Source organism: Cupriavidus sp. 05L310, assembly GCF_056398185.1.
Genome location: NZ_JBFTOX010000023.1, coordinates 57672 through 115342 on the forward strand (window position 1 = coordinate 57672; position 57671 = coordinate 115342).

Here is a 57671-nt window from a genome sequence, read left to right on the forward strand (position 1 = left end):
CCCCTGCCATTGTTGTGCCCTCTGTTGGGCAACGAACGGATGGAAAGCGCCAATACGGTTGCAATGGCAGCAAAGGCGCCTACCGGTTTTCGACGGACCGGGCAGCGCGGCAACAGACGCAGGAGGCGGAAGATGAAACGGGACGCTGTACTCATAAGCGGCGGCGGCGCGGACAATATGGCGCGGGCAAGGCCGCGTGCCGCCCGCCCGGCGGAGCTTGCCACCAGTACAGCCGCTACCGTAAGCCATCCGCACGTGCTGCATGGCGCGGACGCGATCTGGCAGGAGACCAACTGCTATATGGACCTGTGGATCGAGCTGTTGCATGGCCGGGGACTCGATCCGCGCGCCGCGCTGCCATTCACGGTGACGCAGGATTTCGAAGGGGACCATTTCACATTCTTCAAGTATCCGCAGATGGATCTGGAGTTGCTGTACGGCACCGTGGTGCAGGAAATGCCGGTCTATGACACGCTCGAGGCCCACGTCGTCGCACAGGTCAGCCGCGGCCATACCGTGCTGGTGGAACTCGACAGCTACTACCTGCCGGACGTACGCGCGACCGCCTATCGGCGCGAGCACGTCAAGACCACGGTGGCAATCGACCGCATCACGCCGGCGGCGCAGGAGCTTGGCTACTACCACGGCCTTGGCTATCACACGCTGGCCGGAGAGGACTACCGCGGCGCCATGCGGCTTACGCCCGAACTGAGCGGCAACGGCAACATACTGTTCCCCTACGCCGAGTTTGCCCGGCAGGCGAGAGCGCCGCTGCGCGCCCGTGCGCTGGTCAATGCTTCGGTGTCGCTGATGCGCCACCACCTGACCCGGCGCCCCACAGCCAATCCGGTCAGCCAGTGGCGCACGGCTTTCGGTGGGCAGATGGAAGTCCTGCTGGCGCGTGGAGATGCTTACTTCCACCAATACAGTTTCAACCTGCCGCGGCAGCTCGGTGCCGGTTTCGAGTTGCTTCATCATTATCTTGGCTGGTTGGCCGAGCACGATTACAGGATCCCGGCAGCGGCGGCACTTGCGGCCCGAGCCGTTGCCACCGAATGCAAGGTGCTGCAATTCCGCCTGGCGCGGGCCGTGGCGCGCCGGCGGCATGACGACTGCGCGGATTGCCTGGAAACGCTCGAGGCGTCCTATGAGCGCGCCATGGCCGGGCTGGTCTCGGCGTTCGGCTGTGCGACTCGCCTTCACGCCTGAGGCCAGCGTCGGCATGCCGGCCCCGGTGCGCCGGGGTCCGCTCTGTTCAGGCGTGCGCCAAGGCAGGCAGCAACCGGTCGTACTCGCGTTTGACGAGCTTGTAGCATTCGCAGGATTGCTTCTCGAGCCCGCAACGGTCCAGCACGGTGATATGCCCACGGCTGTGGTGGATGAGTCCGAGGTCCTCCAGCTTTCCGGCTGCCTCTGTCACGCCTTCGCGCCGGACACCGAGCATGTTCGCAATCACCTGCTGCGTGATCACAAGCTCGTTGGAACTCATCCGGTCGATCGCCAGCAGGAGCCAGCGGCACAATTGCTTGTTGAGGGAGTGATGGCGGTTGCAGGCCGCGGTCTGCGCGATCTGCGTCAGTACCGCCTGCACGTAGAGCAGCGTCACGCGCTGCAGCACCGGTGTGCGCATCAGCTCATTGCGCAGATCGCGGGCTGCGATGCGATAGGCGAAGCCCGGGCTGCGCACTTCCACGCGGCTGGGCATGGTATCGCCGCCGGTGACGACCGGGATGCCGACCAGGCCCTCGTTGCCGATGGCCGCGAACTCGACCGTGGCACCATCCTCGAGCAGCGAGAGCATGGAGACCACTGCCGTGGTGGGAAAGTAGACATGGACGATGCGCTGTCCCGAATCCGTCAGCAACTCCCCCGCGCGGAGCCTGACCAGTTCGAAGTGCCGGCACAACACCTCCCACTCGTGGCGCGGCAACGCGCTGAGCAAATGATTGACATGCAGATCTGACCGATGCGTGATCATTTTCGGACCTCCCTTGGACCCTAGGATCACGGCTGGTGCCAGCAAGACATCCTGATGCCCTTATGACTGGGCACTACTGTCAATGCCGTTCCACCCGTTGCAAACAACCGCTGACTTTCCGCCAGCTGGTGTATCTGTATTAAGCGCCACGCAACTCCGTTGTGACACTGGGCAGACGGCTAGTACTAGATCATCCCTTGGTAGGTTGGAGATGACACGGGCGGACACCGGCGGTCGTGCCCGCTTGGGCGCGCAAGCGAGGCCCGGCGGCTGCGCAGGCCATGCCAGGAGTGGGAATCAGCGGCGCGTCCTATGCGTTGTAGCTGACCGGCCGGTCCGCGTTGATGGCGTGAATCTCGCCCGAAGGGATGAGCGCACCCGGGGCGGGGGAGCCGCCGTCATGCATAAGACGGATACGCCGGCTCTCGCCGGGGGCAAGATGAAACCAGTCTTGTGCCGGTTGAAAGACATGATCTTCGATATGCACCCAGCGCGCGAAGCGCTGTGTGCTGATTGTGAGCCACCATTCACCCGCCACGCATTCGACTACAACTTTCAGGCCAGGCGGCTTGAGCGCGCTCGCCCTGCGATCCGGCAGGTAGGCCACCTGGCTCAGCAGTGCACCATCAGCCCCTACAAGCGAGGCCACGACGACGTCGTGCGCCGGCGGACCAAACCGATAGGCGTAGGTGAAATCGAAGAACACATCCATCAGCGACGCGGCCTCGATGCGGTGCGCCTCGCGTGGGGCAAGCACGAGGTCCTGCGTGGCTTCGGCCACCACCGTCTCGCCGTCGCGGTAGCAGCGCAGCGACAAACGCACCTGATGCGGCTCCGGCGATTCGTTGAGCAGGTGCAGGTGCAAGCCGTTGAGCCCCTCGTCCGTGAACAGCAACTGCAGCGGCTGCCAGACCTGCCGCAAGGCATGCCAGGCCGATTTGGGACGCGCGCATGCGTCCACGATCCCCCAGCCCGGCCCCGGCAGGAGATCCTGCAGCTGCCAGACCAGCCCGCCCGCGCAGGTGGAACCCACGCGCCGCCATTCGCTGAAGACATCGGTCATGATCTCGGCCACCACCGCGCGTGACAGTGCCAGATAGCGCCCCGGCCGTTCGTAGCGCAGGCGGGGTGGATCGACGTCATACAGCGTACGCAGATAGAAGTCGCGCACGTCCTCGAAATCCCACGGCGCGCCGGCATCGCGCGGCACGCGTGTCTTCCAGCGCGGATCGTGCAAGGGCTGGCCAAGGTCGTGCTCGGCCAGGGTGCGCTCGCAAGGTACGTTGGCAAACGCCAGGCATTCCGCGGCGAAACGCACATTGGCGAGACGCGCATCCGCCAGGGGGCGCTGGTAGGCGCCCACGCCGTAATAATGGCTGACGCCGGTATCGGGCTGGAAGGGCCATGCGCCTTCGCAAGGTGAGTTGCGCACGTAGACGACATCCGGCCTGTGCGCGGCCACCAGGCCGGGGATCAGCGCTTCGAACAGCGGCTGGCGCCAGGCCGCGCGCGCCGCACCCATCATGGCGGCTTGCTGCTCGGTCTCGCTGCCACCGCACAACACCGCGACGCTCGGATGCGCGCGCGTGGAAACCAGCCACTCCGTCACCTCGCACGCGGCGTCGTCCATCAGCGCGGATCCCGCCATGCCGTCGCTGCCGCCATAGTCGAAATTGGCGAACATGAAGTCCTGCCACACCAGCAGGCCAAGTTCGTCGCAGAGCCGATAAAAGTTCTCGCCCGGATAGCAGGTGACGCCGCTCACACGCACCATGTTCATGCCGGCCCCTCGAGCCAGCGCCAGCCAGCGTCCGACCGTCTCCTGCGCATCCGACAGGCCGTGCAGGTCGTGGCTCGACACGCACGCGCCACGGCAGAAAAGCCGCTCGCCGTTGATGCGCAAGGCAAAGGCGCCCGGCGCAGCGCCGCGGTCGGCCTCGATGGTGCGAAAGCCGATGCGCCCGCATGCCAGCGTGCCGCCCTGCACCGTGGCAACTATGCGGTAGAGATAGGGCTCGCCGTGCGTGTGCGGCCACCACAGCCTGGCATGGGCGATGCGCAATGTGCCAGCCAGCGTGTGGGCATCCAAGCGCCGCAACAGGCCCGCGCAAAGCGGCTCACCGTCACCATCGACGGCACTGAAACTGCCATGCTCTGGCGCTTCTCCCGGAAAATGCAGCCGCAGGGACACCACGCCCTCATGCCCCTCGATCCGGCTGGAGAGATCGGCGCGCATGCCTTGCGATGCATCGTCGCCGGCCGGGTCGAGCAGTTCGACCGGGCGCCACGGCCCCACGGCATGCACCGGGGGGCACCAGCCGGCCATATGGCCGAGCAGGGTGGTGCGCACCGCGCGCAAGGTCGCTGGCGCGATCATCCGTGGCTTCCAGCGGACCGCGCCGCGCTGTGTGCGCAGCCACGGATACATCGCGCGAAAGCACAGGTGCAGTGTATTCTCGCCCGCCAGTTCGACTTCGATCTGATGGCTCACGAACATATGGCGCGTGGTAAGCACCAGCGCACCGTTCAGCCACACCTCGGCCAGCGTGGCCAGGCCGCTGAACCGCAGCACGCGGCGGCCACTGCCCGTGAAGTGCACGCGGTACCAGTGATCGCGCTGGTGCAGCGGTGGCGGCGCGGCATCATCCCATCGGCCGGCGGCACGCAAGGCGCCCGCCACGGTGCCGGGCACGGGCGCAGCCAGCCAGCCGGCGCCCTCCGGCAAGGCGGCCGGGCACCCGGCGGCGCCAGCGGAGGTTTCGAGCCACACCCACTGCCCGGACAACGGCGCGCCTTTGACCGCGACGCCGGGCAATGCCGGCAAGCCGCGCCGATCGGGGGCGAAGTCGCGCGCACTCACCCGCCAACCTCGCCGAAGTAGGCAGCCAACGCCGGCACCGTCGCCTTGTAGGACATCTCGAGCTGATCGAAGCAATCCTGGCAGGGATCGGGCTTGCGGCTGATGACGGCACGCATCAGCCGGAACTGCATCACCATGGCCTCGGAGGCAATGGTGTAGCAAGCCTCGGCGATGGTGTCCGGCAGCGGCTGGCCATGCATCACCAGCCAGCGAAGGTAGCAACCCAGCAGCTCGAAATTGGCGCCCAGCTGGCGCAACACGCTCGACGCATAGGCCTGGAATCCCGGCTCCCCACGCCCCATCATCTGGTCCAGGTGCGCGGGGAAAACCGTACGAAAGGCGCTGATGGGATTGACCCGCGGCCGCCGTCCCAAGTGGCGGCGCAGCATGTCAAGCGAGATCCGCACCAATGCGGCATCGGTCTGGGGAGCAAAGCGGCGCCGCACCACTCTCGCTTGCGGATACGGCGCGATATTCTTGTCCTTCAGTTCCGCCGGCAGCCGGAAGATGGCCTGGTACTCCTCGCCGCTGACCGTGTGGTAGCCGTCGCCATGGTAGTAACCGGCGGTCGAGGCCTCCGGCACCAGCAGGTCCACACCGATGCAGGAACGCGCATGCAGGCGCCGGTAGCCAGCGGCGGCGGCATACGGCAGGTTGAAACTGTCGACGTCAAGCAGTACCACGTTGCCGCGGCATGTCTGCGCGGCAATGTGCCCCTCCAGGTTGTCGTACACGGACAAGTCGTGCACGGTGACACCATAGAGCCGCTCGAGATCGCCGAACGGGAAACTGAATAACGTGAACTGATCGCCCTCGAAATCCTGGCTCACGGTAAATGCCAGTGCGGCAATGGGCTCGAGTTCCCAGCCATGCAGAAGCTCTATCCACAGATCGACATTGCAATTTGCGTGCGACCACACCGGGTTCCCGCCGCGCAGACCGAGACCGCCGCGGCCCCCCAACTTGGGTGTTCCATGCATTACGCGCTCCAGAGCCGCTCGCGCACGCCTCGCGGCCAGCGCGCCGGATCGAGTCCATGGTGACGCAGCAGGGCAAGCCCGAGCCGCTCGATGCCAAAGCCCACGCAACCGGTATGCGCGGTGCCACCGTCGTCTGTCCGGATGCCCCACAAAGCACCGAAATGGTCCATATGGTAGTTGAAGCTCATACAGGCGGTAGGCGGCGCCCCGTCATTGACGGGAATCAGCAACTCGAACTTGAGCCGGAGCTCGCGCTGGCTGTCGGCCACGATCTTGCCGCCGCGCCCGAAGAACGGATCATTGGCCACGTCGACTTTCACCGGGAGCTCGAGCGCCTTGCCCAGTTGCAGCCCGCGCTCCATCCATAGCTGACGGAATGCCACGATGCGCTCGGCCGGCCCCAGGCACACGTATTCCCTCTGTCGGAACAACTGCATGCGCGTCGGCTCCAGCGAAGGCTCGTGCCGATAGCAATAGGACAGGACATCGACCACCTTGCCCTGCCACGGCAGCGGTCCCCGGCGCGCCATCACCGGGTAGACCGGATAGCAGGCTGCCGGTGTCAATACCACGCCGGAGAATGCCTGCTGGTCGGTCCACGCGTCGCCATCCTCCAGCCGTGCAAGCAGGCGGCGGTGGCCGCGGTCGTCGCCGCAGAAGCTATGGACGGTGCCCGCCAGCTGGGGAAAGCTCTTCATGTATTCACTGGTCTCGAAGTCAGCCTTTCCGATGGCGGGCGGAAATCGCAGGATCTCGGCGTGCTGGTCGCTGCCGAGCGCGGTGATCGCCGCGTTCAGGCCGTCGGCGATGGCTTCGAAGGTCTCGCTGCGACCGTACAAGCCCTGCACGCCGGTTGGGATCAGGAGGCCTGCGTCGAGCAGCGCCGCGAGAAACGTCGCCGGTCCGGTGCGGGCCGCCGGTGGCTCGTCGGCGCCGCTCGTGGCCAGGGTGTCGCTGATAAGGGCAATGGAATCCATCTTGTTTCTTTCAGGAACGATCTGCCAGCAGCAGGTTGGCGGTGTTGGCCAGGATACGGTCGTCATTGATCATCAGGGGCGCGGACCACAGATCACGCAGATGACGGCCGAGACTATAGGGCGTGCCATGTTTGTAGCCGGCCATGCCGCAAACCAGCATGGCCTGGTGCACCACCTGCAGCGCCATCTCCGAAACCGAAGTCTTCAAGCCGTTCATCTCAGCCGCGAGCGAGAACGAAGCCGATACCGACGCGGCAACGTGACGCTGGCGCTGACGCGCAAGGGCTAGCCCGAGCCGCCCTTCGATCATCTGCAACTGGCCCACCGCCTCCGCGACATGGGACGCCGAGGGCGGCAGCGAACCCGGTCGCGCCCTTGCCTGCCCCCGGAAGAGATTTTTTGCGCGTTGGACCGCGTCGCCTGCGATGCCAAGCCAAAGTGCGCTCCAGAGGATATGCGAGACCGGCGTCATGGTGACGTCGGCGATCTCGCCAAACGCAACGGGCAATACCTGGGCAACCTGCCCGGCCGCTTCAAGCCGGAAGCCGTTGCTGCAGGTGCCGCGCATACCCAGCGTATCCCAGGTATTAAGGCACTGAAGCGTGTAGTCGCCGTGCAGCACGCACACCAGCACCTGGTCCGACGGCGAAGCATCGGCGTGCCGCCGCGCGGTCACGAGGATGCCATCCGCGTACGCACCGTATGAGATGGTGGGCGCGATCTTCAACAGGTGGAATTGGTCGCCGTCGGCGTCGACCGCGCAGCCGCTGTTTCGCAATGCGCCGCCGATGGCTTCCTCCGAGGTGGCGGAGGCCAGCAGAAGCTGCTCGGCCGCGATGCGGGCAAGCAGGCTTTCATGCCACGGACTACCCGCGCCGTGCCCGGCCACGCATGCCACCTGGATCTGGTGCATGGCGTAGATCATGCCGGTGGACGAGCAGGCGGCGCCGAGGATCTGGCAGATGGCCGCGATGGTATCGAGCGATGCTCCCGCACCGTCGTATGCGGTTGGCACCATGGCGCCAAGCAGTCGCTGATCACGCATGGCGGCAAGGGCCTCGTGGGGAAACCTTGCCTCGCGATCTACCTGGTCCCCGTGCTCCGCCGCCACCTCGGCCACGACATGAGCGGCAGCAATCAGCGCCTCGCCGGACGCCGGATCCATGCCAGGCTGCGCCAGCTCCACCCTGGCCAGCGGCGGGCTCACGCTGCCTCCTGCTGCTTGATCTGCTGCACCGCGGTGGCTAGGGAATCAATGCTACGGAACAATTGCCGCGTCAGCATTCGGTCCGGAATCTCGATATCGAAAGCGTTCTCGATGGCAAGCATCACATGCACGGTCGCCAGGGACGACAGGCCTACCTCGTAGAGATCTGTGCCATCGTCCAGCCGGTCTGCCGGAACCGTGAGTCTCGCTACCTCGCCAAGGATGTGACGGATCGTTGCTTTCATGCTGATCTCCAGCGATTGAGACGGGAGCCATTGAACATGGAATCGCCTTGGCGGGGCGTGCGTTCCCCCACCAATAGCGCGGCGAGCGGGGGGATCGCACGAACTCAGAACGCGCTTTTGCCGGTCCATCCGTGCACTGCGGTTCGCAGGATGATGGAGATGTCCAGCTGGAACGACCAGTTGCGGATGTAGTAGATGTCGAACTCGACGCGCTTGCGCATCTTCTCGACGGTGTCGGTCTGGCCGCGCAGGCCATTGATCTGCGCCCAGCCGGTGATGCCAGGCTTGACGCGGTGCCGGAGCATGTAGCGGTCGATCAGCTCCTTGTAGAACTCATTGTGTTCCATCGCATGGGGACGCGGACCGACCACCGACATCTCGCCCCGCAGCACGTTGAGGAATTGCGGCAACTCGTCCAGGCTTGTGCGGCGCAGGAAGGCACCGATGCGCGTCACGCGCACGTCGTCGCGCGTGGCCTGTGTCACACCGGCCTCCTGGTGCACCACCATGGTACGGAATTTGTAGACATTGAACGGAGAGCCGTCCATACCGAGCCTTCTCTGGCGGAACAGCACAGGGCCCGGAGAAGACAACTTGACCAGGAGTGCGATGGTCAGCAGCACCGGCGACAGGCCAAGCACCACGCACAGCGCGAAGACCCGGTCGAAGCTCGCCTTCAACAGCCCGGTGATACCGGACACAGGCGGACTGTTCAGGTCGATCACCGGCATGCCGAGGAAGTCGCTGAATCGGTGGCCGAGCAGTTCCACCGACATGATATCGGGCACCCAGCGCACGTCGACCATGTCATTGCGGAACTGGAACACCACGTCATAGAGGTCGCGGCAGGCCGCCATCGGCAACGTCAGCCAGATTTCGCGCACGCCATTGCTGCGCACAAAGGCACAGACATGCTCCAGCGACTCGAGCCGCGCTACGCCCACCGGGATCGGCTTCTCGCGCTCATCGTAGATGCCGACCACATCGTAGCCCGCGCCGCGGATGCGCTGCACGCGCTGGTACAACTCATTCCCAAGGGTCCCATAGCCGAGGATAACCACGCGCTTGGCATTGAGGCCTTGTTCACGCACGCTGCCCAGCATGCTGTACAGCACCAGGCGCGACGCCACCAGCGCGGCGGCGACGCCGAGCAGCCAGGTCATGGACCACAGCCGGGAGAGCGCGGCAACCTGGTGCATCAGGAAGACTGTGACCAGGCCCAGGAGACAGACCGCGCACCATGCTGCCACCGTGCGCAGCGCCAGCGCAGCCAGGCTGCGGCCGCGCCAGGAACTGTAAAGGCCGCAGGCGGGAAACACCAGCAATGCGCCCACCGCGCACAAGGCGATGAGGAAGCCGTGCACCGGTGAGGCACCGCGGATGCCGTAGGGGAAGAGCAAGGCACCGACCGCCACGCCGCAGGCAGCGATGATGACTGCATCGGCGATGCGGTACAGGATTTGCAGGGCGGCTTGCCGCTCGGCTACAAAGGCTCGGACTGTCGACATGATTGGCCTCCACCTGGCATACCCAAGCAGTGATGGAGACCATGATTGCGCCGCAAGGGCGCCACGTCTGTTTGCTTACGCACACAGACGCCGGCCCCGGCCAGCGTCAGCGCATCAGCGGCACCGGTGCGAGGTGCGTCAACACCTGCTCGTGCCCGCTCTGCAATGCCCAGGAGCTCCATTGTCCGCGCTGGAAGGGCTTGTCACGCCCGGCCAGCCGCGTCGCGAGCACCTCCAGCCAGTGATGCGTAGGCGCGGCGACGCCCGTGACGGGTACTGCCAGCAGCAGCAAAAGCACCAGGCTTGCCGCCACGACCGGGGCCGAGCGTACCGGCCGTGCCGAGCTCAGGATAAAGGGCAGGCTCACGCCAAAGCCAAGGATGAGTCCGCTCAGGACTTCGGAGCTGGAGTGCGCGTCCAGTTCCAGTCGCGAAAAGCCGACCAGCAACGCGAGCAGCATGCCCATGCAGCCGGCGCCAAGCGCAAGGCGTTGCCACGCGTTCGGGACCAGCAGATAGAGCAGTGCCGGCAGTACCGATGCGGCCATCATGCTATGCCCCGAGAAACCAGTGAAATCGAGCGCGGCGCTGCCGATGCCCCAGCCCATGAACGCCAGCTTGGAGACCAGCACCATCGCGGCTGCCACGCCGAAGCTCAGGAACCACCGCCACGCGCTGGCGATAGCGCGGGTGTGGAAGAGCCAGGCGGTGATCAGCATCGCGCCCGGCAGCAGCAGGGAGGTCTCGCCGAAGCGAGTGATGAATTGCCAGTTAAGCATGATTGCGCCGAGGATCGAGTACGCGAGAAAAGTAACACAGTTGAGCCATTTTCCAGTCCCCGCCATCGGCCGGCGGCAGCATCTCCACCCAGCCAAAAGCATGACAAGTCGCAGATGTGCCGGACAAGTAAAGCGGCTGGTCCGTTGCGCCCATTGGGTTGGCGGACATCGCGGGCGCCGCGGCCGACACGCGGTGCGCTGCGTGGCGGATGCGGCTTCTGGTCGATAGGCGTGGCACCGCTGTTTGACTATCGTCTGAAGAGTGGCCCGCCGAGCGGAATCGTGCCGGCCACTTTAGAGCCCGCATGGTCCCCCGGTCGGCGGGCTCTTTTTTTGCTCGCGGTTCCACGGCAAGCGTGCCGATACCGATCAACGCCGACGCAGGCGGGCCGCCAGTCCCGCGCCAGAACAAAACAAATAGGCCACGGTCCGCCACTTGCGCTACGCGGCTGTTACCGTGGCCATCAAGATCCGGCGCAGCACGCGCTGCAACCGAAATGCGCGTGTGCGCATCCGGATTGGCATACGCACCGGATCGCTCCGGTCCCCCGAACACGCGCTTTTCGCCCCCCTTTGCCTTGTCGCCTTGCGACGTCACGATGCTCGCCGATCGTAGCGCCTTGCCTGGCTGGTTAGCGCCGCCGCTAGCCCGTGGCCACGTCATTGCGGCCATCGCATGCCTGCTCGCTCGCTACCACCACGCAATACTCATGGCGGGCAATCAGTCCAGCCCTGACGGTTGCCACCTGCCGGCGCGCTTCCTGCTCGCCGGCGAAGGTCGCCGCGGCGATGGCTGCCGCCTCGCAGCTATAGCGCCGGCCATGCAGTTCGCCGCGATAGAGCAGTGGCCCATCGCGTCCGGTCGTCAATCTGATTTCGTAGCAGCATGCCCACTTGCCCCGGCCTTCGGGCACGGCGAAGCCGCGCACAACCAGGATGTCCACTCCCGCGTCCATATGACCCCCTCTGCAACGCGCGGCGGCCGTATTGAATTTGATATTCCCGGCTTCGCTACCCGCGCGCCTTCAGCATAGTTGCCAACGCTGCCGCCCGCCCTCATCCCCTTGCCGTAGATCCACCTGAACCAATGGGGGAAGGAGCCGGCGCGGGTGTCATGGAGAAGGCTCTGCGGGGAAAACACTGGCCGCCGGCGCGGACCAGCTCCACCGCCGCGCGCGCCTGCTCGGGCGTGGCCGGCACGGTCAGGCACCCGCTCGCGCCAAGGCGGGCGGCATAGCTTGCCACCCCGGAGCCAGGCGCCTCGCACAGGATCAGCCAGCGCCTTGGCGCCAGGCGCGCGCAGAGGGTGTCGACAAGAACCTGCGGGTCGGCGTCCGTGCCGCTGCAATCCAGCAGCGCGAAATCCACTGGAGCCGAAGGCATTTCCGCCGCTGGCGCATCCAGTAGCCATTCGGGAGTCTGTGTCAATACCGGCGTGAGTGATGAGATTTCGCGAAGGTGGCGCAGCAGTCCGCGGCGCAGCATCATATTGTGGGCGAGCAGGAGCGTTGTCATCGACTCGGGTGGACGCGGGTGGACATCCGGCCGGCAAGCACAGGGATCGCCTATCGCATGCGGCACTTGTCAAAAGCGTAGCAACTACAACAAAGCGCCGCCTCGTGCGTTTGGATGAGGCGGCTCATGCCAACGATTGAAGCGCTTGCGGGTTGCCATGCCCCCGCCGGCCAGGCGGGGAGCAGGCGCCGCGCTGCTCAGGCGGCCGCCTGGCAAACAGCGGCGAAATCAACCAGTTGGGCGGCGCCGCGAATCGGCGCGGCGGCAGCCGGGCCCGGCCAGCTCAGTTTCGCGCCGCGCTGCAACGCCACGTAGACCGCCTCGCCCTTGTTGCGTACGTGCAGGCGTTGATACAGGGTGCACGCATGGGTCTTGGCCGTGGCCACGGAAATGTTCAGCAAGCGGCTGACTGTCTTGATCGGATAGCCGCGTGCCAGCAGTGCCAGCACCTCGTACTGGCGTTCTGTAATGTTGAGCAGATGCGAGCCCACTGATGGCGTTTCAGGCTCCGGTGCCACATCGGATGCGCGGCGCGACGGATGTTGGGCTGCGGTTGCGGCCTCGCTATCCGCCTGGCCGGGCCCGGCCCGCACATGCAGCGCCGTTGGGGCGTGGCGCGCATTGTCGGTCGGCCACGCCGAGACGCCATCGGTGCCATGCGCCGCCTGCGCGCGCGCGGGGAAACACTCGCCATCGGCCAGAACAAGGCGGATCGCCGCGTCGAGCATCTCGGCGCTGCAGCCCTTGGACAACACGCCCCGCACATTGTCTGGCATCCGAGCGCTGATCGAGTGGGATGGGATCTGGTCCGACAACACCAGTATCCGCCTGGGCATCAAGGTCTGGCAGATGTCTCCCAACGACTGCCAGCCTGCATCCTGGTCCGGCGGCAAACCATAGACCAACAAATCGGCATGGCAGAGCCATTCGGCAGGATGGGGCAAGGAAGTCGGATCGATGTCGACCAGATCGCCGTGGAGTCCAGCTTGAGTTAACAGATGGCGCAGACCCAGGCGCAGCAGAGGATGTGGCTCGATCAAGAGGATTGTGGCCATGGCCGCTCTCTTTTATTGTTTCGGCATGGCGAGCCCCGCGACAACCCGCACATGCTAACGGAACTGACCGCTATGTTGCGGTTGCAGTCCCATACGATCCGTCCCGTCTCCAGGCCATGGCAGCGCACCCGTCCAGGTTCCGCTGCCCGACTGACCATCCCGTGGAGTCGTTTCGAATCGCCCCGTTTGCGTTTTTTACGCTTTAGATGTTTCTTAAGTCAGAGTTAAAGAACTCTGACTCTGGGTATCAGGATATGCACAGGTGGGGGTGAATGCAAGAGAGGGTTACACCCGTCAAAGGGTGTCGCGCGATGCCAACCGCGCCATGTACGCTACCGAACCGCGCGACGTCGAAACCTGTGGCAGGCGCGATTCGGGGATGGCCGCACGGATTCGGCGCTATAATTATCGGCATTAAATTTCACTATGCATTTCTACCCGGATGCATTTAGCGATCGCTTAAGTGCCTTATGAATCAATATCTTAGCTGCCCGTTTGGGCGTTGTCATGCAGCCCGGTAAGGCCCCCAATCTGAGTCTCACCCGTAGCGAATTTGCGGCCGTCCGCGCCTACGTGCAGGGTATGCCGGCCGCGATGGTTGCCGGGCGCTACCTGTCCGACGACGGCGATGACGACGCCGGTGGCGAGTCCGCACTGCGCTTGCTGCTCGGCCTGCGTGACCGCATGGTACAACTGGCGCACCTGCATAACAGGCAGGATCTGGCCGAGTTGCTCGAGCTCGGCCCCGGCCGCTCCAACCGGGGCATGGACCGGCGCGTGGAAGCCCTGGCCGAACTGGAGCGGCTCGGCACCGCACGGCCGCGTGCGGATCATGGCATCGAGCTATGGTTTGCTCCCGCCCTGGCGCGACGTTTACGCGCCCAAAAGATATCCAATCTGCACATTTTAGTCGAACTCGCCAATCGCCACGGCAGTGCGTGGTGGCGCTCGGTTCCGCGTATCGGGGCGCTCGCCGGGACGGTCATCAACCGCTGGCTGGCCGATCATCGCGATGTCGTCAGGGACGAGCGGGGCGAGCCACTGTTGCGCGAGCATTTTGGCGCCCAGGGCCGCTTGACGGAGGCCGCGCTGGGGCCCCGGCTGCGCCAGCTTGTGCCGTTCGAACTCATGCGCGAGGAGGGGTCCGCGACAGCGCAGATAACCCAACATAATAGTGATGTAACAGGCTCTTTTAGTAGCGATCTTGCGGCCGTCCACGGGTGGCTTGCAGCCAATCGCGCGCAACGGAGTACCTGGTTGGCCTATCGCAAGGAAGCCGAGAGGCTGCTGCTCTGGTCCGCAATGGACCGGCGTAAGCCGCTGGCCGCGTTGGACGGCCAGGATCGTTTGGAGTACTTTGGGTTCCTGCGCAATCCCGGCCCCGTCCGGCTATGGGTCGGACCGCGCGCTCCCAGGGAATCGGCAGCCTGGCGTCCGTTCACCGGTCCGCTGTCGGAAAGCAGCGTGCTTCACGCGTCGCGCATCCTTGGTGCGCTATTTGAGTGGCTGCAGATTCAGGGGTATCTTGCGGACCATGTCTGGCAGCCCGAGACACGGGCCAACGCGCAACGTGCCGCGGTGCCTGCCGGCGTGGGCAGCCCGCTCTCGCTCGATTCCCTTTCCCGGTTTCTGGAGTGGCTGGCTGCTCGGGGGCGGGACGCCGAGGGGCTGCGGTACCGTGCAGCCGAGGCCGCGGTTCGCTTGCTCCAGGAGCAACATATTGGTTTTGCCGACCTGACGACATTCACGCGCGACAAGCTCGGCATGGCCGGCGAACCCGGCTGTGGAGATGAAGCACTCAGCGCTCCGGCACGCATCGCGCTGGAGCGTCACTGGCAAGACCGCGGACTGGACTGGCACGGTCAGGCTGGCCAACCGATCGTGCTGATCGGACCTCCCCGGCTGCCACCCACCGGGCGAGCCAGGCGCAAAGCCGACGTGTCGCCAGGTGCCGGTTACTCGGTGCGGGGCCTGCACGCGCTGTTGAGCCAGGCGATCGAACGCTATCGCGAAGAGGAAGATGCGGGATTCGCGGCGCGCTCTCCGCGTGATCTTGCGGGGCGGCGAACCCGCATGGCACGGGCCGGCGCGCGCGGGCCCGATGCAGGGGCCGCGGCCGGTATCATCGCGTCGGGGACACCGGCCATCGGATGACGCCTCGTGGACGAACGTGCCGCGGCGACCGTCCCCTATGCTGCCGCCCAGCCATCAGCCCGCAGGCTTGTCCAGGCCGAAGCGTGCCTTGAGTGCCTCAACCAGGGCTTCGCGGGCGCCGCGATCGCCCACCTGGACGTCCAGCATCACGCGGCCGGAATCCCACTCCTTGATCGTTCCCAGCAATAGGCCACCATCGCTCCGGATCTTATATTGGCGACTGATTTCCTTGATCTTGCGCGCTTTTCCTTCCTGTGCATGCTTGCGAATGGCCTCGACCTCGCGGCTGGACAAGCCTTCCGCCATGATCCGGGCAGCGAGGTCGCGGGTACGGTCCTCTCCCACGATCTTGCAATATAGAGTCAGTTCGTAACCGGTCGCAATGCCGATTGCACTGGGCCGCTCGCGCATGACACCCAACACAGAATCCGGGAGCCTTAACAGCGCCAGGGTCTTGTTGACGGTCCCGGCGGACATGCCAGTCAGCTCGCAGATATCTTCCTCCTTCTGGACCTTGCCTTCGTCGAGGAGTTGCCGCCAAGCGATTGCATTGTCCAGCGCCGACTGGTCGGAACGCTGTTCATTGAGCAGGAAGGACAAGCGATAGAAATCGAGATCGCTCAGGTTGCTCTCGACGAAACATTCCATCTCGAGCTTTCCCGCCGATGCCAGCGCGCGCTTGCGGTAATGGCCATCGATCAGGATGTAGTGCCCTGGACGCGCCGGATCCGGCGTAGCCAGGCCCGGCGTCTTCTGACCATGCGTGGCTATGGAAGCGGCCCGCTCCTGGACCACCACCGGATCATAGATGCGGCGCGCATTGAACGGATTGTCGTGCAGTTGCGCCAGAGGAACCTTCATCAGGATCCGCCCGTCCCCCTCGTCCTCCATCTCACTTTCAGCGCTGAAAATGGGATTCGGCTCGCGGCTGCGCGCTTGCAACAGACCATTGGGATGCTGCGAAATTGCCGCTTCGGCACGGGCAAAGCGGTCGAGCGCGTCGCCCCGCGTCTTTTCGGCCGCCATTCCGGCCAGCATGCCTGCCTTGAGGCTTTTCAATTTTGTTGCCATACCTATTGCTCAATCAAAGACAAGACTTCGTCGACCATCATGTCGACTTCCTGCACGGACTCGCGCGCGCCCGCCACACCATGCACCGTGCACCCGATCGCCTGGCATTCGCGGAAAGCCGAACGTGAGCCGATCATGGAATGCATCAGGGGCACCTCCGAATCGTCGCCCAATATTTCAATCGCCTGGCGTGCAATGGAAACGCGCCGCTGGACCATGTTTGCCATCACGCGGATGCGGAGCGTCTCGTTCTGGACCTGCGCATGCTGGGCCAGCGTCTTGGCCGCCACGGCAGCCCAGAGATCGGGAGGAGACGGAACGACGGGAATGATCGCCAGATCGGAGATCAACAGGGCGCTTGAGGGAGCCGCCGAATGCACGGCTGGGGGGCAGTCCACCACGATGTAATCGTAGTCCTGCACAAACTTCCTGACCTCGCGATGCATGGCACCCCCAGACGGGGCCAGGCCGATTACCGACGCTGGAAAGGGTCGCTCGTCGCTCGCCTGCGCGGCCCAACGCGTCGCGGTGCCCTGCTCGTCCATGTCTACCAGCATCGAGCGTGCGCCGCGCAAACCGAGCGTACCCGCGAGATGCATGCTGACCGTGGTCTTTCCGCACCCGCCCTTCTGGTTAAAGACCGTGATGATTTTTGCTGGCACTAAGACCTCTCTTTCAGCGCTGAAAGCGCGATTAACTCTAGCCGCAACTTTAGTCAAAGTGACGTGCTGGCTCAACTGTTTTTTGAATTTATATTTAAAATATAAAATTAGTGGAAACATTTCGCTTTATGGAAATGAAAGATTTCCACTTGAAATGCGGCATGAAATACGCCTAAAGTATCGATAGTGCGTCTTTCGGCGCACATGACACAACTAGACAAACTGGTTATGATGCCCGCTACAGTCGAGTCAAGTCGTGTCACCTCGTCGGCGTCCGTTCGGTAACTACGAGAACTTAGCGTGCTTGAACGGTTGTTAGCGTTGTTAGCGTTGTGTACAAGAACTTGCTTCGAAAGGAAATTCACATGGCAACCGGTACGGTCAAATGGTTCAATGAGACCAAGGGCTTTGGCTTCATTACCCCGGACGACGGCGGTGCGGATCTGTTCGCGCACTTCTCCGAAATCCAGGGTTCGGGCTTCAAGACGCTCAAGGATGGTCAGCGCGTCACGTTTGAAGTAAAGCAGGGCCCGAAGGGCTTGCAGGCATCCGCCATCAAGCCGGCCTGATCTCACGAATCACGCCGAAATCGCCGATCACGCGAGGCTCCCGGGCCATGCGTGGTCAGCAAAGCAAAAGGCAAGCGTTTTCGCTTGCCTTTTGTGTTTACACAGCCGGAAGGCCACGCCTCCCCGACCGCCTGTTCCTAGGCACCGTCTCCGCGACGGCTCCCCCATCGGAAGTGCCCGCCAGGCAAGACCCGCGGACAGCCACACGACGCTCCCTTCGTCCGCAGGCACAATATCCTCCAGTAACAAAAAACCCGCGGGCTGGATCAGCCCGCGGGTTCCGCACCACGTGTGGCCAGGATCAGGCCAGCTTGCGAACGCTCGTCCGGGAAGGCTGCAGGATCAGCGCCTTGGAGGAATCGGCGTCCACCTTGGCGCCTGGATAGACGACCAGCACATCCTTAAGCGCCTTGCGGAACAGTGCGCGGAATTTACGCTCGCTCTCGGTTTCCGTGCCGAATTGCATCTGCAAGGCTTCCCAGGGGATCTCAGTGCGGCGCTGGATCGTGAAAAAGCGGTAGGTTAGCCAGGAGTAAACATCGAGCGCGAACGGGGATTGCTTGAGTGCTTTCAACGCACGCATATCCACCGGAACTGGCCGATTAACCAGTTCATTGAAAAACGGCTCCGACAAGACCACGAAACTCTCGAACATGGACCCCTGGCCAGGCTGCATGGGATCCCACCACGTCGACAGCTGGTCTGCCAGCAGGTAGCCAACACGGTCAATCGAAAGGGGTTCGTGGCTCTGGTTTTGGTTCTGGCTGGGCGTTGACTTGTTCTGGACGATCGCAATTGTGGCGGAGAACAGACGGATCATCTGTTGCCGCACCAGGGTCATGGTGCCGCGTTTACCTCCTGTGGCCATCGGAATGCCCAGGTTATACATGAACTCGGACAAGGAGTTGCCAAGCGAGATGCGACGGTCCTCTACGGTTCCCGTAAACTCGCCTCGCTTTTTCTTGGCCATGATTTCCTTGCCGATCCAGGCAAGCATAAGGCGCGGATAGGAGCCGTAGGGATACCCGAGCGACACCGTCTCGGATACCAGTTTCTGGCGACCATTGCTCGCTTTTTCTGAACGCTGCTGAGTGAAATAGCCAGGCTGGATCATCAGCGAAATATTCCCGCTGGTCCGCGTCCACACAGGGGGAGCACCCTTTGGCGCCCGATAAGGCAAGGTGACTTGCACACTGGCCCGGCTCAGAAAGCCGACTTCGCCGCTTTGCCAGGCGTCTTCACGCTCCATGGCCTGGGCTTCGTCAAAGAGCCGCTGGAATTTTTCGGACGGAACCAGACTGTTCTCGTCGCCGGGAACGATGATGCGGGAGGGCTCACTGTCCACATCGGCGGGACCGCGAGACCCAAGGATGGTCTGGTTGCGTTTGATCGGCATATTGGCGTGCTTCGGAATACCCGACTTTTTACGCGAAGCCAACAGCCTTGTCACGCAGAAACGGGTTCAGTAGACGAATTTCCTGCAATGCCGCGTGTTTTGGGGTGGGGGGGTCTCCAGACTGGTCGCATGGTTGCCGGCGGTGGGCAACCCCGGAGGGTTGTCCACGGACGGCAACCCATCAGCTACCGGTAAACGATAAGAGTATGGGTTAACTACTTGTAAACCGTATACGGAGCCCCCAAGGCTCTGATTCTTAAGCGGAAATATGGCCTCGCCGAACCCGATTCTGCGTGAAACCGTACTCGATTCTGCGAAGTGCTGTACCTGATTCTGCGGTATACCGAACCCGTTTCAGCGCAAAGCCCGAACCGGTTTCTGCGGGGATAAGTCGCTGTTCCCACAGGCTTTTCCACAGCCACCCGAGCCAAAAGCGTACCCGTTTCTGCGCATCAAGGGCGCTTTTCGTCACGTATGCCGTTGGGATCCGGTTTGCGGACTAGTTATCCCCGCAGAAACGGGTACGCCGCCTATCCCGCCACAGCCCTTTTTCATCGCGCCCGTACCCAATTCTGCGTAACAAGGGTGCTTGCCGTTCCATTTCCGTACCCAATTCTGCGTGGAGCTATTTGAAATCCGAGGTTCGGCGCCCTGGCGCACTCAAAACGTACCCATTTCTGCGGCGTACCCAATTCTGCGAATCGTGGATTCCGTTGCTTCACAGTGCTTGGCGTACCCGTTTCTGCGGGCCCAACAAGCCAGGTTTCCGCTCACCGCGTACCCGTTTCTGCGTATATCCGTTGCCACTATTTCCCGCAAGCTGGTTCTCCTTTCCATTATACACAAGCTTCTTACTGAAAGCGAGTACTTGCACTCAAGGATCATAAATAAATTAAAGGCTTTCCGGTGGCGTACCCGTTTCTGCGTGCTGTTGGTGGTGAGGGGATGGTGGCGTGCCCCGGCGGCGCGCGATGACTTGACGGGCGCGTACCCATTTCTGCGACGGAAGGAACACCGTCGTCGCGTCTGGGTGTACCCATTTCTGCGGGGGAGCACGGATTTCCTCGCCGCGGCAAGGAATTGGCGTGGCGCCAGGTGACGCGGGGGCTCTGCGCGAGGGGGGCAACTGCGTCACGGTGCCCGAAAGCCGCGCTCCGTACCCGTTTCTGCGCGACGGGCGCGCTTGCACTAGTGATTGGCCTGGCCCAAAAAATGAGGGGGCGTACCCGTTTCTGCGTTGCGGCGTTGCATCACCGCGCCGCTTGCGGAGAGGTATTCGCCCAGCCTTGGGGGCGTGGAGGGCAGATCTGGCGCAGGGCGTACCCGTTTCTGCGTGATGACTTGCTGCGTCACAGCCGGCAAACGCCGCTTAGTTGCCGACGCGAAGCGCCCGAATGATGAGGCGTACCCATTTCTGCGTGGTTTCTGGCCATCGGGAATGGCCGCGGGTGCTCAATGCGCCTTGGGCGTACCCATTTCTGCGGAGTGATTTGGGGGGTCCGGGAGTTCTCTTTAGCCCCGCCGCAGGCAAGCGTACCCATTTCTGCGTGCGTTGCCGGGAGCGTTTTCGCCAATGGGGCTGATTTGGGCCGGCAGGCGGCGGCGCAATGGCACTGCTTGGGGCCGCCAGTGCGCTGCGCTGCCGGCATGGATGCCGCACGGTTGGCGGTCCGCCGTAGCGTGCCGAGTGGGTGGAGGGCCATGCCTGACTGATCCGCCGCGCACGCAGTACGCGCGGGCGAAAAAAAACCCCGCCTCGAGAGGCGGGGTTTTCCTGACTGGGCGCACCCCAGGGCGGGGTGCCAGTCTATTGCTTACAGCGGCGTGATGTTCGCGGCTTGCAGGCCCTTCGGGCCGTTCTTGACTTCGAACGACACACGTTGGTTTTCCTGCAGCGACTTGAAACCTTCCGAGCGGATTTCAGAGAAGTGCGCGAAGAGATCGTCACCGCCAGCGTCCGGCTTGATGAAACCGAAGCCCTTGGCGTCGTTGAACCATTTAACGATACCGGTTTGCATGGTATTGCTTTTCCTGGGAAAAATTTAAAAGAAACGGATAGCTCACGCGTATCCGAGCAAAGCAACTCAAGGAAAGGACACCATGGACAACGGAAGTACCATGACGGTGGCTAACGAATGTGCTGTTGCCTCGTCGCTTGAATCTAGCGGGGTTTATACGGCGGATTAGCGTCAGCGTCAAGGTAGGGTGATTCTGGATGTCTGCCCGGATCCACTGCCGATCGTCGTGGGATCATCACATTTTTCAGATGATGCCTATTGGCCGGCAGCGGTGCCGGGGGGAAGAAATTGCTAGACAGTACGCTTGGCCGCACATGCGCAGCGTCAGTAGCCCGGGCAGGAACCCGCCAGCAAACCAGTCTACCCGCCGGTGCCGCCGGAGTTTCGCAGGTGGAGCGCTTGTTCAAGTTAAGCGAGCACCGACCGACGCGCGCATCGAGTTGCTGGCCGGGCCAACCACGTTCCTGACCATGGCCTACACCGCCGGCTTCTTCGTGATCCTGGCACGCGATCACCTTAAGGTCAAAGGCGCGATCCTGATCGGCATCCTGCTTACCACCATCCTTAGCTTCGTAGTCGGCGACAACACGTTCCATGGCCCTCCATTGCGCCGACCCTGCTCAGGCTCGATATCTCCGCCGCCCTGTCGATCGGCATCATCAATGTGGTGCTGGTGTTCTTCCTGGCGGAGTTGTTCGACGCCACCGGCACCCTGATGGGCGTGGCCAATCGCGCCGGCTTGCTAAAGGCGGGCAAGATGGACCGGCTTAACAAGGCACTGATGGCCGATAGCACGGCGATCATGCCGGGATATTTTCTCGGCACCTCGTCGTCCACCACCGCCTATATCGAAAGCGCATCAGGCGTGCAGGCAGGTGGATGGATCGGGCTTACCGCGGTCACGGTGGCGACGCTCTTTCTCGCCAGCCGGTTCATCGCTCCGCTCGCGGGCACCGTGCCCGGCAATGCCACGGCGCCGGCGCAGTTCTACGTGTCTCGCCTGATGTTGCGCGAGCTGGTGGACCTGGACTGGAGCGATGCGACCGAGGTGGTACCCGCCATGCTGACCGCGCCTGGCATGCCTTTCACCTATTCGGTGGCAAAGGGCGTGGCTTTTGGCTTCATTACCTATGCGGGGCTCAAATTGTTGACAGGGCAGGCCCGCACGGTCCCGGTCCTGGTGTGGATCATCGCCGCTGTCTTTGTCTTCAAGTTCTATCACTTGCCGGGGCATTGAGCCCGCAACCGCGATTGGCCCGCGGCGACGCGCGTACCCGTTTCTGCGTCGCCCGCGGAGCGCATTGCCGCCTCCGGGATCGCTGGGGCGTACCCGTTTCTGCGCACCCGCCGAAACGTGCCCGGGGCTTGCCAGGCTCCCGAACTGTCGTTCTTTTTACACAAAAAGTAAGTGGCTAATTACCTCGCAAGGCAGATGATCGTGGTCATGTGGCTCATACGAAAGGATGATATTCGGCTGAGTGCCCATACTGAGGGCTGGACAAACAGGCCCAAATGCACTGAACTAGAGGCGTGGCAGATAGCGGGGCGCTTTAAGGGCGCCCCTTCTTGACTCCGGCACTCCGGGGTCGCGCCGCTGGCGCAGTGTAGTCAGGCCTGAAAATTTAGACAGAAACAAGTCCACCGCACACAGACGGCAAGGACTGAACGATCAGACCATCGTCCAGATGGCTTCGCCACCACGAAAGGAGCGCGCGGATACACGCCCGCCCGATTAGAAAAGCAAACAATAAGATCAAACATAAGTGGTAATCGCGAACGTGTAGTGCCGGGGGTGTTGTTCAACGGGGATCACATCATGACCGCAGGAGAAATCCGGCGACCCGCCATGGGGCCCATCAGCGAGTCCGCCAGCCTGTCCATTCACCGTGCCTGGTTGGCTTTGGGAGAAGCCGCAGCCGAGGCACCGCGCCGAAGCCGCATCAGCGAGCGGGGCGATCCTGCCGCCAGTACCGTCGACGCATTCCTGAGCCAGGACGAGACGCTGCCGCCCCATGTGCGGGCAGCGATCGAGCAATTGCTGCAGCGGCAACGCTCGCTCGAAAGCGAACTGTCCCGCCAGCGTGAGTTGCTGCAGGAATGGATCCTTAGCCAACTGACCTACAAGGCGCTCTATTGCCGTTACTCGGGCCAGTCGCTGGAGGCACCGCGCAGCGAGCTGACGCGCGAGAAAGACGAGGTGCGCCGGCGTATTCGCGAGCAGCTCCAGGCCGGGGGCGACCACACCGCCATTCTCGGCGAGCAGTCCCGCAGCCAGTCCAAATCGTAATGCCGACGTTGCGCGTGGGGGAGCCTCCCCAACCGACTCAGCTTGGCCGCAAACAGAGCCCGCATCAGAGCGCGGCCGTGGCGGAAGCTGGAATAGTCAAAGTGCTCAATGTCAGGGAGAACGTTATGGACCGACTGTGCAAGGCGGCGACACGCACCGCACAGGTGCTGGTCGTATCGCGCCACGAACCCTATGGATTTGACCCGGCCCAGTTCGGCTCCGGCTGGGAGATTCGCCATATTCAGCAGATCCGGGATCTGAGCCGGGTCGTACGGGGCAGCGCGCCGATGGCTGGCGTGCTCGATCTCGAGAGCGAATACAGCGATGCCGACCTGATGCAGCTCGAACAAAGCCTGCAATACCTGCACGTGATGTGGGTGGCGATCACGTCGTCGCGCATGCTGGAAGACGAACGCGTGCGGCGCTTGATACGCGACTACTGCGTGGACTACGTGCGCACGCCGTTCTCGTTCAGCGAACTGCTCTACACGCTCAAGCACGCGCACGGCATGGCCTGCCTGCATGGCGCCCGCAGCCACGAACTGATCGGCCACGGACCGATGATCGGCGAGTGCGCGGCCATGCGTTCCATGTTCCGCTCGCTAGCCAAGGTGGCGCACAACGAGGCGCCCGTATTTATCTCCGGCGAGTCCGGCACCGGCAAGGAGCTGGCGGCGCAAGCCATCCATGAAGCCTCGAGCCGCCGCAAAGGTCCGTTCGTGGCGATCAATTGCGGCGCAATCCCGCCGCACCTGGTGCAGTCCGAATTGTTCGGCTACGAGAAGGGCGCGTTCACCGGCGCCAACCAGCGCAAGATAGGCTGGATCGAGCAGGCGCAGGGCGGTACCCTGTTCCTCGACGAGATTGGCGACCTGCCCCTGGAAAGCCAGGTAGCCCTGCTGCGCTTCTTGCAGCAAGGCACTATCACCCGGCTAGGCGGGCACCAGTCGATCCCGCTGGATTTGCGCATCATCTCGGCGACACACGTGGACCTGGTGGCGGCCCAGTCGGACGGTCGCTTCCGCGCCGACCTGTTCCACCGGCTATGTGTGCTGACCCTGTCGATCCCGCCATTGCGCGAACGCGGCGAGGACATCCTGCTACTGGCCAACTCGGTACTCGCCGAACATGGCCACGAGGCGCACCGGCGCATTCGCGGATTTTCGCCGTGCTCCACCCAGGCCATGATGCAATATGAGTGGCCCGGCAATGTACGCGAACTGATCAACCGGGTACGGCGCGCCATCGTGATGACCGATAACCGCAAGATCACCGCGGAGGACCTGCAGCTGCACGGTGGCAGCGACTCACCGCGCAAGACCCTGGATGCGATCCGCGAAGAGGCTGAGCGTGAGGCGATCCGTACCGTGATGGCAAGTCACGGCTTCCATGTGGTGCCGGCCGCGCGCGAACTCAACGTCTCGCGGGTCACGCTATACCGGCTGATGCACAAGCACAATATCCGTATCGAAGCGCGCCCCGGCGCCGGCGACTAACAACACATCGCCGCAGAAGCGGCATACAGGACGGAAGCGGGCTGCGGCCCGCCTTTTTTTTGGGGGAGGGGACGGGAGCGACCTACCCGATTCAGAACGTATAAGGGAAGCGCAGCGTCACTGTGTAGTTCGCCGCGTCGGGTGTCAGCCCGAGGCCGATCGCGGCGCTCACCGACCAGCCTTTGGTAATCACGTGATTCAAGCCGAAGGTCATGGTGGCCACATTGGATCGGCTGCCGATCACGGTCTGCGTAACGCCGGCGGTGGTGACCTGCGTGCTGCCCGAAATGGAGGCATTGAAGGCCAGCGACATCGACGTGCGGTCGTTTAGCGCGAGCGCGAGGCCGCCGCCAAAGCCGAACGTGTCGCCCAGCTTGACGTCGGCCGGCGTGACCTGTCCCTGCACCGAGGAAATATCGCTCACCGAGCGCTTGATGTTGTAGGTGTAGCTGGCATTCACGAACAGCACCACCGGGTCGTAGGTCTTGAGCAGCGACAGGCCGGCGGTAACGGCCCATACGCCGTTGCCCGTGGGCAACTGGTCGGCGATATTGAGATTGTTGTTGTTGGGGTCCGCCGGAACCAGCTTGATGCCGAACGGCGAGCGCCCGGTGGGTGCGCGTACGCGGATGCTGCCGACGACGTCGGGTGCCGCGCCGCTCTCACGCAGGAACTGATAATACAACCCCATGCTGATGTCGCCCGGCGCTGCCGTGCTGAGCGTCGCGTCGGACAGGTTCGAGGCGGAGCCGCCCGCACCGCCGGAGAGGAAATTGGTATTGCGGTAGATGAGCGGCAGGTCGAAATCCATCGAAAAGCGGTCGGAGAGACCATAGCGCGCGATGGTGTCGTAGGTGAGCGTGTACGACTTGGTCTGGTTGAGATTGATGGTGCCGAGGAAGATGGCATCCAGTGCCAGGAAGCCGGACAGCGACAGCGCGCGCCGGTCGTAGTAGCTATAGATGAAACCGCTGTCGATGGTCAGGCGCCGCTCGAATAGCGGCGCGTGCTCGCTCTGGTAGACCAGATCCTTGCTCTGCACGCGTGCCTGCTGCTGGGTTTCGCGCGCATCCGAACCCACTACAGGGGTATCGCTGCCGGAAGTCGCGGTGGCTGCGGCTGTCGCGCCAGGTGTGGCAGGGCTGGCCTCTTGTGCCAATGAGGGAACACCGGCGGCGGTCATGGCACCACCAGCGTTCCCCTCGGCACTGCTCCCCGTTCCCCCTGCCACCCCTCGTCCGCGCGCCCCGACCATTTCCAGGTCGTTCAGGCGCTGCTCGAGAGCCTTGATGGTCTTTTGCTGTTGCTCGACCAGATTCGTCAGCCGTTCGATCCGCTCGTCTGTGCTGGGCTGGACGCTGACCTGGGCCCACGCGCCAGTGGAGATCAGGGTACCCGCCAGGGTACCCAACAGAGCGAATTCGTTCTTCATCTTTCCCCCCGGAAATCTGAATGGGCGCGATGCGGGTGCGCCAGCCCTTGCATGGTGGATTATCGTCGCATCGTCGCCATCGCCGCTAGTGCGTCCCGCATGCTGGTTTGGGTCAGTTGCCGGCTTGACAGTTGCTGCACCTGCAGCGTGATGTTGGTGAGGTTGAGCACTTGCTGCGCGTCGCCGGTGATGCGCGCGGTCTGCATCAGGCTGCCGGTCTGCGCATTCTGCGTGGCGCTGCCCGCGGCCGATTGAATGGCCACCGAGACGCCACCGCCAGCAGCGATCGTGGCGCTGGCAGTGATGCCGTTGCCCTGAGCTACTTGCGGTGCCGGGTTGCTGTTGCCCGTCGCCGCCTGGATGGGCGCGGTCTGCGTCGTGATGGTACTGACGTTGCTGGCTGAGTTGGCGTCGCCCGCGATCTGCGTGACCTGGCCCACGCCCGCCACCTGCACTGCGGAGCTGGCCACGCCGCCATTGCCCTGCACGTTGCCAGGCGCCAGGCTCTGCACCTGCGCCGACAGGCTGGCGGTGGCCTGGGAAACCGCCCTGGCGGCGGCCAGGTTGGCGGCCGCCACGCGCGCGCTCGCCGTCGCGATCGCCGTGTCGTTCTGCCAGCGCGAGACCATCTCCACCACGAAGCCGCTGACCAGGCTCGCACCCATGTATTTGCCGCGCACGGCCGCCAGTTCGTCGTCACCGACGAGCTCTGCCATGACCGGCGAGGCAACCACCTCGCTCAAGTCGTCCGTCACGGCAGAGGCGCGGGCGGCGGCCGATGCGGTCAGCGCCACGCTGGCCGAGCAGCTCAGGCAGAGGAGGCGAAGCGCGGCGTCCATGTCAGAAGTAATCCATCCGGATCAGGCCAAAGTCCAGCGCTGCGGGCACCATGCCGCCGGCCAGCGCGGCGTTGGTCCGCTCGCGCAAGGCAGGCGCGGTGATGTTGAGCAGCGGCGAGTTCGGGTCGAACGGCCGGCCGACGATGGCGAACACCAGGCCGTTCCAGTTGGCCGCGAAGTCCTCCTCCTTGATGATGCGGTTCCCCAGCGCAGGGTCGGCGACGAACACGCGCCCGTCTATTGCCTTGCGCACCACCACGAAATGCAGGTAACCGTTGACGTCGAGCAGGGTGATGACCGGGATCTTGAGTTGCCGCAGGGCGCTGTAGTCGACCCGGAAACCTCGTCCGCGCAGGCCGAGCGTCTCCACGTAGTTGCGCATGTCGAGCATGGAGAAGCCGTTCTTGACCACGGTGTCGGCGTCGGCGATGCGCAGCATGTCCTCGACGATCCTGGGCTCCGCCAGGTCAAAGCCATAGCCGTAGCGAAGCAGCGTACCCACCGCGGCCGCACCACAACTGAAGTCTAGTTGCTGGCGCATCATGTTCTGGTAGCGCATCTCGAGCATGCTCTTGACAGGCTTCCTGAGCATCGGCTGGCCGTCGATGTCGATTGTCATCGTGCTCTGACCGTGAGCGCCGAGTGCCGCTGCTAGCAGTACGCATGCCCCGGCCATGCGGAATAGCGCGCGCATGACACATCCCCCCGTTGGGCGGGATGAGCCGGTACCCCCCGGTACCCGGCTCTCCTGCCGCGTTTATCCTGCTTCAATGGGCCGCGGTGGAAATCGCGAGCCCGTTGCTCTGCGCGTTGCCGGCGCCGGCGGCGATGTTGACGCCGATATTGCCGACTGCGTTGACCAGGGCGCTGCCACTGAGCGTGGCAGCGTTGCTCGGCCGGCAGCCGCACATGGACAGATCGTTGCCGTAAGTCGTCTGGTCGTTTGAGGCGGTCGCCTTGGCCAGCACGCCGACTGGCGCACCGTTGCGGCCACCGCTGTTGCCGCTGCCCGTATTGACCGAGGCGGCCAGCGAATTGCTCTGCAGGTTGCCGGCGCCGGCAGCGATGTTCACACCGACATTGCCCTTGGCCCCGGCCAGCATGTTGTCGCCCATGCTGGCGCTGTTCGCCGCGCCGACCATATGCACGCCGTTATCCCCGGTCTTCTGGCTGGAGAAAACCTGCGCCGAGGCGAACACGTCCGACGCATCGATGCTGGCCAGCGCGGCCTGGTTGGATTGGCCATTACCCGCGCCTGCGGAAATGTTCACGCCGATATTGCCCTGCGCATTGAACAGCGCGTTGCCGCCGCCGGATGCGCTATTGCTGGACGGGCCGATGCGCACGTTATTGTCGCGCGCGCTCTGCTGGCTGTTGACCACCGCGCCCGACTCGGACTTGAAGCGGATGTCGCCCCAGGCAAAGCCGAAGCCACGGACGTAGATGTCGTTGCTGATGGCGGTCTGGTTGAAGATATCGGCATCGTCCGGCCGATCGAAATAGCTGAAGCCGCCCGCAAACGCGCTGGTGGAAAGCGCGGTTATCGCTGCGATGGCGAGGATTTTCGTTTTCATGATTTTCTCCTTCCCTGCTTAGAAAAAAGTGCCCGCCGGGGGACGGAGCACAAAAACGTTGGACGAGACATTCCCCGATCCTGCCGTCTGGTTCAGCTGCACCAGGCCCGTCGCGTTGCGGTAGGCATCCGGCTGGATGACTGCCTCGCGGGGTCCCGCTGCGTGGCCCGCTGAACCCGGGCGACTCCCTCCGGCCGATTCCGCGGCGAGCAGGCCGTCGGAGATGGCTTCGATCCTTACGCTGGCGGCCGGCGCCAGCACTGCCGCGTTGCTTTGCAGGTTGCCGTTGCCGCTGGCCACGTTGGCGCTCAGCAGTCCGCTGCCATTGGCGAATGCGCCGTTGCCGATCTGGCTCACGGCGCCGCCCGCGGTCACGGACGCGCCAGCGTGCTGGCGCGACTGCACCGTAGCGCTGCCAATGTCCGCGATGGCAGCCTGGTTGCTTTGCGCATTGCCGCTGCCGGCGGCCAGGTTAACGGCGGCACGCCCGGCAACGCCGGCGAGCGCGCCCGTATCCATGCGCGCGCTGTCGGTGTCGGTGCCCTGGGCGTGGGATGGGAGGCTGGCCAGTAAAAGGCTGGCCAGAACGGCAGCGTGGGTAAGGGTCATGGCCGGCCTCCCACCGCGAGCGGCGCCAGCCCGCGCATCAGGGCGCCGCTCATGTTGCCGGTAGCTTGCGCGATCTGGCCGGCGATGCCGCCCGAGACGCCTCCAGCGCCACTGCCGTTGGCCAGGCCCTCGATCTGGCTGGATACCACGACCAGCCGCCCGGTGGCAGACTGGCTGGTGCCGGACACGGCGGTGCCGCCGGTGCTGCGGCCCACCGCGGCAGCGAGATCGCTGTCGGTCAGGTCGCTCACCACGGCGGCTGTGGATTGCTGGAAACGGGCGGACGGAAACGGCTCGACAGCGGCTGCTACCGGCATGTCCCCCTGCGGAATGCCGCGATAGGCAATGTGCGGCTCGACGCTGCGCAGAACGACGATATCGCCTGGATCTGCACTCGCGGAGAAGGAAGCAAAGGCGGCGACAAAAGCTGCAAGACCGAGGGCGCAGGCCGCGCCAGTCGATACGAGCGCCTTCGTGCCGTCATTCGCGCAGGCGGCTGACGCATGGCAGAACTCACTCCCGCGTTGTAGGACTCGTCGCGTCATTTTTTTATATCTCCCTCTGCGGAGTAGAGCGACAAGCGTGCCAATACCCTGGGATCCAGCGCTGGCAAGGGTTTGCGGGTGGGTTGCCAGATCGTGTGTAAGTTCCCCGCAAAAGGGGGGACATTTTGGTTGCAGCACTGAAACACGCTGTTGGCAGTGAAGCCGGTTGTAAGCTATTGCCGATCTACCGCCCAGCCATGATGGATCAGGCCAGACGCCGCGCCATGTGTGCCCCGACGGGCGGGCGGGCGCCGGTTACATTGCTGAAACAAGGCCGGCGGTGGCTGGCGCGCCCGCCTGCCTTTGCTGCCGGCCGCTTTTGTGCCCCGCAACCCCCGTTTGCCACGCGCAACGCCGTCCGCGGGGTGCGATGGTCCCTACGCAGAAACGGGTACGCCCTGAGCTTGCAGGAGCATGGGTGCCACGCAGGCCGCACCGGCCACGCTGGCCTGCCCTGCGCGGTTGCGAAGCTGGCGATGCGCTCAGGCTGGCGCGCCTGGCAGACCCTGCGCTGTGCCGCCGGCGTGTTGCGCGGGTCCGCTGGAGATCGGCTTGGGGCCCGGCTGGCTGCGTTCGCAACCAGCGGCGGCGAGCAGGCCGAGCGCCAGGAAGACGGCGGTCCCGAGGCGGTGGATAGTCCTTCTGTTCATGGTGCCTCCTTCCGACTGTCAAAGGGTTGCGTGCTGGAGGACGGTGCTTGCACGTTGGGGATGGCGCTCAACGGTCCGGTGACGCCGTGCGCGCGCGGCGAAATGGCGCCTTGCCCGTCTTTCAGTCTAGCTGCTGGTGCCGGGATCGGGCCAAAACCGAGCCGCGGGCGGCTTGGGCAAAGCGTGCGATGGGCGGTATCATGAACCTTGGAGCGGATAACAAGACGGGAGATGGCTGCATTGGAGTCGCATCATGTTGCGCTACGCCGTGGTTTTCTTCGTCATCGCCGTGATTGCCGCCTTGTTCGGCTTTGGCGGCATTTCCGCCTGGGCGGCCGCGTTCGCCAAAATTGTCTTCCTCATCTTCATCGTGCTGTTCATGGTGTCGCTGATATGGGGCCTGAGCAAGGACCGGCGCTAGCGCCGCCTATGACAACGGCGCTCATGGCCCCGCCCCTGCGGGGCCGCTCGCCGGCGCCGATCAATAACGGGATCCACGCGTGAATCCAGCCGATTCCCCCGACCGGTCCCTGGACCACAAGCCGCCCAGGCAACGCCCGGGCGGCAATGGCAACTGGTTGCCCAATCGCCATACCGCCGCGCGCACGGTCAGCGTGGTGCTGGCCGCGATACGCTCGTGGCTGGCGCACCGTGCCGCCAGCAAGGGCGCGGCGCTGTCCTTCTATATGCTTTTCTCGATGGCGCCAATCCTGGTGCTGGTGATTTCCATTGCCGGCCTCTTCTTCGGCGCGGAGGCGGCACGCGGCGAGATATTCGCCCAGATCGAGGGCCTGGTCGGCGCCCAGGGCGCGGCGGCCGTTCAGCAAATCCTTGCCGCCACGCATCGCGCCGGCGGTAGCGGGGTGGCCGCCGCCATCGCCACCGGCATCCTGTTCGTCGGCGCCACCAGCGCCTTTGCCGAGCTAAAGGGCAGCCTGGACGAGATCTGGCAAGCGCCCGTGCCGCAAGGCGCGGGCTGGCAGCAATTGCTGCGCGCGCGGTTGTTGTCGTTCAGCCTGGTGCTGGTGCTGGGCTTCATGCTGCTGGTGTCGCTGATCGTCAATGCCGCGCTGGCCGTGATCGACCGGTTCTGGGGGCAGTTGTGGACGCAATCGTGGTTTGCGCCGGTCGCCGAAGCGATCTCAACGGCATTTTCCTTTTGCGTGGTCACTTTGCTGTTCGCCGTGATCTTCAAGATGCTGCCCAACGCGCGCATCGCCTGGCGCGATGTGATCATGGGGGCGGTCATCACCGCCCTGTTGTTCGCGGTGGGCAAGCGGCTGATTGGCCTCTACTTGGGCAATAGTGCCGTGGCTACGTCTTACGGGGCGGCCGGCTCGGTGGTGGCGCTGATGTTGTGGGTGTATTATTCGGCGCAAATTTTCTTCTTCGGTGCCGAACTCACTCGCCAGTACGCGCTGCAATTCGGCAGCCTGAGAGGGCAAAGCGGCAGCGTGCCGCCCGATCCCCGCGCCGCTGGTCCCGCGAACCGGTAAAATACGGCCCGATTCCCTTCGTGCATGCCCGCAGTGCCCGGCCCCCGACCGCAAGCTGATGGTCGCGCCGGCCCCTGGCGCCGGTCCGCTGCGCCCCGGGCCCTTATTTCATCTTCTGTTTGCCGAATCCACTGCCGTGAGCTCGCTCGTATCCGAAATTGCGCGTCGTCGCACCTTTGCCATCATTTCGCACCCTGACGCGGGTAAGACGACCCTGACCGAAAAACTGCTGTGGTTCGGCGGCGCCATCCAGGTCGCGGGCGAAGTGCGCGCGCGCAAGGCCGACCGCCATGCCACCTCCGACTGGATGGAACTGGAAAAGCAGCGCGGCATTTCGGTGACCTCCTCGGTGATGCAGTTCCCCTACCAGGAGAACATCATCAACCTGCTCGACACGCCGGGCCACGAGGACTTTTCGGAAGACACCTACCGCACGCTGACCGCGGTGGACTCCGCGGTGATGGTGATCGACTCGGTCAACGGCGTCGAAGCCCAGACCATCAAGCTGCTCAACGTCTGCCGCCTGCGCGACACGCCCATCATCACCTTCATCAACAAGCTCGACCGTGAAGGCCGCTCGCCGATCGAACTGCTCGACGAAATCGAGGACGTGCTGAAGATGCAGTGCGCGCCGATGACCTGGCCGATCGGCATGGGCAAGTCTTTCCGCGGTGTGTACCACCTGATCGACGACCGCGTGCAGTTGTTCGATCCGCACGGCGACAAGGGCACCTCGGCCATCGTCCAGGGGCTGGACAACCCGGAGCTGGACCGCGTGCTGGGCAGCCAGGCGGAGGAACTGCGCATCGAGATCGAACTCGTGCGCGGCGCTTCGCATGCCTTCGACAAGGACGCCTTTCTCAGCGGCAAGCAGACGCCGGTGTACTTCGGCTCGGCCGTCAACAACTTCGGCGTGCAATCGCTGCTCGACGCACTGTGCGCGCTGGCGCCGCCGCCGCAGGCGCGCCATGCCGAGTCGCGCGTGGTGGAGCCGCAGGAGCCCAAGTTCACCGGCTTCGTGTTCAAGATCCAGGCCAATATGGACCCGCGCCACCGCGACCGCATCGCCTTCGTGCGTGTCTGTTCGGGCCGTTTCGAGCGCGGCATGAAGCTGCTGCACGTGTCCACCGGCAAGACCATGGCGATCAATAACGCCATCACCTTCATGTCGCAGGACCGCAATACGACCGAAGAGGCCTATGCCGGCGACATCATCGGCGTGCCCAACCACGGCACCATCCGCCTGGGCGACGTGTTCAGCGAGGGTGAAGCGCTCAAGTTCACTGGTATTCCTTCGTTCGCGCCCGAGTTCTTCCGCCGCGCGCGACTAAACAACCCGCTGAAGGTCAAGCAACTGCAAAAGGGTTTGCAGCAGCTGGCCGAGGAAGGCGCCACGCAGATGTTCCGCCCGATCGCTTCCAACGACCTGGTGCTGGGCGCCGTGGGTATCCTGCAGTTCGACGTGGTGGCGCACCGCCTGGAGCATGAGTACGGCGTCGACGCGATTTTCGAGTCGCACGATTGCGCCACGGCGCGCTGGCTCAAGGGCGATCCCGCGGAGATCGACAAGCTGATCGAAAAGGCCGGCCATAACGTGGCGCTCGACGGCGCGGGCGACCACGTCTACCTGGCGCCCAGCATGGTCAACCTGCGCCTGACGCAGGAGCGCTTTCCCAATCTGCAGTTCATGGAAACGCGCGAGATCGTCTGAGGCCGGGTGTCATGGACGAACGCCGCCCTCGCCGGGCGGCGTTCGTCAGTTCACGCGCAGCAGGAAGTGCAGCACCAGCGCGCCGCCCGAACACAGCACCACCACATTGACCATGCGCAGAAACTGCTCGCGCGACAAGCGCAGCGTGATCCTGCGCCCGGCCCACAGGCCCAGCGCCATCGCCGGCGCCAGCATCAGCGCCAGCTTGAGGATGGCCGCGCCTGCATACACTCCCGCCAGCGCGAACAGCACCAGCCGCGTCAGCGTGCTTACGCCGATCAGCGTCGATTGCGTCATGCGCATCGCGTCCTTGCCCAGCCGTCCCGACAGGTAGATCGCATACAGGAAACCGCCGCTGCCGAACATGGCCGAGCAGATGCCGCCACCCAGCCCGAAAGGGAGCGCCGCGCGCGGCGTGAAGCCCGCCGGGCGCCTGCCGGCAAGCGACCAGACCGCGTAGGCCATGGCGAACATGCCCAGCAGCAGCGGCAGCAGATCCGATTGCAGCTTGAGCAGCAACGCGGCGCCCGCCAGGCTGCCGGCCAGCATGCAGGGCAGCAACCGGCCAAGCTCGGCGCGGTCCGCGGCGCGGCCATCGCGCAGCAAGGCAAAGGCGGCGGCGCTGCAGTCCATCAGCGCCAGCAGAGGCACGATCTGGCTGACCGGCATCAGGTAGGCCAGCAGCGGTCCCGCCACCAGCGCGGTGCCAAAGCCCGCCATGCCGAAGATCACATAAGCGCCGGCGATTGCCAGGCACATGGCGAGGTAGGCCGGCAGGGAAAAGCCAGGGAGCAGGAAGGAAAGGGAGGGGAGTTCCACGATAGGCTGAGTCGGGGTTGCGTGACCCACAGCATAGGGACGCGCCCGCCGGCGGGCCAATATCAAAGCGCCCCGCGATCCATCGCAAAGCGGCATGGCAGGGTGCTGGGCGCGGCGCCCGCGCCATGGCACACTGCGCGCGTGCGCCGCGCCGGCGCCAATCCAGCCATCGCAGTCCGCAATCCCGGCTCGCGGCCCCGCGCACGACCCGGCCCGGCATGAGCCCGTCCTTCAATGAGCCTGTCCCTGAATGAGCCCGTCCCTCAAGCAGTTGCGCTATTTCGTGGAAATCGTCGATGCCGGCAGCTTCAGCCTGGCCGCCGAGCGGCTCTTTATTGCCCAGTCGGCGCTGAGCCGGCAGATCAAGGAACTGGAGGGCATGTTGCAGGTGGCGCTGCTGGTGCGCAAGGCGCGCCATGTGGAAACCACGCCGGCCGGCCGCGCTTTCCATGAAGCCGCCCGCCGCATCCTGGCAGAGCTGACCGAGGCATCGGCGCAGGCGCGCCAGGTCGAGCGCGGAGAACAAGGCACTGTGCGCTTGCTGCATTCGAGTTCGGTGCCGCTGACGCCAGCCTGCACGGCGGTATTGCGCGCGTACCAGTCCGGACATCCGGGGATTCGTCTTGAAATCTCGCAGGCGTCCAGCGAACAGCAGGCGCTTGAGATCGAGGAAGGCCGCGCCGATCTTGGCCTGGCGCGCGAGCCGCTGCTGCGCCGGCTGCCCCGCGTCAACGTCGATCCGCTCTACAGCGAACGTCTCGAACTGGCGGTAAGCAGCGCGCACCCGCTGGCGCGGGAGGACCAAATCGCGCTGGAGGCCTTGCGGGAGCAACCTTTCGTGTCGCTGCCGCATCCGGATCGCGGCGGCCTGAGCCAGCGCGTGGCGCAGTGCTGCCTGGCGAGCGGCTTCTACCCGCGCGCCGCCGCGGCGATCTCGCGCAAGCTGTCGCAACTGGCGCTGGTGGAGGCCGGGTTTGGCGTGGCCCTGGTGCCGGCTTCGCTCGGGCGCATGGCGCCGCCGGGGGTGCGCTTCGTGCCGCTGGCCGATGCCGGCTGCGACACGCGCGTGGTGCTGCTGTCGCGGCGCGATGCCGCGCCAGCGGCCGCGGCGCTGGCCAGCAGCCTGCGCACGGCGCTGCCTGCTCAATAAGCCAGCGAGGCCTGGCTGGTCCTGCACCTTGGCGTCATTGGGGCTATCGAGCCAGTTGCCTACCACGGTAACGGTATTGAGCGCGCTTTCGGCGCTGAAAGCGCCAGTGGCCTGCGGTGCGGTTGCGGCATCGGGTGCGGGCACGGCGCCAGGGTGGGTGTCGGCCGCATGCGCGGACATGGTCAGGCAAAGCAGGACGGTGCCGATAGCGGCGCACGTGAGCGAGACGGTGGCTGCAAAATGGAATTCCCGGGAATGGGGCGGGAAAGTCAGGGTGCCGCCACATCGAGTGGTGCATTATGAATACGAATGATTCTCGAAACGAATCGCATTTTTTCGCTCTGTAGCGATATTGCGTCATTGTTGATACATGGCGGCGGCGTACGGACATGCGCCTGCATGCATCGCGGGGCTCGGATAGAATCCGAAACTTGCGGGAACTGGTCTGGGAAATTGCCTGGGAAATGGCCCGGTAGCCGGTGCGTGGTTTTGGCTGCCATGCGAGTCGTTTCAGGCGCTTTTCAGCGTTTCCCGCCGAGTGAGGCAAGCCAGCGCTTTGCCTCGCCGCCCGCCCCGTCATCACCGCCATCCATGCCGACCCCTGCTACTGCTCCGGCCACCGCGCCGGACTCTGTTTTTCGCGACCCTTCATTTCGGCTGTTCTGGTTTGCCCGCCTGTGCACCACCATCGGCTATCAGATCTTCACGGTGGCCGTGGGCTGGCAGATGTATGACCTCACCCGCGATCCCTTCATGCTCGGCATGGTGGGCCTGGTGCAGTTCCTGCCCTCGGTGATGCTCCTGCTGGTGTCAGGCCATGTGGCGGACCGTTTCGACCGGCGCCTGATCGTACGGACCTGCCAGACGCTGGAAGCGCTGATTGCGGTGTCGATGGCGGTGGCGAGCCTGAAGGGCTGGATCACGCGCGATCACATCTTTGTCTTCGTGGCCCTGATCGGCGCCACCCGCGCATTCGAGACGCCGACGCTGCAAGCGCTGCTGCCCGGTGTGGTCACGCCGCGCCAGCTTCCGCGCGCAGTGGCCTTGTCCAGTTCCGCCACGCAGACGGCCATCATCATCGGCCCCGCGCTGGGCGGCTTTGCCTATGTGGCCGGCCCCGGCGTGGTCTACGCCATCAGCGCCACGCTGTTCGCCGTGGCCGCCTGCCTGGTGAGCGTGCTCAAGCTGCGCCAGGCCGCGCAGCGGCTGACCACGCCGGTCAGCATCGCCACGCTGTTTGCCGGTTTCTCCTATATCCGCAGCCGTCCGGTGCTGCTCGGCGCGATCTCGCTGGATCTGTTTGCCGTGCTGCTGGGCGGCGCCACCGCGCTGCTGCCCATCTATGCGCGCGACATCCTCCACACCGGGCCCTGGGGCCTTGGCCTGCTGCGCTCGTCGCCCGCCGTCGGCGCGTTGGTAACCGCGCTGTGGCTGGCACATCACCCGATGAACCGCCGCGTGGGACGCGTGATGTTCGGCGCGGTGGCCGTGTTCGGCGTGGCCACCATGGTGTTCGGCATCTCGCACTGGTTGCCGCTGTCGATGGCCGCGCTGGTCATGCTCGGCGCTTCCGACATGATCAGCGTAGTGGTGCGGTCCACCCTGGTCCAGCTCGATACGCCCGACGATATGCGCGGGCGCGTGGGGGCCGTCAACTCCGTGTTCATTGGGGCATCCAACCAGCTTGGCGAGTTCGAGTCGGGCGTCACGGCCGCACTGCTCGGGCCGGTCGGCGCGGTGTTGCTGGGCGGCATCGGCACACTGGTGGTCGTGGCGGTGTGGATGCGCCTGTTCCCCTCGCTGGCCTCGCGCGACCGCTTGCACGATCACCCTTTGACGGCCTGAACGCCGGCCGGACAGCGCCCTGCGGTCCGGTCGCACCGGTTGATTTGCCCCTCCCGCACCAAAAGCGTACCCAATTCTGCGTGCCTCGACGGTGCCGTCCGGGCGCCGGAATGCGCCACTCTCCGATCCCGCACCACGCCGCATGCGCCGGAAATATGGTGCTTGCACCGCTTTGTCGCGCGATGCCATGCACGCATAAAAGTATCTGAAATGGCATTCAGGCGAATTTTTTTGAACCGGTGCGAGCCCTTGTCCACCAAGGGCTCGCGCCGGTTCGGCCGCCTGCCTCCGCGAATTTCGGGGAAACCAAAGCCCCATTCATCTGTCCTGAAAGTATCCCCAATTTCAATCAACTGTAGGTGATCGTCAGACATCCGGTCAGACGGTCGCGGGCAGACCAGAACACCGCGCCATGAGAAAACAATACACGGCGCGGTATTTGGGCTTTGGCAGTCCCATTGGACGTCCCGATACCGCCAGTGACAGGAGAGCGTCCGGATATGTGTGGCATTGCTGGAGAATTACGTTTCGATCAGGTCATGGCCGACCTGCACGCCGTCGCCGTCATGACGCGCGACCAGGCGCCGCGCGGCCCCGACGGAGAAGGCCTGTTTAGCCTGGGCAGCCGTGCGTTCGGCCATCGCCGGCTGCGCATCATGGATTTGTCGCAGCGCGCGCACCAGCCCTTCATCGACAACGAACTGGGCCTGGGCGTCGTGTTCAACGGCGCGATCTACAACCACGATGCGTTGCGCAAGGAACTGGCCGCCCAGGGCTACCGCTTTGCCTCGACCGGCGATACCGAAGTCATCATCAAGGCGTGGCATGCATGGGGGCCGGCCGCGCTCCACCGCTTCGCCGGCATGTTCGCCTTCGCCCTGTGGGAGCGCGATTCCGGCGTGACCCACCTGGTGCGCGACCGCCTGGGCATCAAGCCGTTGTACTACTCGGCCACGCCGCAGCGCCTGCGCTTTGCTTCCACGCTGCCAGCCTTGCTGGCCGGCGGCGATATCGACACCACGCTTGACCCCGTAGCGCTGCATCACTACCTGAGCCTGCACGCCGTGGTCCCCGCGCCCCACACCATCCTGCAAGCGGTGCGCAAGCTGCCGCCGGCCACGCATATGACGGTGCAGCCCGACGGCCGCACCGACAGCCGCACCTGGTGGCGGCTGGATTTCCGCCAGAACGCAGACGATCTGGAAAGGCCGTTCGAGGCCTGGCGCGATCTCACGCTCGCCACGCTGCGCGACGCCGTGCACCGCCGCACCGTGGCCGATGTGCCGGTGGGCGTGCTGTTGTCCGGCGGGGTCGACTCCAGCCTGATCACCGGTTTGCTCGCAGAAACGGGTACGCCCGACCTGCGCACCTACGCCATCGGCTTCGAGACCGTGGGCGGCGAGGCTGGCGACGAGTTTCGGTACTCCGACCTGGTGGCCAGGCACTTCGGCACCCGCCACGAGAAGATGATGATTCCGGCGGCCGGCCTGCTGACCGCGCTGCCCGACGCCATCGGCGCCATGAGCGAGCCGATGGTCAGCCACGACTGCGTGGCCTTCTACCTGCTGTCCGCCGCCGTGGCGAAACACAGCCGCGTGGTGCAGAGCGGGCAGGGCGCCGACGAAGTTTTCGGCGGCTACCACTGGTACCCGCCGCTGGCCGGCAACACGGACGCGGACGGCGGAGTCGCCGCCTACCGGCACGGCTTCTTCGACCGCAGCCACGACGAGCTGGCGGAGCTGCTCGCGCCGCAATGGCTGGCCGACGATCCCAGCGGCCGCTTCCTTGCCGCGCACTTCGCCCAGGCCGGCGCCGACAGCGCTATCGACCGCGCGCTGCGCGTGGACACCACCGTGATGCTGGTGGAGGACCCGGTCAAGCGCGTCGACAACATGACCATGGCGCACGGCCTGGAGGCGCGGGTGCCCTTCCTCGACCACGAACTGGTGGAACTGGCCGCGCGCATGCCGGCACGCCACAAGGTCGCCGCGGGCGGCAAGCATGTGCTCAAGGAAGCGGCGCGCCAGGTGATCCCGGTCGCGGTGATCGATCGCCCCAAGGGCTATTTCCCGGTGCCGGCGCTGAAGTACCTGCGCGGCCCGTTCCTGGATTACGTGCGCGGCTACATCAGCAGCGATCGCGCGCGCAGCCGCGGCCTCTACCGCGACGGCGTGGCCGACGCCATGCTCGACGCGCCCGATAGCCATATCACCCCGCTCAAGGGCTCCAAGGTCTGGCAGATCGCGCTGCTCGAAGCGTGGTTGCAGACGCGCGGCATCTGACCGGCGCAGCGATGCACCGACAACACGCCAGCCTGACGGGACGCTGCACGAGACACCAACAGGAGGAAGACCCACATGCCATCCACCAACCTTGTCAGCCTTTCCGCGCGCACCAGGGCTACCGGCCGGATCGCGCCCTCGCCGCATCCCGCCGGCGCGATGCATGACCCCGCCGGCGAGGATCGCACTGGCGTTGCCACCCCGCGCAGTGCCGGCGAGCCGCCGGCGCCGGTGTCGACCCGCCCCAATGCGATGATCGATTGCGGCTGGGGGCGGCTGATGTTCGCACCGGCCTTCGGTTCGCCGGCGCTGCTGGCTGCCGAACTGCAGCAAGAAGCGCCGGGCCGGCGCGATATCGCGCTCTACGTGGACGCGCCGCAACTCGTGCTCGCGCAAGCGCCGCAGACGCTGTTCCTCGATCCTTCGCTGCTGTTCCGCCGCCGCCTCGATGTGCCGCTGGACGATAGCGCGCCATCTCCTGGCGTCACCATTCGCCGCCTCGCGACCCGCGCCGACATCGCCGCCATCAATCGCCTCTACGCCATGCGCAAGATGGTGCTGCTAGACGCTGCCACCGTGTGGCGTCAACGCGAGCAGGAAGCGGTGGTCTACCTGCTCGCCGAGGATGAGCAGAGCGGCGAGATCGTCGGCTCGGCCATGGGCGTGGACCATGCGCTGGCCTTCGGCGACGAGCAGGGCGGCAGCAGCCTGTGGTGCCTGGTGGTGGATCCGCAGACCCACCTCGCCGGCGTGGGGCGCTCGCTGGTCACGCACCTGCTCGCGCGCTTTGCCGAACGCGGCAGGCGGTCGCTCGACCTCTCGGTGCTGCACGACAACGAGCACGCCATCGGCCTGTATCACAAGCTCGGCTTCAGCCAGCTCGATGGCTTTGTCATCAAGCACAAGAACGCCATCAACGAGCCGCTGTTTGCCGGCAGCAGCGAGTGCGACCAGCTCAATCCCTACGCCGCGCTGATCGTCAAGGAAGCGCGCCGGCGCGGTATCGGCGTGGACATCGTCGATGCCGCCAGCGGCATCTTCGGCCTGCGCTTCGGCGGACGCGAGGTGCTGTGCCGCGAATCGCTTTCGGAGCTGACCGGCGCGGTGGCCATGACGTGGTGCCAGGACAAGGCGCTTACGCGTGCCCGGCTGGATGCGGCGGGCCTCGCGGTGCCGCGCCAGCGGCCCGCGGGCAGCGAGGCAGACAACGCAGCCTTCCTTGGTGCCTGCGGCTCGGTGGTGGTCAAGCCCGCCTGCGGCGAGCAGGGGCGCGGCATCAGCGTGGACGTGCGCGACACCGCGCAACTGCCCAGCGCTATCGAAGCCGCGCAGCGCGAAGGCGGCAACGTGTTGCTGGAGTCGTTCTGTCCCGGGCAGGACTTGCGCATCGTCGTGATCGGCTACGCGGTGGTGGCTGCCGCGATTCGCAAGCCGGCCGAAGTGGTGGGAGACGGCAAGTCGGATCTCAAGACGCTGATTGAGCGCCACAGCGCGCGCCGCGCCGCTGCCACCGGTGGCGAAAGCCGCATTCCGATGGACGGCGAAACCGGGCGCTGCATCGGCGCGCAAGGCCTGGGGATGGCTTCGGTGCCGGCGGCCGGCCAGCGCGTGCCGGTGCGCAAGACCGCCAACCTGCATACCGGCGGCACGCTGCACGACGTCACGGCGGAACTCCATCCGGTGCTGCGCGAAGCCGCCGTTACCGCCGCGCGCGCGTTGCGCATCCCGGTGGTGGGACTGGACTTTCTGGTACCCGCGCATGACCAGCCCGAGTACGTGATCATCGAAGCCAATGAACGCCCCGGCCTGGCCAACCACGAACCGCAGCCGACCGCCGAGCGCTTTGTCGACCTCCTTTTCCCGTTCACCGCCTGACCGCGTTCCCTGGCGTACCAACCTCTTCCGTACCAACTTCTTCCTGAACCGAACCATGAACCCGCCCGCATGCAGACACTGACAATCGACGCTTACTACCTCAAGACCACGCTGCTGGAGTTGCTCGCCATCCCCAGTCCCGCCGGGCTGACCGACGAGATCGTGCACTACACCGCGCGCACGCTCGACAGCCTGGACATTCCGTACCAGCTCACCCGGCGCGGCACCATCCGCGCCACGCTGCGCGGCAATCGCGCGCAAGCCGGGCTCGGCCCCGACTGCGCTATCGTCGCCCATCTCGATACGCTTGGCGCCATGGTGCGCGAAGTCAAGCCCAACGGCCGCCTGGCGCTAGCTCCCATCGGTACCTGGTCCAGCCGCTGGGCCGAAGGCGGGCGCGTGACACTGTTTACCGAGAGCGGCCGGCATCGCGGCTCGGTGCTGCCCTTGCTGGCTTCGGGTCACGTATACAACGAGGCGGTGGACACGCAACCCGTCAACTGGGACCAGCTCGAACTGCGGCTCGACGAAGATGCCGCCACGCCGCAAGCACTGCGCGAACTCGGTATACAGGTGGGCGATTTCGTTGCGTTCGACGCCAACCCCGAGATCCTCGACAACGGCTTTATCGTCTCGCGCCATCTCGACAACAAGGCCGGCGTCGCCGCGGTACTGGCCGCACTCAAGGCCGTGCGCGAAAGCGGCGCGCCGGTGCCGATGGACTGCCACGCCGTGTTTACGCTCACCGAAGAAGTTGGTTCGGGCGCCACCGCGGTGATCGAGGACGACGTCAGCGAAGTGATCGGCATCGACATCGGCCCGGTGGCGCCGGGGCAGGGCGCGAGCGAAAATGGCGTGACCATTCCGCTGATGGATTCGGCCGGACCGCATGACTATCACCTTACGCGCCGCTTGCTGCGCCTGTGCGAAGAGCACGGCATCCCCAGCCATCGCGACGTGTTCCGTTTCTACCACTCCGACGCGGGCGCGGCGGTCACTGCCGGGCACGATGTGCGTACGGCGTTGCTTTGCTTCGGCGCCGACGCCTCGCATGGCTATGAGCGCACACGGTTGTCCGTGCTCGTTCATCTTGCCGAATTGCTCACCGTCTATATTCAGAGCGGGCCAACCTTGCCGGAGGACCGCCAGCGCCGCATGGGCTCGGTGGCTGGCTTCTCGCATCAGCTCGATCCCGGCCAGCTCGCGCGCAGCGAAACGCCGTTGCCCGACGCAGGCGAACTGGCGCATCGCCGGCGCGGCAGCGTGAGCCGCGCATGACCAGTCTTTCCAATTTGATTGCCGGAGCCGAATCCATGGACCTCAACTTCATCGAGCCCAGAAAGCTGGAAGCAGCCTGGACCTACCTGCTGCAACTGGTGGTGCAGCAGGGCCTGAACTGCATCGCCGCCGTCCTGATCCTGATACTGGGCTGGTGGATCTCGGGCCGTGCCCGCGCCGCCGTGCTGCGCGCATTCGACCGCCCGCGCGTCGATGCCACCTTGCGTCCCATGCTGGCCAGCGTCACGCAGTGGATCGTGCGCGTGATCACGATTGTGCTGGTGCTGTCGCAATTTGGCGTGCAGACCGCCAGCATCATCGCCATGCTCGGCGCCGCCGGCCTCGCCATCGGGCTGGCTTTGCAAGGTACGCTGCAGAATATCGCCGCGGGCATCATGCTGGTGCTGCTGCGGCCGTTCCGCGTGGGCCAGTACATCGATGCCCAGGGCGTGGCGGGCACGGTGCGCGAAACCGGGCTGTTCATGACCGAGCTGACCACCTTCGACGGGGTTTGCCTGCGCGTGCCCAACGGCAAGATCTGGGGCAGCGCCATCACCAACTACAGCGAGAACCCCACGCGCCGCCTCGATATCGAGGTCACGGTCACCTTCGGCGCCGATATCCAGGCCGCGCTCGATGCGCTGCGCACCATGCTCGCCGCGGAAGACCGCGTGCTGGCGGACCCGGCCGCCGAGGTCATGGTGATCAACTACGCGGCGCAAGGCGTGACGCTTAATGTGCGCTGCTGGCTTGCCGCCGTGGATTACTGGACCGTACGCTTCGCGTTCTACCACCGCATCAAGCAGGCGCTGGAAGCCGCCGGCTGCGCCATCGCCGTGCCGGTGCAGGAACTGCGCGTACCCGACGATGCGCAACTCGCCGTGCCCGCCGTGGCCAATCCCGCGCGCAGGCTGAGCTGAACCGTCTGGCCTGATCGTCTTCCGCCGCCGGGGCGCGCAAACGCCCCGGCGGCGATTCTGTTTTGTGGCGCGCCCTCGTGATGCCGCCGCACTTTCACCCCTTTGGGTCGCTCACGCTTGTCCAGGGCCCGCTACCCGAGCGGCGGACCCTGGCATGTCATCAAATCTGGAACTGGCATTGACGTTTGACTCCACGCCCGCACTGAACCCCGCACTGAACCCCACACGGAACCCATCACATACATCCCCGCGCTTTCGCGCCGTGGCGCCGCCATGCGAAAGCGCATTTTCCCCCGGCCTGCGCCGCAAGCGCGCACTGGCGCGCTGTCTGCCGGCGCTCGCCTGCGCCGCCGTACTGGCCCCGGCCGCACCGATGGCGCACGCGCAGGGCAGCCTCACGCTGTATGGCTTTGCCGATGCCGGCATCTTCCGCCCGGCGCCGGGACAGCCGGTCCAGCTCGGCACCATGCAGCGCAGCTTCATCGGCCTGCGCGGCAGCGAGCCGCTGGGCGGCGGCTGGGCCGCCACCATGAACCTGCAGACACGTTTCGACATGGGCGACGGACGCCTTGAAGCCAGCGGTGCCACGCCGTACTTCCAGGGCGAATCCACCGTCGGCATCCGATCGCCCTATGGCGACCTGCGGTTTGGCCGCGCGCTGACGCCGATGTGGCAATACGACTGGCAGTACGACAGCTGGGACAACTTCAATCGCGTCGGCTCGGTGGCCTGGTTTGTGTACCACCCGTCCTATCGCACCGATCCGTACCACAACGGTCCGGCGGGAGAATATTCGCGGCTGAACAACGGGGTGTTCTACGATTCGCCGAAATGGGGTGGCGTGCATGTCCACGTCTCCGCCGGCGTGGAAAAGAACGAGACGCCGGATGCCGCCGGCAACCGGGACCGCACCCGGCCGCTGGCCGCTTCGCTCAACTACGACGCGGGACCGTGGTCCGCCATGCTCACCGCCGAGCGCAATTCAGCCCGCGACAACACCTGGTTTGCCGGGCTCGCCTATGCCTTCAGCGCGGTGCGGCTGATGGCGTCGTATAGCCAGACGCATCTGAGCGCCGCCAGCCAGGCGTTTCTCGGCGATGCCAGCGCGAAACGCAGCGCGGCCACCCTCGCCGCGAACTGGCGCGTGGGCGCCGTCACGCTGAAGCTCTCCGGTGCGCGGGATTTCCAGGGCTACGGCCACGCCGGCACGACCGGCTACGTCACCAGCGGGCTGGACTACGCGCTATCGAAACGCACCACGCTGTATGGCGCGGTGTCGTATCGCCACAGCCGGCAGGCCAGTGGCGGCACCGGGTTTGGTGCCGGCATCAGCCATAGTTTCTAAGCGGGGCGCTTCAGCCCTCCTGCGCGAACAGCGAGCACGCGCCCGCCTCGGCCGTGCTGACATGGCGCCGGAAGTTTGCAAACAGGTCGCGTCCCACGCCGTGCCGGTTGGCGGTGAGATCGGGCGGCGTCACGTCGCGCGCGGCCCACTCCGCTTCCGGCACCATCACCGTCAGCACACCGGTGTTCGCATCCACGCGCATCGGGTCGCCGTCGCGCACGCGGGCGATGCCGCCGCCGCTCAGTGCTTCGGGGCAGACGTGGATGGCGGCCGGTACCTTGCCCGATGCGCCGGACATGCGCCCGTCCGTCACCAGCGCCACGTGGAAACCGCGCTCCTGCAGCACCGTCAGCGTAGGCGTGAGCTTGTGCAGCTCCGGCATGCCGCAGGCGGCCGGCCCTTGCCATGGCAGCACGGCGACGAAGTCGCGCTCCAGCTCGCCGCGCTTGAAGGCGTCGATCAGCGCATCCTGCGTATGGAACACCAGCGCTGGGGCCTCGACCACATGGTGCTCGGGCTTGACCGCCGAGATCTTGAGTACCGCGCGGCCGATATTGCCGTCGAGCAGCTTGATGCCGCCCTCGGGCGCGAACGGCTGGCTGGCAGAGCGCACCACGCTGTCGTCCAGCGGCGCTTCCGGCCCGTCGATCCAGGTGAGCCTGCCATCGCGCAGCACCGGCTCGCGAGTGTAGTCCGCCAGCCCCTTGCCCACCACGGTAGTGACGTCGTCGTGCAGCAGCCCGAGCTGCAGCAGTCCGCGGATCACCACAGGCAGGCCACCTGCGGCCTGGAACTGGTTCACGTCCGCGCTGCCGTTGGGGTACACGCGCGCCAGCAACGGCACCACTTCCGATAGTTCGGCGAAATCGTCCCAGCTCAGCACGATGCCGGCGGTGCGCGCCATCGCCACCAGGTGCAGCGTGTGGTTGGTGGAGCCGCCGGTGGCCAGCAGGCCGACGATGCCGTTGACGAAGGCGTGCTCGTCGAGCACGTCGGCCACGGGCGTATAGCGCTCGCCGCCATGTACCAGGCGCAGCGCCTGCCGCGCGGACTCGCGCGTGAGCGCCTCGCGCAGCGGCGTGTTCGGATTGACGAAGGCGGTGCCGGGCAGGTGCAGGCCCATTATCTCCATCAGCATCTGGTTGGAGTTGGCGGTGCCGTAGAAGGTACAGGTGCCGGGGCCATGGTAGGACTGGCTCTCCGCCTCCAGCAACTCGGCGCGGCTGATCTTGCCCTCGGCATAGCGCTGGCGCACGCGGGCCTTTTCTTCATTGCCGATGCCCGTGGTCATGGGTCCGCCGGGCACGAAGATGGCCGGCAGGTGGCCGAAGGACAGCGCGCCCATCACCAGCCCCGGCACGATCTTGTCGCACACGCCGAGGTACAGCGCGCCGTCGAACATCTGGTGCGACAGTGCCACCGCCGTGGACAGCGCGATCACATCGCGCGAGAACAGCGAGAGATCCATGCCGTCCTGACCCTGCGTCACGCCATCGCACATGGCGGGTGTGCCGCCAGCGAACTGCGCGGTGCCGCCCGCTTCCAGCGCGGCCTCCTTGAGCCATTGCGGATACTCCGCCAGTGGCTGGTGCGCCGACAGCATATCGTTGTAGGACGAAACGATGGCGAGGTTGGGGCGCTCCTGCGCCTTCAGGCGGATCTTGGCCTGCTCTGGCATGGCCGCCACGGCGTGCGCCAGGTTGGTACAAGAGAGATGGGCGCGTTCCACCTTCTGCCCCGCCATGGCGCGGGTGCGGTCCATGTAGGGCTGGCGGGTGCCAGCACTGCGCGCCACGATACGGGCGGTGACCCGTTCCAGGACTGGGTGACTTGGCATGGGGATCTCCTGCGTGGGGATGTCTTTTTTCAGCCTAGCGCACTTTGGGGCGGGGTGCACGTATGGTGCGCTGCAAGTTTTTCCTGCAAGTGCTAGACTCCGCTCCATTCTCTGGAGTTCAGGCAACATGAAGCAAGCAGCGCAACGCACCGCCATCGCAGTGTTTGCCGCGGCACCTTACGGTGAACGCGTGCTGCTGGCTATTCACGCCTAGTCTTCCGAGCGTCCGCCCGGAAGGCTGCAAGGCCGGTTCCGGGAGTGACGAAACAGCATATCGCCAACCCCGGACGGCCCGCAGGCCCTCCGGGGTTTTGTTTTTTTGTTTCGCCACCATCTGACACGCCATGCGTACCTACGACAAGCTGATCGCCACGATTCAAACCGGCCAAGGGAACGGGAGCTTGCGCTCGTCCCTTGGTGCGGTAACGGCGTCGGCTGGCGTAGCCACCGAGAAGGTTGCGTGCCGCATGCGGCATGCCGGCGCCGCCCCGCAAGCGATCCCATAGCCTCCCGGCCGCACATGCAGTCCGGGAGGCCTCGCAGATCGCCTCCCAGGGACCCAAGACACCCTGGCAGGCACACACCCGCCAGGGTGTTTGCATTGTAGGCAGCCCATCATGGAAAGCAGAAAAGAACGCAGGAACGAACGCAGAAACCTCAGGAACATCGGCATCATCGCCCACGTCGACGCCGGCAAGACCACCACCTCGGAACGCATCCTGTTCTACACCGGCGCCAGCCACCGGCTGGGCGAGGTGCACGACGGCGCCGCCGCCATGGATTTCGATCCGCAGGAGCAGGCGCGCGGCATCACCATCAACAGCGCGGCCACCACCGTGTTCTGGCGCGAGCACCAGATCAACCTGATCGATACGCCGGGCCACATCGATTTCAACATCGAAGTGAACCGCTCGCTGCGCGTGCTCGACGGCGCGGTGGTGGTGTTCGACGGTGTGGCCGGCGTGGAGCCGCAGACGGAAACCAACTGGCGCCTGGCGGACCGCTATCGCGTGCCGCGCCTGGCCTTCGTCAACAAGCTGGATCGCACCGGCGCGGATTTCCTGCGCGTGGTGGGCATGATCGAGGACCGCCTCGGCGTGGTGCCGCTCGTGCTGCAGTTGCCCATCGGCAGCGAGGGCGATTTCACCGGCGTGATCGATCTTGTCACCATGCAGGCCTTGCTATGGCAGGGCGGTGCGGGCACGACCGGATACGTGACGCAGGCCGTGCCGGCCGCGCAGAGGGAGCAGGCGGCCGTATGGCGCGAACGTTTGCTGGAAACCCTGGCCGAGCATGACGATGCCTTGCTCGAAGATTATCTCGCCGGCCGCGTGCCGGCCGGGGACGCGCTGCGCGCGGCCATCCGGCGTGCGACGATCTCCGGCGCCGTGGTGCCGGTGCTGGCGGGATCGGCCTTCAAGAACAAGGGCGTGGAGCCGCTGCTCGACGCGGTGACGGCCTATCTGCCGGCACCCGGCGAGGTGGATCGCCATGAAGTCAGCGCGGATGCGGACCAGCCGCTGGTGGCGCTCGCCTTCAAGGTGGTGCACGACGCGCACGGCACGCTGACCTTCGTCCGCCTGTATCGCGGCAGGCTTGCCGCCGGGGACACCGTGCTCAACGCCGGCAGCGGCAAGCGTGAACGCGTGGCCCGGCTGTACGAGATGCATGCCGACCGGAAGCAGGAGCGCGATGTTGCCGTGGCGGGCGATATCGTGGCGATCGTCGGCCTCAAGGCGACCATCACCGGCGACACGCTGACCGATCCGGCGCATCCCGTGGTGCTGGAGAGCATCGAGTCGCCCGAACCGGTGATCGACGTGGCCATCGAGCCGAAATCGCAGGCGGACCAGGCTGGCTTGTCGCGCGGATTGCAGGTGCTGGTGCAGGAAGACCCGAGCCTGCGGCTGCGGCAAGACCCGGAGAGCGGCCAGACGCTGCTGTCCGGCATGGGCGAACTGCAACTGGAAGTCACGCTGGAAAAACTGCGCACGCGGTTCAGCGTGGAGGTGACGGTAGGCCGCCCGCAAGTGGCTTATCGCGAAACGCTGACCCGCGCCGCCGATGCGCGCTATCTGCATCGCAAGCAAAGCGGCGGGCCGGGCCAGTTCGCGGAAGTGCTGCTGCGTTTCGAGCCGCTGGCGCGCGGAGAAGGCCTGCAGTTCGAGAGCCGCATCACCGGCGGCGCGGTACCGCGCGAGTTTGTGCCGGCGGTGGAAGCCGGTATCCGCCGCGCCGCAGCGCAAGGCGTGCTCGCGGGCTACCCGGTGGTCGATTTCAAGGCCACCCTGCTGGACGGCTGCTACCACGAGCGCGATTCCTCGGCGCTGGCCTTCGAGACCGCGGCGGCGGCGGCCTTCCGCGAAGCCGCGCGCGATGCGCAGCCGATGGTGCTGGAGCCGGCGATGGCCGTGGAGGTGGTGACGCCCGCGGATCATGTGGGCGACGTGATCGGCGACATGCACCGGCGCCGGGGCCTGGTGCGGGGGCAGTCGCAGCGCGGCGGCGATGGCAGCGGCAACACGGTCGTGGTTGAAGCGCATGTGCCATTGGCCGGCATGTTCGGCTATATCGGCAGCTTGCGCGCGCTGACCTCGGGGCGCGCAAGCTTTGCGATGCAGTTCGATCACTATGCGGTGGCGCCAGCGAAGGCGGTGGCGGAGATCGCCGGCTGACGGCAGGCGTTGAACGGGCGGGCACCAGTCTGGTGTCCGCCTTTTTGTTCAGCGCCGGCTTCCCGGATCGGGGCTGCCAACCTCGGCGTCCCTCCCGTACTCCTTCAAGTAACTGAGCACGCCGCGCACCGCCGCCGACATCGGACGCGAGCGCCGCGTCAGCAACCCGAGATTGACCATCGACACCGGCAACTCCACGGGAAGCACGGAGACCATCGCATAACGCGCGTAATACTGCGCAACGTCGTTCGGCACCACGGAAATCATGTCGGAGGTTTCCATCATGGCGGTGGCGGCAAGAATGGACGCGGTCTCGACGATATCCAGGGCATCGATCATCCCCGCCTGCGTCAACGCACTCTCGACTCTCAGCCGCATCGGGCTGCCCACGGGGTGAAGAATCCAGGTCATCGGCACCAGGTCGCGCAGCGCCAGTGGATCGAGCCTGGTCAACGGATGGTCCGGCCGCGCGATCACCCGCATCTGCTCGCCCCTTTCGAACAATTCAATGTCCAGGTCCGGATGACTGAGCCGGTCGGGCAAGCGGCCCAGCACCACATCGAAGTCCCCGCGGATCAGCGACGGCAGCAGGGTGTCGCTGGTCCCCACCTCAATGGCAATCCGCACCTTCGGGTTAGCGGCCTTGAACGCCAGCAGCCCGCGCGTCAGGATCGTCGGCACCGGACCCATGACGGTGCCGATCCGCACCAGGCCCGAGGCGCCGCGGCCCAGTTCCGCGATTTCCGCTTCTGCATGGCCGAATTCGTGCGTGACCCCCTGGGCGAAACGGATCAGTACCTCGCCGTAGAGCGTCGGTTCCATGCCTCGCGGAAGGCGCTCGAACAACTGCACGCCGAGTCTTTCCTCAAGCTGCTGCAGCAACAGGCTGGCCGCCGGCTGGGTGGTGTGCATGGCCGCCGCGGCCCGGCGAAGGTTGCGGTGTTCCGCCAGCGCGTTGATCAAGGCGATCTGCCGGCTTGAGATCTTCAGCGGTGCAAACGCTTTCGCCGATTCCGGGGAGGGTTCGGTGGGCTCGGGTTTCACATCGGTTGGCTTCACATTGAATAGATACCAATTTTGATATCGATATATATGAAAGCACGATTATGCAGGTATCAATAGGGGCTGTACAGTCGACGCGTCCCAGATGGCCAGGATGTCCCTGACGGCCCCAACAACCAATCAGCCGAGCGTCAAATGCGTATTCGAATTACCCACCTCAGCGTCCACGACATTCGCTTCCCGACGTCCAGAACCCTTGACGGCTCCGATGCCATGAATGCGGCTCCGGACTATTCGGCAACCTATGTGGTGCTGCACACCGATGCCCCGCAAGGGACGGAAGGCCATGGGCTGACCTTCACCATCGGCCGTGGCAACGAGATCTGCGTGCTCGCCGTGCAATCCCTGGCCCCGCTGGTGGTTGGCCTGACCCTCGAGGAAATCACCTCGGACATGGGCGCCTTCTGGCGGCGGTTTGCCACCAGCGACAGCCAGCTGCGCTGGCTGGGGCCGGAAAAAGGCGTGATTCACCTTGCCACCGCGGCCATCGTCAACGCCGTCTGGGATCTGTGGGCAAAGTCAGCCGGCAAGCCGGTATGGAAGCTGCTGGCGGATATGACGCCTGAAGAACTGGTCCGCTGCCTGGATTTCAGCTACGTGACGGATGCGCTGACGCCGGAGGAAGCGATCGCGCTGCTCCGCCGCCAGGCCCCGGGCAAAGCACGGCGAGAGGCGCAGATGCTTGAGCAAGGCTACCCGGGCTACACCACCGCCGCGGGCTGGCTGGGCTACTCGGAGGAGAAGATGCGCCAGCTGGCGCGCGATGCCGTCGCGGCGGGATGGACGCACTTCAAGCAGAAGGTCGGCGCCGATCTGGAGGAGGATATGCGCCGCGCCACGATCCTGCGTGAGGAGATCGGCTGGGAGCGGACGCTGATGATGGACGCCAACCAGGTCTGGAGCGTGGATCAGTCGGTCGACGCCATGCGCCGCCTCGCGGCCTTCGATCCCTGGTGGATCGAAGAGCCGACCAGCCCGGACGATATTCTAGGGCACGCCGAAATCCGCAAGCGCATTGCACCCATCGGCGTGGCCACCGGCGAGCATTGCCACAATCGCGTGATGTTCAAGCAGATGTTCCAGGCGCAGGCGCTGGATTTTTGCCAGCTTGACGCCGCGCGCCTCGGCGGCCTCAACGAGGTTCTGATCGTCGTGTTGCTGGCGGCGAAGTTCGGCATCCCGGTCTGCCCGCATGGCGGCGGCGTCGGTTTGTGCGAGTACGTGCAGAACATCTCGCTGTTCGACTACATCGCGGTATCCGGTTCGCTGCAAAACCGCGTGCTCGAATACGTCGACCATCTGCACGAGCATTTCGTCGAGCCGGTAGTGATTCGCAACGGCCGCTATATGCCGCCCCAGCGCCCGGGCTACAGCATCGAGATGCATGCCGGCACGCTGGAGCGCTACCGCTTTCCGGACGGACCGGTCTGGGCCGGCCTCGGCCCGGCCTGAGCCGCGGCGGCACTGGCGTGCCAGCACAAGCAGAACATCAATAAAACACCAATATCAGGAGACCCCATGCTAACTGCCGACGCTGTCGCGGCGCGCGTTGAGCCCTTGGCCGACGACGCGCAGCGCCTGAACAAACTACTCATTCGCAAGCTGATGCCTTTGCTTGTGATTGTCTACGTGATCAGTTTCCTCGATCGCACCAATATCGCCCTGGCCAAGGCCAGCATGGGGATCGACGTGGGGTTGTCGGCGGCCTCCTATGGCCTGGGCGCCGGACTGTTCTTCCTGACCTACGCGCTGTTCGAAGTCCCGAGCAACCTGATCATGCACAAGGTGGGCGCCAGGTTCTGGATCACCCGCATCATGATCACCTGGGGCCTGCTTTCCGCAGGCATGGCATTCGTGCAGGGCGAGACCAGCTTCTACATCATGCGGCTGTTGCTCGGCGTTGCCGAGGCGGGCCTGTTCCCAGGTGTCATGCTCTACCTGACGTACTGGTTTGACCGCGAGCAGCGGGCCCGGGCTACCGGCTACTTCCTGCTGGGCGTCTGCGTCGCCAACATCCTGAGCGGCCCGCTGGGCGGCGCGCTGCTCCAGATGGACGGCCTGATGGGCCTGCATGGCTGGCAGTGGCTGTTCATCATCGAAGGGCTGCCGACCCTGGCGCTCGCCTATGTTGTCTGGAAGACCCTGCCGGATGGTCCGGGCAGCGCACCCTGGCTGACCGTGGAAGAACGCCAGCGGCTGCAGGCGCGGCTGGACGCGGAGCAGGGCTCTGGCGCATCCCAGCACCGCTTCACGGAGATGCTGCGCGATCCGCAGATCTGGCTGACCATTGCCGTGTACTTTTGCCACCAGATCACCATTTACACGGTCATCTTCTTCCTGCCGGGCATCATCGCGACCTACGCCAGCCTGTCACCGCTGGAGATCGGCGCGCTCAACTCCGTGCCCTGGGTGGCGGCTGCCCTCGGCGCCGCGATTCTGCCCCGCCTGGCGACAACGCCGCAGCGTTGCCGGCGGATGCTGTTCATCGGGCTCCTGACGATGTCCGCCGGCCTGGTGGTGGCCGCGATGTCCAATTCGTTTATCGGCCTGATCGGCTTCTCGCTGACGGCGTCCATGCTGTTTGTGGTGCAATCTGTTCTCTTTATCTTCCCTTCCAGCCGCCTGAGCGGCACGGCGCTGGCAGGGGGCCTGGCGTTCGTCACCACGTGCGGCCTGTTCGGCGGCTTCTTCGGCCCTTCGATGATGGGCCTGATCGAGCAAGCCACCGGCAGCACCCACAACGGACTGTTGCTGATCGCCGGCCTGCTTGTGCTTGCCGCGCTGATCAGTACCCGGCTGCGGCAGGGACACGAACAAGCCTGATCCGGCACGCATTGGAGACTACATCGCATATGGAAACACTGACCTCTCTCGATTTGTCGGATGCACTGCCCGACGACGGCTGCGCCGGCATACTGGTGGGACGCGCCTGGGTGCCCGGGCGGATCTCCGGCCCATCGGTCGTCGCGATTCGTGACGACGGTGTCTACGATCTGTCGGAGCTGGCCTGCACCATCAGCGGGCTGCTCGAACTGGATGCGCCCGCCGAGCGGGTCCGGCGCGCGCCCGGCCGGCGGCTCGGCAGCCTTGCGGAGATCCTTCGCAATACAGGTCGCCCCGCGCGGGATGCGAGCCAGCCCCATCTGCTGGCGCCGTGCGACCTCCAGGTCATCAAGGCAGCGGGTGTCACGTTCGCGGCAAGCATGCTGGAGCGGGTCATCGAGGAGCAGGCGGGCGGGGATGCGTCGCGCGCCGATGCCGTGCGCCAGGAGGTGAAGGCCCTGATCGGCGACAACCTCGCGGCCGTACGCCCCGGCTCGGCGCAAGCCGATGCGCTGAAGCAACTGCTCATCAAGCAGGGGCTCTGGTCGCAGTATCTCGAGGTGGGCATCGGCCCCTATGCCGAGATCTTCACCAAGGCCCCCGTGCTGGCCGCGGTGGGCACCGGTGCCGATATCGGCATCCATCCGGAGTCCACCTGGAACAACCCCGAGCCCGAGGTCGTGCTCGCGGTCAACAGCGCCGGCACGGTGCAGGGTGCCGCGTTGGGGAACGACGTCAACCTGCGCGACTTCGAGGGCCGCAGCGCCTTGCTGCTGAGCAAGGCCAAGGACAACAACGCCTCTTGCGCCATCGGCCCCTTCCTGCGCCTGTTCGACGCTACCTTCTCGATGGACGATGTGCGTGCGGAAGAGATCCAGTTGCGCGTGGAGGGCGGTGACGGTTTCGTGCTCCGCGGCGCCAACTCGATGAGCAAGATCAGCCGGGACCCGCTCGACCTGGTGGCGCAGGCCGCCTCCCGCTGCCATCAGTATCCGGACGGCTTCATGCTGTACCTCGGCACCCTGTTCGCGCCGACCGAGGACCGCGATGCGCCCGGCTGCGGATTCACGCACAAGCTGGGCGACGTGGTCACCATTCGCAGCCCCAGGCTCGGCACGCTGCGCAACCGCGTCAACCTGGCGGACCGGGCAGAGCCCTGGACCTTCGGCATTCGCGCGCTGGTGAGCAATCTCGCCGCGCGAGGCTTGCTGTCGAATCCGCTGTAAGCGACATCCTTCGTATCACCGTCTCAAGAGCAAGAGGAACCACCATGCAGTCACCCGCCGCGAGGGAATGGCTTTCACCCACCATCAAACTGAGTCCGGCGGACGACGTGGTGATCGCACGCCAGCAGCTGATTCCCGGGACGCTCCTGAGAGACGAGGGCGTGACCGTCGCCGGCATGATCCCGCCAGGGCACAAGATCGCGCTGCGCCGCATCGAGAGCGGCCAGCCGGTGCGCCGCTATGGCCAGATCATCGGCATCGCGTCGCAGCGGATCGAGCCGGGACAACATGTGCACACGCACAACCTGGGCATGGTCGAGTTTGCCCGCGACTATCGCTTTGGCGACGCCGCCCCCGTGCCGGCCGCGAGCGCGGGCCCGGCCACCTTCCTCGGCATCCGAAGGGCCGACGGGCGCATTGCCACGCGCAACTACATCGGCATCCTGACTTCGGTCAATTGCTCGGCGACCGTGGCACGGGCCATCGCCGACCACTTCCGCCGGGATATCCACCCCGAAGCCCTGTCGGACTACCCGATGGTGGACGGCGTGGTGGCGCTCACGCATGGCGGCGGCTGCGCCATCGATTCGCAGGGCGAGGGCCTGGCGATCCTGCGGCGCACCTTGGCCGGCTACGCCAGGCACGTGAATTTCGCGGCGGTGCTGTTTGTCGGGCTCGGCTGCGAGACCAACCAGATCGGCGACCTGCTCGCCGCCGAAGGACTGGCCGGCAAGCCCGGCCTGCGCACGGCGGTGATCCAGGAAGCGGGCGGAACGGCACGCACCGTCGCGCTCGGCGTCGAACAGGTCAGGGCCATGCTGGCCGAGGCCAATCGCGTGGCGCGGGAGCCTATCAGCGCCGCGCACCTGGTGGTCGGCTTGCAATGCGGCGGCTCCGACGGCTACTCCGGCATCACCGCCAACCCCGCGCTTGGCAATGCCGTGGACCGCCTCGTCGGCCAGGGCGGCACGGCCATCCTGTCGGAAACCCCGGAGATCTACGGCGCCGAGCACCTGCTCACCCAGCGGGCCGTGTCGCGCGCGGTGGGCGAGAAGCTGCTCGCGCGCATCCGCTGGTGGGAAGCCTATTGCGCCAGGCTCGATGCGAACCTCAACAACAATCCCTCGGCCGGCAACAAGGCAGGCGGGCTGACGACCATCCTGGAGAAGTCACTCGGTGCGGTCGCCAAGGGCGGCAATAGCCCGCTCATGGATGTGCTGGAGTACGCGCAGACCGTCCGGAGCAAGGGGCTTGTCTTCATGGATACGCCGGGCTACGACCCGGTATCGGCAACCGGCCAGGTTGCCGGCGGCGCGAACCTGATCTGCTTCACCACGGGGCGGGGCTCGGCCTATGGGTGCGCGCCCACGCCATCGCTGAAGCTCGCCACCAACAGCGCCGTCTGGCGCAAGCAGCAGGACGATCTCGACCTGAACTGCGGGACGATCGCGGATGGCGAGGAGACCGTTGACGAGGTCGGCGAACGCATTCTCGCCTTGATGCTGCGGGTGGCTTCCGGCGAGCGCACCAGGAGCGAGATCCATGGCTACGGGCAGAATGAGTTCGTGCCCTGGCAGATCGGGGCGGTGACCTGAAGCCCGGCTGGTTCCAGTGTCTCCCGCGCCCGCTGCCCGGATCCGCCGGGCTACCTGCCGCGCCTGCCCCGGACGGCGCGCGCCGCCATCGCCTCATGCACCGCCTCGCGCACGCACCCGGCCAGCAGTTCCGACGCCGGCGTGCGTGACATGCGAGCCGAGCGGGCAATCACCAGGGGCTGCCGGATGGTCTCCTCGCGGATCGGCCTTTCCACCACGCCGGCTGTCTGCGCGGCCGACGGCGCCTGGGTGATCAGCAGGCACACGCCAAGCCCGTTCGCAACCATGCTCCGCGCGAGTTCCAGCGAGGTGGCGCGATAGCGCACTTCCGGCTGCAAGCCATACTGCCAGAACGGCGCCATCAGGAAATCGCGGCTGTGCGGCAGGTCGATCAGGATCAGCGGTTCGCCGGCCAGCTCCCGCAGCGAGATCGCCCCTCTTCCCCTGGCCAGTTTCGAGCCGGCCGGGACCAGTCCGTAGGGATGCAGTTCGGCGATGCGTTCGCGCTCGATCTCGCTGGGCAGCCCCACGTCGTAGGTCAGCGCGAATTCGATATGGCCGCCGTGCAGCCAGTCTTCGATCTGCGCCAGGTCGCCCTCGACGAAACGCACCGAGAGCCTGGGAAAGCGCTCGCGCGCGATCCGCAGCAGCACCGGCAGGTACACCGGCGCCAGCGTGCTGAACACGCCGATGTGCACTTCACCCGAGGCGGCATCGCCGCTCTGGTCCGCCTCGAACGCAGCCGCCGCGGCGAGGATCTGTCGCGCCTCGGCCAGCTTGCGCACGCCGAAGCGGGTCAGCGTCATCCTCGACCCCGCGTCACGCGCAAACAGCGCTTCTCCGAACAGCGCCTCCAGTTCGCGGATGGCAACGGAGATCGACGGCTGCGACACGTTCAGCGAGCGTGCCGCCGCCGTGGTGCTCCCGGCTTCCGCCGCCTCCGCGAAGTAGCGCAACAGGCGCAAGGAGAGTCTCATCAGGAAATCGTATAGGTACTAGTTGATATCAATATTTTACTTGATAGCTCCGGCTGCCCAGAATCCTGTCATCGGCGCGCAAGCCACGCCGCATCGCCCCCTCTGGCGGCGATCGCGCTGGCGAAGCCGCCCTGGCTATCTGGAGGAGTGTGAAGTGAACCATCCTGACCTGCCGCTTGCCGGCATCCGCGTGATCGACTTTTCGCGCGTGCTTGCCGGGCCTTACTGTACGGCCCTGCTCGGCGATCTCGGTGCCGAGGTGATCAAGATCGAGCCGCCGGGCGGCGACGACTACCGCGCGGTCGGCCCTTTCGTCGACGGCGAGAGCGGGCTGTTCGCCGCCATGAACC

The 57671-nt window shown here is 65.3% G+C and carries 47 protein-coding genes and 1 pseudogene (1 of these 48 only partly in view); 22 read left to right on the forward strand and 26 right to left on the reverse strand.

Annotated elements, in window-relative coordinates:
• Window positions 1-132 precede the first annotated feature (132 nt).
• A complete protein-coding gene (locus AC1DS6_RS18045) occupies window positions 133-1209 on the forward strand; it encodes a DUF1839 family protein (protein WP_441626160.1) in 1077 nt (358 codons plus the stop codon).
• A 46-nt stretch (window positions 1210-1255) separates the two neighbouring features.
• Here AC1DS6_RS18045 and AC1DS6_RS18050 read toward each other — a convergent pair whose 3' ends face one another.
• From AC1DS6_RS18050 to AC1DS6_RS18100, 11 genes are all read right to left on the reverse strand, one after another.
• Window positions 1256-1978 carry a Crp/Fnr family transcriptional regulator gene (locus AC1DS6_RS18050; RefSeq protein WP_276288170.1) on the reverse strand — a complete coding sequence of 241 codons (723 nt, stop codon included), beginning with the start codon at window positions 1976-1978 and terminating at the stop codon, window positions 1256-1258.
• Between the two features lie 310 nt (window positions 1979-2288).
• Window positions 2289-4838, reverse strand: a complete 2550-nt coding sequence (locus AC1DS6_RS18055; RefSeq protein ID WP_441626162.1) for a glycoside hydrolase family 2 protein — start codon at window positions 4836-4838, stop codon at window positions 2289-2291.
• On the reverse strand, window positions 4835-5818 hold the full coding sequence (locus AC1DS6_RS18060; protein WP_276288172.1) for a DUF1839 family protein: 984 nt from the start codon (window positions 5816-5818) through the stop codon (window positions 4835-4837). The genes AC1DS6_RS18055 and AC1DS6_RS18060 overlap by 4 nt, the downstream gene beginning before the upstream one ends.
• Complete coding sequence (locus AC1DS6_RS18065) at window positions 5818-6795, reverse strand: amino acid--[acyl-carrier-protein] ligase (protein ID WP_441626165.1); 978 nt, start codon at window positions 6793-6795, stop codon at window positions 5818-5820. Before AC1DS6_RS18065 ends, AC1DS6_RS18060 begins: the two co-directional genes overlap by 1 nt.
• A gap of 10 nt (window positions 6796-6805) precedes the next feature.
• On the reverse strand, window positions 6806-7960 hold the full coding sequence (locus AC1DS6_RS18070; RefSeq protein ID WP_477102883.1) for an acyl-CoA dehydrogenase family protein: 1155 nt from the start codon (window positions 7958-7960) through the stop codon (window positions 6806-6808).
• A gap of 38 nt (window positions 7961-7998) precedes the next feature.
• Window positions 7999-8247, reverse strand: coding sequence for an acyl carrier protein (locus AC1DS6_RS18075; protein ID WP_441626167.1), 249 nt, complete (start codon window positions 8245-8247; stop codon window positions 7999-8001).
• Between the two features lie 104 nt (window positions 8248-8351).
• Window positions 8352-9755 carry an undecaprenyl-phosphate glucose phosphotransferase gene (locus AC1DS6_RS18080; RefSeq protein ID WP_441626169.1) on the reverse strand — a complete coding sequence of 468 codons (1404 nt, stop codon included), beginning with the start codon at window positions 9753-9755 and terminating at the stop codon, window positions 8352-8354.
• Between the two features lie 106 nt (window positions 9756-9861).
• Window positions 9862-10533, reverse strand: a complete 672-nt coding sequence (locus tag AC1DS6_RS18085; RefSeq protein ID WP_477102867.1) for a phosphatase PAP2 family protein — start codon at window positions 10531-10533, stop codon at window positions 9862-9864.
• Window positions 10534-11177: 644 nt separating this feature from the next.
• Window positions 11178-11489, reverse strand: coding sequence for a hypothetical protein (locus tag AC1DS6_RS18090; protein WP_441626173.1), 312 nt, complete (start codon window positions 11487-11489; stop codon window positions 11178-11180).
• A 100-nt stretch (window positions 11490-11589) separates the two neighbouring features.
• The gene (locus tag AC1DS6_RS18095; RefSeq protein WP_441626175.1) at window positions 11590-12048 is read right to left on the reverse strand and encodes a DNA-binding response regulator; all 459 of its coding nucleotides are present in this window, start codon (window positions 12046-12048) and stop codon (window positions 11590-11592) included.
• Window positions 12049-12245: 197 nt separating this feature from the next.
• Window positions 12246-13103, reverse strand: a complete 858-nt coding sequence (locus AC1DS6_RS18100) for a response regulator transcription factor (protein ID WP_441626177.1) — start codon at window positions 13101-13103, stop codon at window positions 12246-12248.
• A gap of 507 nt (window positions 13104-13610) precedes the next feature.
• Here AC1DS6_RS18100 and AC1DS6_RS18105 point away from each other — a divergent pair.
• On the forward strand, window positions 13611-15257 hold the full coding sequence (locus AC1DS6_RS18105; protein ID WP_441626179.1) for a phage integrase family protein: 1647 nt from the start codon (window positions 13611-13613) through the stop codon (window positions 15255-15257).
• Window positions 15258-15311: 54 nt separating this feature from the next.
• Here AC1DS6_RS18105 and AC1DS6_RS18110 read toward each other — a convergent pair whose 3' ends face one another.
• Both AC1DS6_RS18110 and AC1DS6_RS18115 read right to left on the reverse strand, forming a co-directional pair.
• Window positions 15312-16328 carry a ParB/RepB/Spo0J family partition protein gene (locus AC1DS6_RS18110; protein ID WP_441626181.1) on the reverse strand — a complete coding sequence of 339 codons (1017 nt, stop codon included), beginning with the start codon at window positions 16326-16328 and terminating at the stop codon, window positions 15312-15314.
• Between the two features lie 2 nt (window positions 16329-16330).
• Window positions 16331-16990, reverse strand: coding sequence for an AAA family ATPase (locus AC1DS6_RS18115; protein ID WP_035875292.1), 660 nt, complete (start codon window positions 16988-16990; stop codon window positions 16331-16333).
• Window positions 16991-17355: 365 nt separating this feature from the next.
• Between AC1DS6_RS18115 and AC1DS6_RS18120 the strand changes: the two genes are divergently transcribed.
• Window positions 17356-17559, forward strand: a complete 204-nt coding sequence (locus AC1DS6_RS18120) for a cold-shock protein (protein WP_006159056.1) — start codon at window positions 17356-17358, stop codon at window positions 17557-17559.
• Between the two features lie 301 nt (window positions 17560-17860).
• Here AC1DS6_RS18120 and AC1DS6_RS18125 read toward each other — a convergent pair whose 3' ends face one another.
• Both AC1DS6_RS18125 and AC1DS6_RS18130 read right to left on the reverse strand, forming a co-directional pair.
• Window positions 17861-18955: a replication protein RepA gene (locus AC1DS6_RS18125; protein ID WP_035875187.1), complete on the reverse strand. Its 1095-nt coding sequence runs from the start codon at window positions 18953-18955 to the stop codon at window positions 17861-17863.
• 1814 nt (window positions 18956-20769) lie between these two features.
• A complete protein-coding gene (locus tag AC1DS6_RS18130; protein WP_035875195.1) occupies window positions 20770-20973 on the reverse strand; it encodes a cold-shock protein in 204 nt (67 codons plus the stop codon).
• Window positions 20974-21455: 482 nt separating this feature from the next.
• On the opposite strand from AC1DS6_RS18130, the pseudogene AC1DS6_RS18135 reads away from it, so the two are divergent.
• The 3 genes and pseudogenes from AC1DS6_RS18135 to AC1DS6_RS18145 all read left to right on the forward strand — a co-directional run.
• Window positions 21456-22210, forward strand: a pseudogene (locus AC1DS6_RS18135) (solute carrier family 23 protein); the annotation flags it as partial.
• Window positions 22211-22789: 579 nt separating this feature from the next.
• Entirely contained in the window at window positions 22790-23260 is a 471-nt protein-coding gene (locus AC1DS6_RS18140) for a hypothetical protein (protein WP_441626184.1), read from the forward strand.
• Between the two features lie 125 nt (window positions 23261-23385).
• Window positions 23386-24756: a sigma-54-dependent transcriptional regulator gene (locus AC1DS6_RS18145; RefSeq protein ID WP_035875198.1), complete on the forward strand. Its 1371-nt coding sequence runs from the start codon at window positions 23386-23388 to the stop codon at window positions 24754-24756.
• Window positions 24757-24847: 91 nt separating this feature from the next.
• Here the strand turns inward: AC1DS6_RS18145 and AC1DS6_RS18150 are convergent, their stop codons facing one another.
• From AC1DS6_RS18150 to AC1DS6_RS18180, 7 genes are all read right to left on the reverse strand, one after another.
• On the reverse strand, window positions 24848-26188 hold the full coding sequence (locus tag AC1DS6_RS18150) for a transporter (RefSeq protein ID WP_441626188.1): 1341 nt from the start codon (window positions 26186-26188) through the stop codon (window positions 24848-24850).
• A gap of 59 nt (window positions 26189-26247) precedes the next feature.
• The gene (locus tag AC1DS6_RS18155) at window positions 26248-27027 is read right to left on the reverse strand and encodes a hypothetical protein (protein WP_441626190.1); all 780 of its coding nucleotides are present in this window, start codon (window positions 27025-27027) and stop codon (window positions 26248-26250) included.
• Window position 27028: 1 nt separating this feature from the next.
• Window positions 27029-27721: a C39 family peptidase gene (locus AC1DS6_RS18160; RefSeq protein ID WP_441626192.1), complete on the reverse strand. Its 693-nt coding sequence runs from the start codon at window positions 27719-27721 to the stop codon at window positions 27029-27031.
• A 73-nt stretch (window positions 27722-27794) separates the two neighbouring features.
• Entirely contained in the window at window positions 27795-28601 is an 807-nt protein-coding gene (locus AC1DS6_RS18165) for a hypothetical protein (RefSeq protein ID WP_477102868.1), read from the reverse strand.
• 18 nt (window positions 28602-28619) lie between these two features.
• Entirely contained in the window at window positions 28620-29210 is a 591-nt protein-coding gene (locus tag AC1DS6_RS18170) for a hypothetical protein (RefSeq protein ID WP_477102869.1), read from the reverse strand.
• The gene (locus AC1DS6_RS18175) at window positions 29207-29755 is read right to left on the reverse strand and encodes a hypothetical protein (RefSeq protein ID WP_441626198.1); all 549 of its coding nucleotides are present in this window, start codon (window positions 29753-29755) and stop codon (window positions 29207-29209) included. Before AC1DS6_RS18175 ends, AC1DS6_RS18170 begins: the two co-directional genes overlap by 4 nt.
• A gap of 482 nt (window positions 29756-30237) precedes the next feature.
• Window positions 30238-30405 (reverse strand): hypothetical protein, encoded by a 168-nt coding sequence (locus tag AC1DS6_RS18180; protein WP_441626200.1) that lies wholly within the window; start codon window positions 30403-30405, stop codon window positions 30238-30240.
• Window positions 30406-30658: 253 nt separating this feature from the next.
• Here AC1DS6_RS18180 and AC1DS6_RS18185 point away from each other — a divergent pair, with 253 nt between their 5' ends.
• From AC1DS6_RS18185 to AC1DS6_RS18195, 3 genes are all read left to right on the forward strand, one after another.
• A complete protein-coding gene (locus AC1DS6_RS18185; protein WP_045236439.1) occupies window positions 30659-30826 on the forward strand; it encodes a DUF1328 domain-containing protein in 168 nt (55 codons plus the stop codon).
• A 109-nt stretch (window positions 30827-30935) separates the two neighbouring features.
• A complete protein-coding gene (locus tag AC1DS6_RS18190; RefSeq protein WP_477102884.1) occupies window positions 30936-31901 on the forward strand; it encodes a YihY/virulence factor BrkB family protein in 966 nt (321 codons plus the stop codon).
• 136 nt (window positions 31902-32037) lie between these two features.
• The gene (locus AC1DS6_RS18195) at window positions 32038-33612 is read left to right on the forward strand and encodes a peptide chain release factor 3 (RefSeq protein ID WP_441626202.1); all 1575 of its coding nucleotides are present in this window, start codon (window positions 32038-32040) and stop codon (window positions 33610-33612) included.
• A gap of 45 nt (window positions 33613-33657) precedes the next feature.
• Here the strand turns inward: AC1DS6_RS18195 and AC1DS6_RS18200 are convergent, their stop codons facing one another.
• The gene (locus tag AC1DS6_RS18200) at window positions 33658-34431 is read right to left on the reverse strand and encodes a TSUP family transporter (RefSeq protein ID WP_441626204.1); all 774 of its coding nucleotides are present in this window, start codon (window positions 34429-34431) and stop codon (window positions 33658-33660) included.
• Between the two features lie 250 nt (window positions 34432-34681).
• On the opposite strand from AC1DS6_RS18200, the gene AC1DS6_RS18205 reads away from it, so the two are divergent.
• The 7 genes from AC1DS6_RS18205 (at window position 34682) to AC1DS6_RS18235 (ending at window position 45126) form a co-directional block, all read left to right on the forward strand.
• Window positions 34682-35581 carry a LysR substrate-binding domain-containing protein gene (locus tag AC1DS6_RS18205; protein ID WP_477102870.1) on the forward strand — a complete coding sequence of 300 codons (900 nt, stop codon included), beginning with the start codon at window positions 34682-34684 and terminating at the stop codon, window positions 35579-35581.
• 591 nt (window positions 35582-36172) lie between these two features.
• Window positions 36173-37426, forward strand: coding sequence for an MFS transporter (locus tag AC1DS6_RS18210; RefSeq protein WP_477102871.1), 1254 nt, complete (start codon window positions 36173-36175; stop codon window positions 37424-37426).
• 500 nt (window positions 37427-37926) lie between these two features.
• Window positions 37927-39708 carry an N-acetylglutaminylglutamine amidotransferase gene (locus AC1DS6_RS18215; RefSeq protein ID WP_477102872.1) on the forward strand — a complete coding sequence of 594 codons (1782 nt, stop codon included), beginning with the start codon at window positions 37927-37929 and terminating at the stop codon, window positions 39706-39708.
• Between the two features lie 75 nt (window positions 39709-39783).
• Entirely contained in the window at window positions 39784-41583 is a 1800-nt protein-coding gene (gene ngg, locus AC1DS6_RS18220) for an N-acetylglutaminylglutamine synthetase (RefSeq protein WP_477102873.1), read from the forward strand.
• A gap of 69 nt (window positions 41584-41652) precedes the next feature.
• Window positions 41653-42861, forward strand: coding sequence for an osmoprotectant NAGGN system M42 family peptidase (locus AC1DS6_RS18225; RefSeq protein ID WP_441626214.1), 1209 nt, complete (start codon window positions 41653-41655; stop codon window positions 42859-42861).
• 35 nt (window positions 42862-42896) lie between these two features.
• The gene (locus AC1DS6_RS18230; protein WP_441626216.1) at window positions 42897-43781 is read left to right on the forward strand and encodes a mechanosensitive ion channel family protein; all 885 of its coding nucleotides are present in this window, start codon (window positions 42897-42899) and stop codon (window positions 43779-43781) included.
• Between the two features lie 154 nt (window positions 43782-43935).
• Complete coding sequence (locus tag AC1DS6_RS18235) at window positions 43936-45126, forward strand: porin (protein ID WP_441626218.1); 1191 nt, start codon at window positions 43936-43938, stop codon at window positions 45124-45126.
• Between the two features lie 10 nt (window positions 45127-45136).
• Here AC1DS6_RS18235 and edd read toward each other — a convergent pair whose 3' ends face one another.
• Window positions 45137-46963 (reverse strand): phosphogluconate dehydratase, encoded by a 1827-nt coding sequence (gene edd, locus AC1DS6_RS18240; protein WP_441626220.1) that lies wholly within the window; start codon window positions 46961-46963, stop codon window positions 45137-45139.
• A 617-nt stretch (window positions 46964-47580) separates the two neighbouring features.
• Between edd and fusA the strand changes: the two genes are divergently transcribed.
• Window positions 47581-49638, forward strand: coding sequence for an elongation factor G (gene fusA / locus AC1DS6_RS18245; protein WP_477102874.1), 2058 nt, complete (start codon window positions 47581-47583; stop codon window positions 49636-49638).
• Window positions 49639-49686: 48 nt separating this feature from the next.
• On the opposite strand, the gene AC1DS6_RS18250 is transcribed toward fusA, so the two are convergent.
• Window positions 49687-50682 (reverse strand): LysR family transcriptional regulator, encoded by a 996-nt coding sequence (locus AC1DS6_RS18250; protein ID WP_477102875.1) that lies wholly within the window; start codon window positions 50680-50682, stop codon window positions 49687-49689.
• Between the two features lie 153 nt (window positions 50683-50835).
• Here AC1DS6_RS18250 and AC1DS6_RS18255 point away from each other — a divergent pair, with 153 nt between their 5' ends.
• The 4 genes from AC1DS6_RS18255 (at window position 50836) to AC1DS6_RS18270 (ending at window position 56344) form a co-directional block, all read left to right on the forward strand.
• Window positions 50836-52152 (forward strand): L-fuconate dehydratase, encoded by a 1317-nt coding sequence (locus AC1DS6_RS18255; protein ID WP_477102876.1) that lies wholly within the window; start codon window positions 50836-50838, stop codon window positions 52150-52152.
• A gap of 66 nt (window positions 52153-52218) precedes the next feature.
• Entirely contained in the window at window positions 52219-53523 is a 1305-nt protein-coding gene (locus AC1DS6_RS18260; protein WP_441626228.1) for an MFS transporter, read from the forward strand.
• A 29-nt stretch (window positions 53524-53552) separates the two neighbouring features.
• Entirely contained in the window at window positions 53553-54749 is a 1197-nt protein-coding gene (locus AC1DS6_RS18265) for a fumarylacetoacetate hydrolase family protein (protein ID WP_477102877.1), read from the forward strand.
• 44 nt (window positions 54750-54793) lie between these two features.
• Window positions 54794-56344 (forward strand): UxaA family hydrolase, encoded by a 1551-nt coding sequence (locus tag AC1DS6_RS18270; RefSeq protein WP_477102878.1) that lies wholly within the window; start codon window positions 54794-54796, stop codon window positions 56342-56344.
• A 50-nt stretch (window positions 56345-56394) separates the two neighbouring features.
• Here the strand turns inward: AC1DS6_RS18270 and AC1DS6_RS18275 are convergent, their stop codons facing one another.
• A complete protein-coding gene (locus tag AC1DS6_RS18275) occupies window positions 56395-57321 on the reverse strand; it encodes a LysR family transcriptional regulator (RefSeq protein ID WP_441626234.1) in 927 nt (308 codons plus the stop codon).
• 154 nt (window positions 57322-57475) lie between these two features.
• Here AC1DS6_RS18275 and AC1DS6_RS18280 point away from each other — a divergent pair, with 154 nt between their 5' ends.
• On the forward strand, window positions 57476-57671 hold the start of the coding sequence (locus tag AC1DS6_RS18280; RefSeq protein WP_477102879.1) for a CaiB/BaiF CoA transferase family protein. The gene runs 1082 nt beyond the window's last position; the window shows 196 of its 1278 coding nt (coding positions 1-196); it begins with the start codon at window positions 57476-57478; its stop codon lies beyond the right edge, outside the window.

Bases quoted from the DNA above. Each gene is read 5' to 3' on its own strand.
- AC1DS6_RS18045 (WP_441626160.1), top strand. From the start codon at position 133: ATGAAACGGGACGCTGTACTCATAAGCGGCGGCGGCGCGGACAATATG.
- AC1DS6_RS18050 (WP_276288170.1), bottom strand. From the start codon at position 1,978: ATGATCACGCATCGGTCAGATCTGCATGTCAATCATTTGCTCAGCGCG.
- AC1DS6_RS18060 (WP_276288172.1), bottom strand. From the start codon at position 5,818: ATGCATGGAACACCCAAGTTGGGGGGCCGCGGCGGTCTCGGTCTGCGC.
- AC1DS6_RS18065 (WP_441626165.1), bottom strand. From the start codon at position 6,795: ATGGATTCCATTGCCCTTATCAGCGACACCCTGGCCACGAGCGGCGCC.
- AC1DS6_RS18070 (WP_477102883.1), bottom strand. From the start codon at position 7,960: ATGGATCCGGCGTCCGGCGAGGCGCTGATTGCTGCCGCTCATGTCGTG.
- AC1DS6_RS18075 (WP_441626167.1), bottom strand. From the start codon at position 8,247: ATGAAAGCAACGATCCGTCACATCCTTGGCGAGGTAGCGAGACTCACG.
- AC1DS6_RS18080 (WP_441626169.1), bottom strand. From the start codon at position 9,755: ATGTCGACAGTCCGAGCCTTTGTAGCCGAGCGGCAAGCCGCCCTGCAA.
- AC1DS6_RS18085 (WP_477102867.1), bottom strand. From the start codon at position 10,533: ATGCTTAACTGGCAATTCATCACTCGCTTCGGCGAGACCTCCCTGCTG.
- AC1DS6_RS18090 (WP_441626173.1), bottom strand. From the start codon at position 11,489: ATGGACGCGGGAGTGGACATCCTGGTTGTGCGCGGCTTCGCCGTGCCC.
- AC1DS6_RS18095 (WP_441626175.1), bottom strand. From the start codon at position 12,048: ATGACAACGCTCCTGCTCGCCCACAATATGATGCTGCGCCGCGGACTG.
- AC1DS6_RS18100 (WP_441626177.1), bottom strand. From the start codon at position 13,103: ATGGCCACAATCCTCTTGATCGAGCCACATCCTCTGCTGCGCCTGGGT.
- AC1DS6_RS18105 (WP_441626179.1), top strand. From the start codon at position 13,611: ATGCAGCCCGGTAAGGCCCCCAATCTGAGTCTCACCCGTAGCGAATTT.
- AC1DS6_RS18110 (WP_441626181.1), bottom strand. From the start codon at position 16,328: ATGGCAACAAAATTGAAAAGCCTCAAGGCAGGCATGCTGGCCGGAATG.
- AC1DS6_RS18120 (WP_006159056.1), top strand. From the start codon at position 17,356: ATGGCAACCGGTACGGTCAAATGGTTCAATGAGACCAAGGGCTTTGGC.
- AC1DS6_RS18125 (WP_035875187.1), bottom strand. From the start codon at position 18,955: ATGCCGATCAAACGCAACCAGACCATCCTTGGGTCTCGCGGTCCCGCC.
- AC1DS6_RS18130 (WP_035875195.1), bottom strand. From the start codon at position 20,973: ATGCAAACCGGTATCGTTAAATGGTTCAACGACGCCAAGGGCTTCGGT.
- AC1DS6_RS18140 (WP_441626184.1), top strand. From the start codon at position 22,790: ATGACCGCAGGAGAAATCCGGCGACCCGCCATGGGGCCCATCAGCGAG.
- AC1DS6_RS18145 (WP_035875198.1), top strand. From the start codon at position 23,386: ATGGACCGACTGTGCAAGGCGGCGACACGCACCGCACAGGTGCTGGTC.
- AC1DS6_RS18150 (WP_441626188.1), bottom strand. From the start codon at position 26,188: ATGAAGAACGAATTCGCTCTGTTGGGTACCCTGGCGGGTACCCTGATC.
- AC1DS6_RS18155 (WP_441626190.1), bottom strand. From the start codon at position 27,027: ATGGACGCCGCGCTTCGCCTCCTCTGCCTGAGCTGCTCGGCCAGCGTG.
- AC1DS6_RS18160 (WP_441626192.1), bottom strand. From the start codon at position 27,721: ATGCGCGCGCTATTCCGCATGGCCGGGGCATGCGTACTGCTAGCAGCG.
- AC1DS6_RS18165 (WP_477102868.1), bottom strand. From the start codon at position 28,601: ATGAAAACGAAAATCCTCGCCATCGCAGCGATAACCGCGCTTTCCACC.
- AC1DS6_RS18170 (WP_477102869.1), bottom strand. From the start codon at position 29,210: ATGACCCTTACCCACGCTGCCGTTCTGGCCAGCCTTTTACTGGCCAGC.
- AC1DS6_RS18175 (WP_441626198.1), bottom strand. From the start codon at position 29,755: ATGACGCGACGAGTCCTACAACGCGGGAGTGAGTTCTGCCATGCGTCA.
- AC1DS6_RS18180 (WP_441626200.1), bottom strand. From the start codon at position 30,405: ATGAACAGAAGGACTATCCACCGCCTCGGGACCGCCGTCTTCCTGGCG.
- AC1DS6_RS18185 (WP_045236439.1), top strand. From the start codon at position 30,659: ATGTTGCGCTACGCCGTGGTTTTCTTCGTCATCGCCGTGATTGCCGCC.
- AC1DS6_RS18205 (WP_477102870.1), top strand. From the start codon at position 34,682: ATGAGCCCGTCCCTCAAGCAGTTGCGCTATTTCGTGGAAATCGTCGAT.
- AC1DS6_RS18210 (WP_477102871.1), top strand. From the start codon at position 36,173: ATGCCGACCCCTGCTACTGCTCCGGCCACCGCGCCGGACTCTGTTTTT.
- AC1DS6_RS18215 (WP_477102872.1), top strand. From the start codon at position 37,927: ATGTGTGGCATTGCTGGAGAATTACGTTTCGATCAGGTCATGGCCGAC.
- ngg (WP_477102873.1), top strand. From the start codon at position 39,784: ATGCCATCCACCAACCTTGTCAGCCTTTCCGCGCGCACCAGGGCTACC.
- AC1DS6_RS18225 (WP_441626214.1), top strand. From the start codon at position 41,653: ATGCAGACACTGACAATCGACGCTTACTACCTCAAGACCACGCTGCTG.
- AC1DS6_RS18230 (WP_441626216.1), top strand. From the start codon at position 42,897: ATGGACCTCAACTTCATCGAGCCCAGAAAGCTGGAAGCAGCCTGGACC.
- AC1DS6_RS18235 (WP_441626218.1), top strand. From the start codon at position 43,936: ATGTCATCAAATCTGGAACTGGCATTGACGTTTGACTCCACGCCCGCA.
- edd (WP_441626220.1), bottom strand. From the start codon at position 46,963: ATGCCAAGTCACCCAGTCCTGGAACGGGTCACCGCCCGTATCGTGGCG.
- fusA (WP_477102874.1), top strand. From the start codon at position 47,581: ATGGAAAGCAGAAAAGAACGCAGGAACGAACGCAGAAACCTCAGGAAC.
- AC1DS6_RS18255 (WP_477102876.1), top strand. From the start codon at position 50,836: ATGCGTATTCGAATTACCCACCTCAGCGTCCACGACATTCGCTTCCCG.
- AC1DS6_RS18260 (WP_441626228.1), top strand. From the start codon at position 52,219: ATGCTAACTGCCGACGCTGTCGCGGCGCGCGTTGAGCCCTTGGCCGAC.
- AC1DS6_RS18265 (WP_477102877.1), top strand. From the start codon at position 53,553: ATGGAAACACTGACCTCTCTCGATTTGTCGGATGCACTGCCCGACGAC.
- AC1DS6_RS18270 (WP_477102878.1), top strand. From the start codon at position 54,794: ATGCAGTCACCCGCCGCGAGGGAATGGCTTTCACCCACCATCAAACTG.
- AC1DS6_RS18275 (WP_441626234.1), bottom strand. From the start codon at position 57,321: ATGAGACTCTCCTTGCGCCTGTTGCGCTACTTCGCGGAGGCGGCGGAA.